The sequence below is a fragment of the Mesorhizobium sp. M1078 genome (assembly GCF_040318615.1).
Taxonomy (GTDB): Bacteria; Pseudomonadota; Alphaproteobacteria; order Rhizobiales; family Rhizobiaceae; genus Mesorhizobium.
The window spans coordinates 56,038-112,380 of the sequence record NZ_JAMYMP010000012.1; the positions used below are offsets into that span (position 1 = coordinate 56,038).

At 64.3% G+C, this 56,343-nt stretch carries 51 protein-coding genes, 1 tRNA gene and 1 pseudogene (2 of these 53 cut by a window edge); 38 read left to right on the forward strand and 15 right to left on the reverse strand.

All coding sequences use genetic code 11. The annotated features are described in order from the left end of the window. Positions 1-449 carry the beginning of an agmatinase gene (speB, locus tag NKH38_RS17385; RefSeq protein ID WP_023695895.1) on the reverse strand. It extends 613 nt beyond the left edge of the window, so 449 of the gene's 1,062 nt are visible here — the first part of the coding sequence; the start codon lies at positions 447-449; its stop codon lies off the left edge, out of view. Positions 450-655: 206 nt separating this feature from the next. Between speB and gcvA the strand changes: the two genes are divergently transcribed. The 8 genes from gcvA to NKH38_RS17425 all read left to right on the forward strand — a co-directional run bounded on the left by gcvA (position 656) and on the right by NKH38_RS17425 (position 9,661). Further along, a complete protein-coding gene (gcvA, locus tag NKH38_RS17390; RefSeq protein WP_023671280.1) occupies positions 656-1,624 on the forward strand; it encodes a transcriptional regulator GcvA in 969 nt (322 codons plus the stop codon). Between the two features lie 170 nt (positions 1,625-1,794). Next, positions 1,795-3,099 carry a nicotinate phosphoribosyltransferase gene (gene pncB / locus NKH38_RS17395; protein ID WP_023745849.1) on the forward strand — a complete coding sequence of 435 codons (1,305 nt, stop codon included), beginning with the start codon at positions 1,795-1,797 and terminating at the stop codon, positions 3,097-3,099. Between the two features lie 191 nt (positions 3,100-3,290). Beyond that, a complete protein-coding gene (locus NKH38_RS17400) occupies positions 3,291-4,733 on the forward strand; it encodes a hypothetical protein (protein ID WP_352762031.1) in 1,443 nt (480 codons plus the stop codon). A 152-nt stretch (positions 4,734-4,885) separates the two neighbouring features. Next, positions 4,886-6,190, forward strand: coding sequence for an ABC transporter substrate-binding protein (locus NKH38_RS17405; RefSeq protein ID WP_023671283.1), 1,305 nt, complete (start codon positions 4,886-4,888; stop codon positions 6,188-6,190). 159 nt (positions 6,191-6,349) lie between these two features. Then, complete coding sequence (locus tag NKH38_RS17410) at positions 6,350-7,231, forward strand: branched-chain amino acid ABC transporter permease (RefSeq protein ID WP_027049173.1); 882 nt, start codon at positions 6,350-6,352, stop codon at positions 7,229-7,231. Beyond that, positions 7,228-8,190: a branched-chain amino acid ABC transporter permease gene (locus tag NKH38_RS17415; protein WP_352762032.1), complete on the forward strand. Its 963-nt coding sequence runs from the start codon at positions 7,228-7,230 to the stop codon at positions 8,188-8,190. Before NKH38_RS17410 ends, NKH38_RS17415 begins: the two co-directional genes overlap by 4 nt. Next, the gene (locus NKH38_RS17420) at positions 8,187-8,912 is read left to right on the forward strand and encodes an ABC transporter ATP-binding protein (RefSeq protein ID WP_352762033.1); all 726 of its coding nucleotides are present in this window, start codon (positions 8,187-8,189) and stop codon (positions 8,910-8,912) included. Before NKH38_RS17415 ends, NKH38_RS17420 begins: the two co-directional genes overlap by 4 nt. Beyond that, entirely contained in the window at positions 8,909-9,661 is a 753-nt protein-coding gene (locus tag NKH38_RS17425; protein ID WP_023729757.1) for an ABC transporter ATP-binding protein, read from the forward strand. The genes NKH38_RS17420 and NKH38_RS17425 overlap by 4 nt, the downstream gene beginning before the upstream one ends. Here the strand turns inward: NKH38_RS17425 and NKH38_RS17430 are convergent, their stop codons facing one another. Both NKH38_RS17430 and pncA read right to left on the reverse strand, forming a co-directional pair. Further along, positions 9,662-11,029, reverse strand: coding sequence for a sodium:proton antiporter (locus tag NKH38_RS17430; RefSeq protein ID WP_352762034.1), 1,368 nt, complete (start codon positions 11,027-11,029; stop codon positions 9,662-9,664). 85 nt (positions 11,030-11,114) lie between these two features. Beyond that, positions 11,115-11,729 (reverse strand): bifunctional nicotinamidase/pyrazinamidase, encoded by a 615-nt coding sequence (gene pncA, locus NKH38_RS17435; RefSeq protein WP_023683560.1) that lies wholly within the window; start codon positions 11,727-11,729, stop codon positions 11,115-11,117. 384 nt (positions 11,730-12,113) lie between these two features. Between pncA and NKH38_RS17440 the strand changes: the two genes are divergently transcribed. Genes NKH38_RS17440 through NKH38_RS17465 form a run of 6 tightly spaced genes read left to right on the forward strand, consistent with a single transcriptional unit; the run spans position 12,114 to position 19,409 of the window. Further along, positions 12,114-12,977 (forward strand): FAD binding domain-containing protein, encoded by an 864-nt coding sequence (locus tag NKH38_RS17440; protein ID WP_023823942.1) that lies wholly within the window; start codon positions 12,114-12,116, stop codon positions 12,975-12,977. An 11-nt stretch (positions 12,978-12,988) separates the two neighbouring features. Next, the gene (locus NKH38_RS17445) at positions 12,989-15,952 is read left to right on the forward strand and encodes a molybdopterin-dependent oxidoreductase (RefSeq protein WP_352762035.1); all 2,964 of its coding nucleotides are present in this window, start codon (positions 12,989-12,991) and stop codon (positions 15,950-15,952) included. Continuing rightward, a complete protein-coding gene (locus NKH38_RS17450; protein ID WP_352762036.1) occupies positions 15,949-17,490 on the forward strand; it encodes a 6-hydroxynicotinate reductase in 1,542 nt (513 codons plus the stop codon). Before NKH38_RS17445 ends, NKH38_RS17450 begins: the two co-directional genes overlap by 4 nt. Continuing rightward, entirely contained in the window at positions 17,490-18,374 is an 885-nt protein-coding gene (locus NKH38_RS17455) for a UPF0280 family protein (protein ID WP_352762037.1), read from the forward strand. The genes NKH38_RS17450 and NKH38_RS17455 overlap by 1 nt, the downstream gene beginning before the upstream one ends. Continuing rightward, positions 18,367-18,951, forward strand: coding sequence for an amino acid synthesis family protein (locus NKH38_RS17460; RefSeq protein WP_352762038.1), 585 nt, complete (start codon positions 18,367-18,369; stop codon positions 18,949-18,951). Before NKH38_RS17455 ends, NKH38_RS17460 begins: the two co-directional genes overlap by 8 nt. After that, a complete protein-coding gene (locus tag NKH38_RS17465) occupies positions 18,948-19,409 on the forward strand; it encodes a MarR family winged helix-turn-helix transcriptional regulator (protein ID WP_023671294.1) in 462 nt (153 codons plus the stop codon). The genes NKH38_RS17460 and NKH38_RS17465 overlap by 4 nt, the downstream gene beginning before the upstream one ends. A gap of 4 nt (positions 19,410-19,413) precedes the next feature. Here the strand turns inward: NKH38_RS17465 and NKH38_RS17470 are convergent, their stop codons facing one another. Together NKH38_RS17470 and NKH38_RS17475 are read right to left on the reverse strand one after the other, a co-directional pair. Next, positions 19,414-20,529, reverse strand: coding sequence for an aminomethyl transferase family protein (locus tag NKH38_RS17470; protein WP_023736892.1), 1,116 nt, complete (start codon positions 20,527-20,529; stop codon positions 19,414-19,416). A gap of 70 nt (positions 20,530-20,599) precedes the next feature. Next, positions 20,600-21,370: an ABC transporter substrate-binding protein gene (locus NKH38_RS17475; protein ID WP_352762039.1), complete on the reverse strand. Its 771-nt coding sequence runs from the start codon at positions 21,368-21,370 to the stop codon at positions 20,600-20,602. A gap of 254 nt (positions 21,371-21,624) precedes the next feature. Here NKH38_RS17475 and NKH38_RS17480 point away from each other — a divergent pair, with 254 nt between their 5' ends. Next, entirely contained in the window at positions 21,625-22,515 is an 891-nt protein-coding gene (locus tag NKH38_RS17480; RefSeq protein WP_352762040.1) for an SGNH/GDSL hydrolase family protein, read from the forward strand. Positions 22,516-22,537: 22 nt separating this feature from the next. On the opposite strand, the gene NKH38_RS17485 is transcribed toward NKH38_RS17480, so the two are convergent. Beyond that, complete coding sequence (locus tag NKH38_RS17485) at positions 22,538-24,220, reverse strand: hydantoinase B/oxoprolinase family protein (RefSeq protein ID WP_023823937.1); 1,683 nt, start codon at positions 24,218-24,220, stop codon at positions 22,538-22,540. A 1-nt stretch (position 24,221) separates the two neighbouring features. Then, positions 24,222-26,306 (reverse strand): hydantoinase/oxoprolinase family protein, encoded by a 2,085-nt coding sequence (locus tag NKH38_RS17490; RefSeq protein WP_352762041.1) that lies wholly within the window; start codon positions 26,304-26,306, stop codon positions 24,222-24,224. 220 nt (positions 26,307-26,526) lie between these two features. On the opposite strand from NKH38_RS17490, the gene NKH38_RS17495 reads away from it, so the two are divergent. The 5 genes from NKH38_RS17495 (at position 26,527) to NKH38_RS17515 (ending at position 33,225) form a co-directional block, all read left to right on the forward strand. After that, on the forward strand, positions 26,527-27,354 hold the full coding sequence (locus NKH38_RS17495) for a ferredoxin--NADP reductase (protein ID WP_352762042.1): 828 nt from the start codon (positions 26,527-26,529) through the stop codon (positions 27,352-27,354). Between the two features lie 206 nt (positions 27,355-27,560). After that, positions 27,561-28,610 (forward strand): deoxyribose-phosphate aldolase, encoded by a 1,050-nt coding sequence (deoC, locus tag NKH38_RS17500; RefSeq protein ID WP_023703681.1) that lies wholly within the window; start codon positions 27,561-27,563, stop codon positions 28,608-28,610. Positions 28,611-28,836: 226 nt separating this feature from the next. Continuing rightward, positions 28,837-31,209: an aldehyde dehydrogenase family protein gene (locus NKH38_RS17505; RefSeq protein ID WP_352762043.1), complete on the forward strand. Its 2,373-nt coding sequence runs from the start codon at positions 28,837-28,839 to the stop codon at positions 31,207-31,209. A gap of 292 nt (positions 31,210-31,501) precedes the next feature. After that, entirely contained in the window at positions 31,502-32,233 is a 732-nt protein-coding gene (locus NKH38_RS17510) for an SDR family oxidoreductase (RefSeq protein WP_023689209.1), read from the forward strand. Positions 32,234-32,379: 146 nt separating this feature from the next. Further along, positions 32,380-33,225: a fumarylacetoacetate hydrolase family protein gene (locus NKH38_RS17515; RefSeq protein WP_023689210.1), complete on the forward strand. Its 846-nt coding sequence runs from the start codon at positions 32,380-32,382 to the stop codon at positions 33,223-33,225. Positions 33,226-33,306: 81 nt separating this feature from the next. On the opposite strand, the gene NKH38_RS17520 is transcribed toward NKH38_RS17515, so the two are convergent. Next, positions 33,307-34,326: an LLM class flavin-dependent oxidoreductase gene (locus tag NKH38_RS17520; protein ID WP_023819742.1), complete on the reverse strand. Its 1,020-nt coding sequence runs from the start codon at positions 34,324-34,326 to the stop codon at positions 33,307-33,309. A gap of 339 nt (positions 34,327-34,665) precedes the next feature. Between NKH38_RS17520 and msuE the strand changes: the two genes are divergently transcribed. The 5 genes from msuE to NKH38_RS17545 are packed head-to-tail and all read left to right on the forward strand — an operon-like array spanning position 34,666 to position 39,358. Beyond that, positions 34,666-35,223 carry an FMN reductase gene (gene msuE, locus NKH38_RS17525; RefSeq protein WP_023683545.1) on the forward strand — a complete coding sequence of 186 codons (558 nt, stop codon included), beginning with the start codon at positions 34,666-34,668 and terminating at the stop codon, positions 35,221-35,223. 55 nt (positions 35,224-35,278) lie between these two features. Further along, entirely contained in the window at positions 35,279-36,655 is a 1,377-nt protein-coding gene (locus NKH38_RS17530; RefSeq protein ID WP_023700424.1) for an LLM class flavin-dependent oxidoreductase, read from the forward strand. Between the two features lie 24 nt (positions 36,656-36,679). Continuing rightward, positions 36,680-37,528 carry an ABC transporter permease gene (locus NKH38_RS17535; protein ID WP_023703675.1) on the forward strand — a complete coding sequence of 283 codons (849 nt, stop codon included), beginning with the start codon at positions 36,680-36,682 and terminating at the stop codon, positions 37,526-37,528. Positions 37,529-37,570: 42 nt separating this feature from the next. Beyond that, complete coding sequence (locus NKH38_RS17540; RefSeq protein WP_352762044.1) at positions 37,571-38,569, forward strand: ABC transporter substrate-binding protein; 999 nt, start codon at positions 37,571-37,573, stop codon at positions 38,567-38,569. A gap of 24 nt (positions 38,570-38,593) precedes the next feature. Then, positions 38,594-39,358, forward strand: coding sequence for an ABC transporter ATP-binding protein (locus NKH38_RS17545; protein WP_023671311.1), 765 nt, complete (start codon positions 38,594-38,596; stop codon positions 39,356-39,358). Between the two features lie 49 nt (positions 39,359-39,407). On the opposite strand, the gene NKH38_RS17550 is transcribed toward NKH38_RS17545, so the two are convergent. From NKH38_RS17550 to NKH38_RS17560, 3 genes are all read right to left on the reverse strand, one after another. Continuing rightward, a complete protein-coding gene (locus NKH38_RS17550) occupies positions 39,408-39,797 on the reverse strand; it encodes a hypothetical protein (RefSeq protein ID WP_023693130.1) in 390 nt (129 codons plus the stop codon). Positions 39,798-39,899: 102 nt separating this feature from the next. Beyond that, positions 39,900-39,975 (reverse strand) — tRNA-Ala (locus tag NKH38_RS17555). Positions 39,976-40,148: 173 nt separating this feature from the next. Then, positions 40,149-40,541 carry a TIGR02300 family protein gene (locus tag NKH38_RS17560; protein WP_023683538.1) on the reverse strand — a complete coding sequence of 131 codons (393 nt, stop codon included), beginning with the start codon at positions 40,539-40,541 and terminating at the stop codon, positions 40,149-40,151. 206 nt (positions 40,542-40,747) lie between these two features. Here NKH38_RS17560 and aroA point away from each other — a divergent pair, with 206 nt between their 5' ends. The 6 genes and pseudogenes from aroA to NKH38_RS17590 all read left to right on the forward strand — a co-directional run bounded on the left by aroA (position 40,748) and on the right by NKH38_RS17590 (position 46,307). Beyond that, positions 40,748-42,106, forward strand: a complete 1,359-nt coding sequence (aroA, locus tag NKH38_RS17565; RefSeq protein ID WP_352762045.1) for a 3-phosphoshikimate 1-carboxyvinyltransferase — start codon at positions 40,748-40,750, stop codon at positions 42,104-42,106. Positions 42,107-42,164: 58 nt separating this feature from the next. Further along, positions 42,165-42,668: a hypothetical protein gene (locus NKH38_RS17570; protein WP_352762046.1), complete on the forward strand. Its 504-nt coding sequence runs from the start codon at positions 42,165-42,167 to the stop codon at positions 42,666-42,668. Positions 42,669-42,694: 26 nt separating this feature from the next. Beyond that, entirely contained in the window at positions 42,695-43,339 is a 645-nt protein-coding gene (cmk, locus tag NKH38_RS17575) for a (d)CMP kinase (protein ID WP_031195781.1), read from the forward strand. A 205-nt stretch (positions 43,340-43,544) separates the two neighbouring features. After that, positions 43,545-45,242: a 30S ribosomal protein S1 gene (gene rpsA, locus NKH38_RS17580; RefSeq protein ID WP_023703671.1), complete on the forward strand. Its 1,698-nt coding sequence runs from the start codon at positions 43,545-43,547 to the stop codon at positions 45,240-45,242. 242 nt (positions 45,243-45,484) lie between these two features. Continuing rightward, positions 45,485-45,754, forward strand: a pseudogene (locus NKH38_RS17585) (MOSC N-terminal beta barrel domain-containing protein); the annotation flags it as partial. Then, on the forward strand, positions 45,699-46,307 hold the full coding sequence (locus tag NKH38_RS17590; RefSeq protein WP_352762047.1) for an MOSC domain-containing protein: 609 nt from the start codon (positions 45,699-45,701) through the stop codon (positions 46,305-46,307). The pseudogene NKH38_RS17585 and the gene NKH38_RS17590, both read left to right, overlap by 56 nt. A 135-nt stretch (positions 46,308-46,442) precedes the next feature. Here NKH38_RS17590 and NKH38_RS17595 read toward each other — a convergent pair whose 3' ends face one another. From NKH38_RS17595 to NKH38_RS17610, 4 genes are all read right to left on the reverse strand, one after another. Continuing rightward, complete coding sequence (locus tag NKH38_RS17595; RefSeq protein WP_352762048.1) at positions 46,443-47,150, reverse strand: SDR family NAD(P)-dependent oxidoreductase; 708 nt, start codon at positions 47,148-47,150, stop codon at positions 46,443-46,445. A gap of 188 nt (positions 47,151-47,338) precedes the next feature. Continuing rightward, complete coding sequence (locus tag NKH38_RS17600) at positions 47,339-48,919, reverse strand: 5-guanidino-2-oxopentanoate decarboxylase (protein WP_023739671.1); 1,581 nt, start codon at positions 48,917-48,919, stop codon at positions 47,339-47,341. After that, positions 48,916-49,584 (reverse strand): TetR family transcriptional regulator C-terminal domain-containing protein, encoded by a 669-nt coding sequence (locus tag NKH38_RS17605; protein ID WP_023823892.1) that lies wholly within the window; start codon positions 49,582-49,584, stop codon positions 48,916-48,918. Before NKH38_RS17605 ends, NKH38_RS17600 begins: the two co-directional genes overlap by 4 nt. Then, positions 49,554-50,426 carry a dimethylarginine dimethylaminohydrolase family protein gene (locus tag NKH38_RS17610; RefSeq protein WP_352762049.1) on the reverse strand — a complete coding sequence of 291 codons (873 nt, stop codon included), beginning with the start codon at positions 50,424-50,426 and terminating at the stop codon, positions 49,554-49,556. Before NKH38_RS17610 ends, NKH38_RS17605 begins: the two co-directional genes overlap by 31 nt. 226 nt (positions 50,427-50,652) lie before the next feature. Between NKH38_RS17610 and NKH38_RS17615 the strand changes: the two genes are divergently transcribed. The 7 genes from NKH38_RS17615 to NKH38_RS17645 all read left to right on the forward strand — a co-directional run. Then, positions 50,653-51,468: an ABC transporter ATP-binding protein gene (locus NKH38_RS17615; protein WP_023671322.1), complete on the forward strand. Its 816-nt coding sequence runs from the start codon at positions 50,653-50,655 to the stop codon at positions 51,466-51,468. 54 nt (positions 51,469-51,522) lie between these two features. Next, positions 51,523-52,323, forward strand: a complete 801-nt coding sequence (locus tag NKH38_RS17620; protein ID WP_023671323.1) for a transporter substrate-binding domain-containing protein — start codon at positions 51,523-51,525, stop codon at positions 52,321-52,323. Between the two features lie 156 nt (positions 52,324-52,479). Then, complete coding sequence (locus NKH38_RS17625) at positions 52,480-53,193, forward strand: ABC transporter permease (RefSeq protein ID WP_196814080.1); 714 nt, start codon at positions 52,480-52,482, stop codon at positions 53,191-53,193. Then, positions 53,193-54,002, forward strand: coding sequence for an ABC transporter permease (locus NKH38_RS17630; RefSeq protein WP_023732642.1), 810 nt, complete (start codon positions 53,193-53,195; stop codon positions 54,000-54,002). The genes NKH38_RS17625 and NKH38_RS17630 overlap by 1 nt, the downstream gene beginning before the upstream one ends. A 114-nt stretch (positions 54,003-54,116) precedes the next feature. Beyond that, on the forward strand, positions 54,117-55,118 hold the full coding sequence (locus NKH38_RS17635) for an Ldh family oxidoreductase (protein ID WP_023700423.1): 1,002 nt from the start codon (positions 54,117-54,119) through the stop codon (positions 55,116-55,118). A 317-nt stretch (positions 55,119-55,435) separates the two neighbouring features. Further along, positions 55,436-55,888, forward strand: coding sequence for a DoxX family protein (locus NKH38_RS17640; protein WP_352762050.1), 453 nt, complete (start codon positions 55,436-55,438; stop codon positions 55,886-55,888). 104 nt (positions 55,889-55,992) lie between these two features. Further along, positions 55,993-56,343, forward strand: the 5' portion of a protein-coding gene (locus NKH38_RS17645; RefSeq protein ID WP_352762051.1) for a complex I NDUFA9 subunit family protein. The gene runs 630 nt beyond the window's last position; the window shows 351 of its 981 coding nt (coding positions 1-351); the start codon lies at positions 55,993-55,995; the stop codon falls past the right edge of the window.

A 56,343-nucleotide genomic window follows, 5' to 3' on the forward strand; every position in this document is an offset into this window, starting at 1 on the left:
GCATCGACGATCTGGTTGGTGCGGCGCTCGATGTCTTCGTGGCTGACCTCCAGCCGGTAGCGGCTGCGGAACGGCGTATCGCCGATGTCGGCGACGCGCAGCTCATGCGTCGGCGCGCATTCCAGCACATGATTGTAAGGGCCTATGCGCTCGATGGCGCGCAGCGCCCTGGGTCCAAAGCGCGAGCCGGGCCGGTTGGTGACGCCGAGATCCATCGGCACGCCGATGATCGCCACCTGCAAATCGCCGAAATCGGGATTGTCGGCTGCGATTTCGCGATAGGGCGCGGCGAGGAAGGTCGGGATGCCGGCATAGGGCGCGAGTCGGGTGCCGCTCTTGGAGAAGATCTTGTCGGCGACCTTGCGGAACTTCGGGTCGAACATCTCGCCGCCATGGCTCTCTCCATATTTGCGTCGCAGCGCGTCGAGCTTGCCTCTGTCATAACCCATGTCGGTCTCCTCCTGCGGGCTGATGCATGCGGCAGCGTCTGCAAACTGACCATTATCCGGCCGGGTCGCTGTCCCCCTGGCTGCCTGTAGATTTCACGTCATTGATGCTGTTGACCTGCCAAAGTGTCCGGCAGCCGCATTGAAAAATCAATTGATATTGTTACGGTGCTGATTGTGAGAAAATCTCACAGAGTATCTGGTTGCTCATGGCCAAGCGTCTGCCCCCCTTGAATCCCTTGCGCGCCTTCGAGGCGACGGCGCGGCATGCCTCGCTGACCAAGGCGGCGAGTGAGCTAAACGTCACCCACGGCGCGATCAGCCACCAGATCAAGGCTCTCGAGCAATCACTCGGCGTAAAACTGTTCGAACGCACCGGACAGCGGGTAAAGCTCACCCCGCACGGCGCCGAATTGCTGCCGGCGGTCTCGACCGCCTTCGACGGCATCGCCGCCGCCACCCAGCGCATGACCAGGCCAGCCAGCGCCGGTACGCTGTCGGTCTCCTGCGTGCCGGCGCTGCTGCTTCTGTGGATGACGCCGCGGCTCGGCAGCTTCATGGCGCAATATCCTGATATCAGGTTGACGCTGATCCCGTCCAACGACCCCAAGGACATCCGCGCCCCACAGGTCGATGTCTGCGTGCTCTATGGCGACGGCAGCTGGACCGATTGCTGGATGCGCAAATGGTCGGGCCTCGAACTGTTCCCGGTGGTCAGCCCGACGCTGATCAACAACCGGCCGCTCCGCATCTGCCGGGATCTTGCTGGCCATGTCATTCTGCATGGCGATGATGGCCGCGAATGGCACACCTGGCTGGCCGCCGCCGATGGGCTCGACCTCGAACGTGGCCGCCGCCACCATCTCGGCGACGCCCGTACGGCGATCGAAGCCGCGGTGCACGGACATGGCGTGGCGCTCGGCGATTCCGTCACCGCCAGCATGCTGCTCGCCAGGGGCCTGCTGGTGGCGCCGTTCAGCCTGTCGGTGCCGGCGGTCGACGATTTCTATGTCGTCTGCCGCAACGAGATGCGTTCAGCGCCGATCGTGCAATTGTTCGTCGACTGGCTGTTTGCCGAAAAGGAACAGGCCGACAGCCGCGCCGACGCGCCGGTGGCCGGCCGCATCGGCAGCCGCCGGAAGCGTCCGGCGCTGCGGGTGGTGGGCGCCAAGAGTTGAGGCTGGACCGGGAGCGACTGCTTTTTGTCGGGCCAGCCCGGAAAGCGGGAAGCGCTTTCAAAAATTCAATGCTAATAAGCTCTTGCCCGGCAATTCCAGGAAAACTGTGCGGCGGTTTCCCGTCCGGAATTGCGTAAGACAGACGTGAGCAGCGAAGGCGACGGCAGGACATGGCAAGAACCGATATAGCGCGGCGCGTCTACAACCACACCTGGAAGCTGGACCCGATCGTCCGCAGCCTGCTCGACACCGATTTCTACAAGCTTCTGATGCTGCAGATGATCTGGGGCATGTACCCCAAGGTCGACGCCACCTTTTCACTGATCAACCGCACTACCTCGGTGCGGCTTGCCGACGACATCGACGAAGGCGAATTGCGCGACCAGCTCGACCATGCCCGCACGCTGCGCTTCTCCAAAAAGGAGATGATCTGGCTTGGCGGTAACAATTTCTATGGCCGCAAGCAGATCTTCGAGCCGGAATTCCTCGCCTGGCTGGAAGGTTTTCGGCTGCCCGACTACGAGCTGTCCAAGCGCGACGGTCAGTACGAGCTCTCCTTCAGCGGTCCCTGGATGTACACCACCCTATGGGAAATCCCGGCGCTGGCGATCATCAATGAGCTTCGTTCCCGCGCCGCCATGCGCGCCTTCGGTCCCTTCGCGCTTGACGTGCTCTATGCACGCGCCAAGGGGAAGATGTGGGCCAAGACCGAACGCTTGAAGGCGCTGCCCGGCATCCGCATCTCCGATTTCGGCACCCGCCGCCGCCATTCCTTCCTGTGGCAGCGCTGGTGCGTCGAGGCGCTCAAGGAAGGTATTGGCGAAGCCTTCACCGGCACCTCCAACGTGCTGCTGGCGATGGACAACGACCTCGAAGCGCTCGGCACCAACGCGCATGAATTGCCGATGGTGTTTGCCGCCCTTGCCAAGTCGGAAAAGGAATTGAAGGAATCGCCCTACAAGGTGCTGCAGGACTGGCAGCGCTACTACGGCGGCAACCTGCTGATCGTGCTGCCCGACGCTTTCGGCACCGCATCCTTCCTGCGCGACGCCCCGGACTGGGTCGCCGACTGGACCGGCTTCCGCCCCGACAGCGCGCCGCCGATCGAAGGCGGCGAAAAAATCATCGACTGGTGGCGCGAGAAGGGCAAGGACCCCAGGCAGAAGCTGCTGATCTTCTCCGACGGTCTCGAGGTCGAAACCATCGAGGAGACCTACAGGCACTTCAAGGGCAAGGTGCGCATGTCCTTCGGCTGGGGCACCAACCTCACCAACGATTTCGAAGCCTGCGCGCCGACCGAAACCAACAGCCTGGATGCGATATCGCTGGTCTGCAAGGTGACGGAGGCCAATGGCCGGCCGGCGGTGAAGCTGTCGGACAATCCGGCGAAAGCGACGGGCGACAAGAAGGAGATCGAGCGCTATCTCCGGATTTTTGGGGCGAAGGATCGCGTGGAGCAGCTGGTCAAGGTTTGAGGGTCGGCGGGTGCCTTGCTGGACGAAATGGAAATCGCGATAGCGTGAGTTCCCGCCCACCCCCCTCTGTCCTGCCGGACATCTCCCCCGCAAGGGGGGAGATTACCCCGTCATCTCCGCCTTCGCTAATCTCCGACGTTGCAAAGGAAGCGCCGGCAGGGCAACTGCCAATCTCCCCCCTTGAGGGGGAGATGTCCGGCAGGACAGAGGGGGGCGTCGTAGAGCGCGGCTGTCACCGGCCAACCCTTATCACCACCACCCTCACACTCCTCCCCACCCCCGCCCTCGCGCACGCCTCCGACCGCGGTCACGTCCTCCTCCTGCCGACCGGCTACTACATCGCCGGCGGCGCGCTTGCCGTCGCGGTAAGCTTCCTCGTTCTCGCCCTGCTGCCACCCGCAACCCTCCACCGCTTCTGGCGCCGCCGCCTGCCGCTCTTCCCATTCGCCGACACCCCTCGCACAATCATCAGCCTCATCTCCTTTGCCGGCTTCGCAACGCTCAACGCCGCCGGCCTGTTCGGCAGCCGCGATCCGCTCTCCAATCCGCTGCCGCTAACCATCTGGACGCTGCTCTGGGTCGGCCTTGCCATCGCGCAAGGCCTGTTCGGCGATCTCTGGTCGTGGCTGAACCCATGGTATGGCCCGTGGCGGATCGTAAGCCGCCTGTTCAAGCTTCGTGGCGGTGAGGGACAGGAATCGCGTTTGCCTTCATGGCTCGGCTGCTGGCCAGCCGTTATCCTGTTCTTCGCCTTCGCCTGGTTCGAGCTGATCGACCCGGCGCCCGACGACCCGGCGCGGCTGGCCTATGCCGCCGGCCTCTACTGGTTGCTTACCTTCATCGCCATGCTCGCCTTCGGCTACCGCGATTGGAGCCGGCGCGGCGAATTCCTGACGGTGTTCTTCGCCATGGTGGCGCGCTTCGCCCTTGTCGAGCGCGATGAACACGGGCGGCTCGCTCTCTGCTGGCCGGGCTCAAAACTGCTCGGCGCGGCACCCCTGCCGGCAAGCGGCATCGCTTTCCTGCTGCTCAGCCTGTCATCGGTGTCCTTCGACGGCCTGTCGAAAACCTTCTTCTGGCTCGGCCTGTTCGGCATCAACCCGCTGGAATATCCCGGCCGCACCGCGCTCATCGGCATTAGCAGCTTCGGCCTCGTGCTGACCTTCGTTCTGCTGGCGGCGGCATTCCTGCTGGCCGTCATACTCGGCCAGCGCCTTGCCGGCAGCCGACATTCCCACGGCGAGGCCGCCGGGCTGCTGGTCTGGTCGATCGTACCGATCGCGCTCGCCTATCATGTCGCGCACTATCTGACGGCGCTGCTGGTCGACGGCCAGTATGCGATCGCCGCTCTGTCCGACCCGTTCGCGCTGGGATGGGACCTGTTCGGCGCCGCCGACATGCAGATCGAGGCCGGCATCGTCGCCGGGGCCGACTCCGCCTGGTGGCTGTGGAACCTGCAGGCCGGCATCATCATCGCCGGGCACATGCTGGCGGTGCTCGTTGCCCATGGAATGGCCTGGCGACTGCACCAGGTGCCATCGCGCGCCGCCCTCAGCCAGTTGCCGCTCACCATGCTGATGATTGCCTACACGATCTTCGGCCTGTGGTTGCTTGCCACGCCGACGGCCGGATGAGACAAGCTGATCCACATGCCTTTGCGGAAAGCCCGCTTGCAAGCTCTGTGCTTTGGTGATTTAGTTTGTACACATGCAATTTCTGCCCCTCCTGCAAGGGAGTGGCCTTGCCTCGTTACAGACAGTCAAAACTCAAAAACAGGGGAACTGCCGTGACTGACAAGAATGGGTTTTTCGATCTCTCCAAATCCACCCTTAGCCGCCGCACCGCGCTGAAAGGTCTCGCCGCCGGCGCCGGGTTGACGCTCGCGCCCGGCTTTGTCCGCTACAGCCAGGCGCAGAGTTCAGCGCCAATCAAGATCGGCTTCCAGTCGCACCGCACCGGCATCGGCGCCGCCTATGGCCGCTGGTATGAAAAGACCAGTGCCGCGGCGGTCAAGGCGATCAACGACGCCGGCGGCATCAACGGCCGGCCTGTCGAACTGGTGATCGAGGATGACGGCACCGATCCCGGCCGTGGCGCCGAGGTGGTCGGCAAGTTCGCCACCCAGCACAAGACCGACATCGTCTTCGGCACGCTGTTCTCGCATGTGGTGATCGGCTCGGCGCCGGCCGCCGGCGAAAACAAGATCCCGTATTTCGTCGTCAGCGAAGGCCACCACGTCGCTTCGACCAAGCTCAACCGCTATGTCTTCCAGCCTGGCATCACCGATGTGAAGAGCCAGATCCAGTCGATGGCGCCGTGGATCGCGGCCAATGCCGGCAAGAAGGTGACGCAGATCTTCCCGGATTTCGCCTTCGGCTACGACCATCGCGACTACCTGCCGCCGGCGCTGAAGGCGCAAGGCGCCGAGGTCATCGCCCAGATCGCCATCCCGCCGACAGAGTCGTCTTTCACGAAATACTTCCCGCAGATACCCGCCGAGACCGAAGTCATCTACCACGTGATGGTCGGCCCGGCCGTGCTCACCTTCGTCAAGGAACTCGGCGAGTTCTACGGCTCCAACCGGCCGCAACTGTTCGGCTTCATCGATTCGCTCGAAGCCACCGACATCAACAGCCCCGGCCTCGAATTTTTGGACGGCAGCCATTTCTGGGAAGGTTCGCCGCGCTATGCGCAGGCCAATGACTCGGCCGCCCAGAAAGCCTACCGCGCCGCTGTCGGCATCGACGACAATGGGGCTGCCGTCGGCGACCCCAAGGACGTCTCCACCGCCGCCCACATGTTCGGCTGCTGGGAGACGCTCTATGTCGTTAAGAAGGCGATGGAAGATGCCGGCTACAAGGGCCCGGAAGACCGCGCCAAGCTGGTCGAGGCGACCGAGGCTCTGACCGAATTCGCCGAAGGCCCGGAGCATCCGCAAGGCCCCAAGACCTTCAACGGCAAGATCCACCAGTGTTTTGGCATCCAGAACATCTCCAAGGTCGAAGGCGGCAAGATGAAGGTCGTCCACAAGACCAAGATCGAGGACGGGCTTTACGAGGCCGAAGGGGATTATACGACGCAGGCGCTGTGAGGCGCCTTACCCTCCCCCTTGTGGGGAGGGTCGGCACGCAAGCTTCGCACTTTTGCGAAGCTTGCGAGACGGGGTGGGGGTCGCGACGGCCCGTGCCCAACCCCCACCCGACCGCTGCGCGGTCACCCTCCCCACAAGGGGAGGGTAAGGGCGCCCTGAATGCATTTCGGACCCCATCTCCTCCTCGCCGCCCTCGAAGGCCTTGTCACCTCAGCCGTGTTGGCGCTGACGGCGCTTGGGCTGTCGCTGGTGTTCGGCGTCATGCGCGTCGTCAACGTCGCCCATGGCGAGTTCTTCATGCTGGGCGCGGTGCTGGCCTGGGCGATCTCGACGGCGATACCCGGCCATCCCACGCTCGGCTTCCTGGCGGCGCTGGTGATTGCGCCGCTGATTGTCGGCGCCATTGCGCTGGTAGCCGAGCGGCTTGTGCTGCGCCGGCTCAATTACAATCCGGAAGCCACCATCGTCGCCACGATCGGCATGCTCTACATCATCCAGCAGCTGGCGTTGAGCTTCTATGGCCCGGAAGCGCGCCCGGTGGAGCCGCCCTTCAGCTACCGCATCCTTTTGCCCTGGTTCGGCTATTCCGGCTACAAGCTGTCGATCATTGCCGCTTCGGCCCTTCTGCTCATCGCCACCTGGCTGGTGCTGACGCGCACCAAGATCGGCCTCATCATGCGCGCCACCCAATATGACAGCGAGACGGCGCAGGCCTTCGGCATTCCGGTCGCCCGCGTCTATGCCGGCGTCTTCGCGCTCGGCGCCATGCTGGCGGCCATCGCCGCCGTGCTGATCGTGCCGACCAGTCAGGCGCATTATCTGATGGGACAGGACCCGCTGCTGTTGTCCTTCATCGTCGTCATCATCGGCGGCCTCGGCTCGCTGCGCGGCACCGTCGTCGCCGCCGTGCTGATCGGGCTGTCCGACGGCATCATCTCGGTGTTCTTCTCGCCGACTTTGGCCAAGATCATCGCCACGCTGCTGGTGGCCATGGTGCTGGTGTTCCGGCCGCAGGGCCTGTTCGGGCAGGCGCCGCGATGAGTGATGCTTCGCCGGCAAAAGCCTATGCATTGCATCTCGGCGTCATCGCGCTGCTGTTCGCCCTGAGCTTCGTCCTGCCGGATTATCATCACGGCCTCGTCGCCCGCATCATGGTGCTGGCGGTGTTCGCCATGGGCTACAACATGCTGTTCGGCTATGTCGGCCTGCTCAGCCTCGGCCACGCCATGTTCTTCGCCGCCGGGCTCTATGGCGCTGGTCTCGCCGTCATCCATCTCGGCTGGAACGTGCCTTTCGCTTTCCTCGGCGGCATCGCCTGCGGCGCGCTGCTGGCACTGGTGATCGGCCTGCTGGCGCTGCGCACCACCGGCGTCGCCTTCATGATCGTCACCATGATGTTCGCGCAGGTGTTTTACCTCACCATCCTCTATTTCGCCGCCTGGACCGGCGGCGACCAGGGTCTGGTGGTGCCGCAGCCCGCGCGGGTTCTGGCCTTCGGCGCGACATCGCTCGACCTCACCAACCCGACCGTGCGCTACATGAGCGCGCTGGCGCTGTTCTCGGTCGTGCTGCTGATCACCCTCGCCATCGTCCGCTCCCGTTATGGCCGCGTTTTGGTCGCGGTGCGCGAGAACGAGGAGCGCACGAAAATGCTGGGCTACGACACCTTCTGCAACAAGCTGATCGCCGTCGTCGTCTCCGGCACCATCTGCGCCGCCTCGGGTGCGGCCTATGCGCTGCTGTTCGGCTATGTCGGCTCGAGCTTTGCCTCGGTGCAGTATTCCATCCTGCCGCTGCTCTGGGTGCTGCTCGGCGGCGCCGCCACGACGCTGGGCGCGCTGCTCGGCACGGTGTTCATGTACTATGTCATCGACACCGCCAGCGGCTACACCTCCGCCTATCTCCTGATCGTCGGTATTGCGCTCATCCTGCTGGTGCTGTTTTTCCCCAAAGGCATTCTGGGCACCATCCGCCAGCGCTGGCTCGGGTGGCTCCCATGATGCCGTTGCTGACCACCAAAGGCCTGGCGCGCAGTTTCGGCGGCCTGCGCGCCGTCGACGGTGTCGATTTTCAGCTGATGCCGGGCGAGATCCGCGCCGTCATCGGCCCCAATGGCGCCGGCAAAACCACCTTCGTCAGCCTGGTCAGCGGCCGCATTCAGCCATCGTCCGGCATGATCGTCTTCGACGGCGCCGACATCACCAGCCAGCCGGCCTATCTCAGGGTGCGCCAGGGCATTGCCTACACCTTCCAGATCACCAGCGTCTTCGCCAACCTCTCTGCCTACGATAATGTCGCGTTGCCGGTGCAGCGCACGCTGACCGATGGCCGCTCGAAAGGTGCGGTGCGCACCGGCGTCATGGCCGCGCTGGAACGCACCGGACTTGCCGGCCGCGCCCATATGCCGGCCGGCCAGCTTTCCTACGGCCACCAGCGCCTGCTGGAAGTCGCGATGGGCCTGGCGCTTAAGCCGCGGCTTTTGATCCTCGACGAGCCGACGCAGGGGCTGGCCGACAGCGAGATCGACAATTTCATCGGACTGGTGCGCGAGATTGCCAAGAGCGCCACCGTGCTCCTGATCGAGCACAACATGCCGGTCGTCATGCAGCTGGCCGACCGCATCACGGTCTTCAACGCCGGCAGGATCCTGGCCGAAGGCACGCCCGAACAGGTTCGCGCCAACACACAGGTGCAGGAAGCCTATCTGGGGACGGCGCCATGAGCGAAGCCCCCAAGACTGAGGCCCCCAAGACTGAAGCCCACAAGACTGAAGCGCTGACCATCTCCAGGCTCGATTGCTTCTATGGCGAGGTTCAGGTGCTCTACGAGCTTGATCTCGTGCTCAACAAGGGCGAGGTGCTGTGCCTGTTCGGTCGCAACGGCGCCGGCAAGACGACGGCGCTGAAAGCAATCATGGGGCTGGTTCCGTCGAGCGCCGGCTCGATCCGGCTCGCCGGCAAGGAGTTGACCGGCCTGCCGGCGCATGAGGTGCCCAAGGCCGGCGTCGCCTATGTACCGCAAGGCAGGCGGCTGTTCGCCGAGATGACGGTGGCGGAAAACATCGAGATCGGTCTGATGGCGCGCGGCAAGGGCAGAGCGACGCGCGAGAGCGTGCTCGATCTCTTCCCGCTGCTGCGCCAGCGGCTGCGCCAGCGCTCCGGCACTTTGTCCGGCGGCGAGCAGCAGATGCTGGCCATGGCCCGTGCGCTTTGCCTTGAGCCGCAGGTGCTGTTGCTAGACGAGCCGACGGAGGGGCTGATGCCGTCGATGATCGCCAAGATCCGCGAGACGGTGGTGAAGCTGCGTGAGCTAGGTGTCTCCACCATTCTGGTCGAACAGCGCGTCGACGCCGTGCTGTCCGTCGCCGACCGCGTCTGCTTCATCGAGAACGGCCGCAACCGCGAGACCGTCGATGTCGAGCAATTGCGCGCCGACCCATCGGCAGTCAGGCGCTATGTCGGCGTCGGCTGATCAGCCGAAAAACAGGAACCCGGCGATCAAAAAGATCGGGATCAGCACCAGGCCCGACCACGCCATGTAGCCGAAGAAGCCCGGCATCTTCACACCGCGGTGTCGGGCAATGGCGTAGACCATGAAGTTGGGTGCATTGCCGATATAGGTGTTGGCGCCCATGAACACCGCGCCGGCCGAGATCGCGGCCAGCGTCGAGGCCGCCTCCGTCATCAGGTGCCGCGCGTCGCCGCCTGCGAGTTCGAAAAACACCAGATAGGTCGGCGCATTGTCGAGGAAGGACGACAGCCCGCCGGTCAGCCAGAAATAGGCGAGATCATTGGGCTGGCCGGTGGGTGACGTCACCAGCGCCACCAGCGGCGCCAGCGCGCCGTCATGGCCGGCGCGAAGGATGGCAATGACCGGCACGATGCAGATGAAGATGCCGGCAAACAGTTTTGCCACCTCCGCGATCGGGCCCCAAGTGAAGCCGTTGGCCTCGCGATGGCTCTTGAGGGAAACGACAAGCGACAGCCCGGCGAGCGCCAGGATGATGGCATCGCGCACCAGGTTCTGCAGTTCGAGGCCGACGCCGAGGATGGAGAAAGTCACGCCCGGCTTCCAGGCAGCTGAAAGCAGGATCGCGGCAATGACGCCGGCCAGCAACGGCAGATTGGCCAGGCCGCGAAGGCGCACCTTCGTATCCGGCGTCGGATCCTTGATCTTCGGCGCGCCCCCTTCACGGCGATGCAGCATGATGTCGATGGCCAGGAAGACAAGCAGCACCAGGCCGCCGGTAAACAGCGTCTCGCGCCAGAGGTTCGCCGACGTCCAGAAGAAGTCGACGCCGCGCAGGAAGCCGACGAACAATGGCGGGTCGCCCAAGGGCGTCAACGAGCCGCCGATGTTGGACACCAGGAAGATGAAGAAGATGACGACATGGGCGTTGAACTGCCGGTTGTCGTTGGCGCGCAGCATCGGCCGGATCAGGATCATCGAGGCGCCGGTGGTGCCGATCACCGAGGCCAGCATCGCCCCGACGAGCAGCAGCCCGGCATTGACCAGCGGCGTGCCATGGATGTTGCCGGCGACAAGGATGCCGCCCGAAATGGTGTAGAGCGCGAACAGCAGGATAATGAAGGACATGTATTCGGTGAGCAGCGTGTGCAGCACGGCTTCACCGGCTACCGGAACGCCGAATGCAACCATCAGCGGGATGACCGCCAGCGCTGCCCAGCCGGCGGCGATCTTGCCGTAATGATGCTCCCAGACATGGTGGAACAGCAGCGGTCCGGTGGCGATCGAGAGCAGCAGGCCGGCGAAAGGCAGCGCCCACCACAGCGACATGGCAGCATCGGGCAGGCCGCGGGCCTCGGCCGCGAAGGCCATTTGCGGAGACACAGCGGAAGCGAGTACACCTGCCGCGAAAGCCTTCCCCAACTGTGTGCAGCCCCCTCGATGCGTCACGATCCAGTCACTCCGAGATCGGGTCTTCGAGCTTCACCCCGGCATCGCGCATCCTCTTCAGCATCGCCTCGACCGAACCGTTTAGATCGATGCCGCGGCACGCGTCGAGCCGCACCGTCGTCTTGAAGCCTTGCTTGACCGCGTCGAGGGCCGAAAAGGCAACGCAGAAGTCGGTCGCCAGGCCAACCAGGGTCACACTGTCGATGCTGCGCTCCTTGAGGTAGCCGGCGAGCCCCGTCGGCGTCTTGTGGTCGTTCTCGAAGAAGGCGGAGTAGCTGTCGATATCAGGGCGAAATCCCTTGCGGATCACCAGCTCGGCCTTGGTCCAGGCGAGCCCCGAGTGAAAATCCGAGCCGAGGCTGCCCTGGATGCAATGGTCCGGCCACAGCGTCTGCGGCCCATAGGGCATCTCGATTGCGCTGAAGGGCTGCGCCCCCGGATGGCTGGAGGCAAAGCTCGAATGTCCGGCCGGGTGCCAGTCCTGCGTCAGCACGACATGCTCGGCATGCCGGATCAGATCGTTGACCAGCGGCACGATTTCGTCGCCGCCGGCAACCGCCAGCGCGCCGCCGGGGCAGAAGTCGTTTTGCAGGTCAATGACAACAAGCGCTTCGTCGGCCATGGCGCCTCTCCTCTTCTACGTCTCGAACGGGGGATCGAGTGAAATACGCCGCTGATGCGACCGGATGCAGAAACTTGACCGGATGGCCGCCTGCGTCAACCTCCTACAGCGCCGCGCGTCCCCTTCGGACGCGCAAAGGACGCTGTAGCACTTTACCTTGCGCAGGATCCTTTCCGAAAATCGATTCCGATTTTTGGGGATCGTGCGCGGACGTAACAAATGCATGGCGGCCGGGTTCCCTTAAACTCCGGCTTTGACAATTTCCGCCAGCTTGATATCATTTGCATACGAATGAATTTGGCCTGATCAGACACTGGCGGGGTTCGGGAAGTCCCCACCTTTGAAGGCCCCAATGGGAAGGCCTATTTTTTTGGAAGGCAAAGGGTGATCCGTTACGCGAAACCCGCCACGCTCGACGAGGCGCTCGCTCTGCTGGGCGAGGGCGCCTGGCGCGTGCTTGCCGGCGGCACCGATTTCTATCCGGCGCAGGGCGCCAAACCGTTCCGCGACAATGTTCTCGATATTAACGGCCTGGTCTCGCTGCGCGGCATTGCCGAGACCGAAACCCATTGGGTTTTGGGCGCCCGCACCACCTGGACCGACCTTGTCCGCCATCCATTGCCGGCGGCTTTCGATGCGCTGAAGCACGCCGCGCGCGAAGTGGGCTCCCTGCAGATCCAGAATGTCGCCTCGATCGCCGGCAATCTCTGCAATGCTTCGCCTGCCGCCGATGGCGTTCCGGGACTGCTGGTGCTGGACGCCGAGGTCGAGCTGCGCTCTGCAGCCGCGACGCGTCATCTGCCGCTGCAGGAGTTCATTCTCGGCAACCGCCGCACCGCTTTGCTGCCGGGCGAACTGGTCACCGGCATCCGCATCACGAAGCGGGCCTCTGCCGGCACGTCGGCCTTCGTCAAGCTCGGTGCGCGGCGCTACCTCGTCATCTCCATCGCCATGGTGGCGGCGCGCCTCGTTGCCGAGAGTGGCATAGTCATGGAAGCCGCTGTCGCGGTCGGGTCCTGCTCGGCCGTCGCCAGGCGGCTCGCCGCTGTCGAAGCCGTGCTGGTGGGCAAGCCTGTCGGCCCGGCACTCGCCGATGCGCTCCTGTCCGCGCCGATGGCCGAGCTCTCGCCGATTGCCGACGTGCGCGGCAGCGCCGAATACCGGCTCGACGCAGCGCGCGAGCTTGTCGCCCGCGCCGTGCTGGGGGCTTGCGGGCTGACGAACGACAACAGCATGGTGGCGGCATGAGCCACTCCGAGATGATTGAAGCCCTGCCTGATCTCGTGCCGGGTTTCGGCCCCGAGCGCGTAGACATCGTCTTCGCGGTCAATGGCGGCGCCGTCTCGGTCAATGTGCCGCCGTTGCGCCGGCTGTCGCAGGTGTTGCGCGATGAATTGCAGCTGACCGGCACCAAAGTCGGCTGCGACGCCGGCGATTGCGGCGCCTGCACGGTGCTGGTCGACGGCGACGCCGTCTGCGCCTGCCTGATGCCGGCGGCCTCCGCAGCCGGGACGTCCGTAACGACCGTCGAAGGCCTCGCCGATGGCCGGCTCTCGGCGCTGCAGGCGTCCTTCCTGGCACATGGCGCCGCGCAATGCGGCATCTGCACGCCGGCGCTGCTGGTCGCGGCAACGGCGCTGCTGGATGGCACGCCGAATCCGACCGAGACCGAGGTGCAGGATGCGCTGGGTGGCATCCTGTGCCGTTGCACCGGGTACAGAAAGATCATTGCGGCAGTGATGGATGCGGGACGGTTCGAGACGTCGACCGACGGCGCTGCCCCTCATCCGCCTGCCGGCACCTTCACCCCGTATAGTGACGGGGAGAAGGGAAGTGCTCCAGCGCCGACGCTCCCCTCTCCCCGTTCTTCACGGGGAGAGGGTAAGGGTGAGGGGCAGCGCCAACGTCATTCGTTGGAATTCAACTTTGAACGTAGAATGCCAACCACAGGGAATGCTGTAGGCGCCTCCCCGGTCCGGCTCGACGGCGTGCCAAAAGTCACCGGCGCTGAAAAATTCGGCGCCGATGCGTTTCCCGCCGATGCGCTGGCCGTGCTGGTGGTCCGCTCGCCGCATTATCATGCCGGCTTCGCCTTCGGCGACCTGGAGGGCTGGGTGAAGTCGCATCCCGGCATCGCCGGCGTCTTCACCGCCGCCGACATCCCGGGAAAAAACTGTTTCGGCGTCATCGGTCCGTTTGCCGACCAGCCGGCGCTGGCCGAAGGCTTTGCGCGGCTGCGCGGCGAGGCAGTGGCGCTGGTCGCCGGCGAGCGCGAGGCCATGCTCGATCTCGACCTCCAGGATTTCCCGGTCCGCTGGACCGAGCTGCCGCATTTTCTGCAGCCCGGCGACGCGCAGGCAGAAGGGGCTGCGCTCATCCACGCGAACCGCCCGGCCAATTTGTTGACCAAGGGCTTTGTCGAGCGCGGCGACCCCGAGGCGGCGTTTGGCGAGGCTGCTTACACGGTGTCCGGTGCCATCGACACCTCCTATGTCGAGCACGCCTATATCGAGCCGGAAGCCGGCCATGCCTACATGGACGGCGACACGCTGGTCGTCGTCGCCTGCACCCAGGCCCCCTATATGGACCGTGACGAAACGGCAAAGGTGCTCGGTCTTGCCGTCGACAAGGTGCGCATCGTGCCGACCGCGACCGGCGGCGGCTTCGGCTCGAAGCTCGACGTGTCGCTGCAGCCGCTCATCGGCCTTGTGGCACTGAAAACCGGCCGGCCGGCGGCGCTTGCCTACACCCGCACCGAATCGATGATGTCGACCACCAAGCGCCACCCCGCCGAGATGAAGGCGACCATCGGCGTAGATGCCGAGGGCCATGTCACCGGCATGGTCTTCACAGGCGATTTCAACACCGGCGCCTATGCCAGCTGGGGCCCGACCGTCGCCAACCGAGTGCCGGTGCATGCCTCCGGTCCCTATGCGACGCCGAACTACCGCGCCGAAGGCCGCGCCATCCACACCCACGGGCCGATTTCCGGCGCCTTCCGTGGCTTCGGCGTGCCGCAGGCGACGATCATGCAGGAGACGCTCTATGATGAACTCGCCGGCAAGCTTGGCATGGACCGGCTCGATTTTCGGCTGAAGAACTGCCTTCGGAACGGATCCGAAACGGTTACCGGACAGCGACTGGAGTCGGGCGTCGGCATATTCGAGTGCCTCGACTCCTTGCGGCCGCATTGGGCTCGCGCGACGGCCGACGCAGATACATTCAACAATGCCAATACGAGCAAAAAGCGCGGCGTCGGCATCGCGTCCTGCTGGTATGGCTGCGGCAACACCTCGCTGCCCAATCCGTCGACCATAAGGGTCGGTATCTCGCCAGAGGGGGAGGTCATCCTGCATCAGGGCGCCGTCGATATCGGCCAGGGCTCCAACACCGTCATTGCCCAGATCTGCGCCGACGCACTCGGCCTGCCGCTGGAAAAATTCAAGCTGAAGAGCGCCGACACCGCGATCAGCCCCGACGCCGGCAAAACATCGGCCTCGCGCCAGACTTTTGTCACCGGCAAGGCGGCCGAGAAGGCCGGCCGCGCCTTGCGCGAAAAGATCCTGCGTTTTGCCAATGTCTCGGAGAACGCGAGCCTGCAATTGGACGGCCCGGCGATCGTCATTCGCGAGGGCGAAGCCACTCGGCGCATCGATCTCCCCGCCCTCGATGTCGATGCGGACGGCTACGTCTTCCGCGCCGAGGAAACCTACGACCCGCCGACGCTGCCGCTCGACGCCAAGGGCCGGGGCAAGCCTTACGCCGTCTATGGCTATGGCGCGCAGATCGCCGAACTGGAGGTCGACCTCAAGCTCGGCACGGTGAAGCTCTTGAAAATCACCGCCGCGCACGATGTCGGCAAGGCGATCAACCCGCTGCTGGTCGAAGGCCAGATCGAAGGCGGGATCGCGCAAGGCATCGGCATGGCGCTGATGGAGGAATACATCCCCGGCCGCACCGAGAATTTGCACGACTATCTCATCCCGACCATCGGCGATGTGCCTGAGATCGAGCACATATTGATCGAGGTTCCCGATCCGGAGGGACCGTTCGGCGCCAAGGGCCTGGGCGAGCATGTGCTGATCCCGACCGCACCCGCCATCCTCAACGCCATACGCCACGCCACCGGCGTTCTCATCACCAAGGTTCCGGCGACGCCGACGCGCATCCGCGCCGCCATCCGCGAAAAAGATGGCATCCGCGACAAGGAGGCACGCCGATGAGCGAGCTTGCCGAACGCTTCGAAACCCACGATCCCGGCGAAAAGCTGGTGGCGGAAAAGATCCGCTGCGATGCCTGTCCGGTCATGTGCTACATCGCCGATGGCCGCACCGGCGCCTGCGACCGCTACGGCAATGTCGGTGGCCGCATCGTGCGTATGGACCCGCTGACCATCCTAGACCATGCGGCAGAGAGCGGCGCCGCGGTCGTGCCCTTCACCGCCGAGGGCGAGCAATGGGACGGCGAACTGGTCAACACCGGCCGACGCTTCGTCACTGCGATCGGCGCCGGCACCACCTATCCCGACTACAAGCCGGCCCCCTTCATCGTCAGCCAGGAGGTCGAGGGCGTCGACCTCGTCACCGTGGTCACCGAGGGCATTTTTTCGTACTGCGGCGTCAAGGTGAAGATCGATACCGACCGCCATCTCGGTCCCGAAACGGCAATCGTGCGCGCGCAAGGCGAGCCGATCGGCCACGTCACGACAGGCGAATATGGCTCGCAGATGCTGTCGCTCGGCGGCGTGCATCATCTGACCGGCGGCTCCAAGGCCGAGGGGCGCGCAACCTGCGACGCGATGCTCAGTCTGTGCAATCGCAAGCCGGTCGAACTGACCATCGATGGCGGCGCCACCATCACCGTCGAAGCCGGCAAACCACCTGTCATCGACGGCAAGCAGGAACACCGCATGCGGGTCGGCTGCGGCTCGGCCACCATCGGCATGTTCGCCACGCAATGGCGCGGCCTTGTCGACGAGGTGGTGGTGGTCGACGACCACATCACCGGCGTCGTCTCCGAGCATCAGGCCGGCAAGGTGCTGGGCTGGCAGGACACCGGCATCAAGATCATCGGCCGCCGCTCGACGCCGGGCCGCTATTTCAAGGTCTCCGAGCCCGGCCTCGGCTGGGGCGGCACCTCGATTTCCGACCCGCTGTCGATCCTCGGCGAATGGAACGCCAAGAAGGGCGCCCGCCCCGGCCTGTCGCTGCTGATGGTGTCGACCACCGGCGAGCAATTCTCCTATTACGAACTGGATAGCGATCTGAAGCCTGTGGAAAAACCGTTCCCGGAACGGCTGCAGAAGTCGGTCGGCCTGATCGAGGACAATTGCGAGCCGGCGCTCTGCACCGTGCTGTTCATTGGCGGCGCCGGCGGTTCGCTGCGCGCCGGCGTCACCGAAAACCCGGTCAATCTCACCCGCTCGGTGCAGGGCCTGAAGACCTATGTGACCGTCGGCGGCGCTCCGGTCTATGTCTGGCCGGGCGGCGGCATTACGCTGATGGTCGACGTCATGCGCGTGCCGGAAGGCGCCTTCGGTTATGTGCCGACGCCGGCGCTGGTGGCGCCGATCGAATTCACGCTACGCCGCGACGACTATGTCAGGCTGGGCGGCTACGAGGCCGAGATCCGCAGCGTCGATGACATCGTTGCCAAAGGCGGCGAATACCTCAATCCGCGCCGCGGCACAGGTGCCGAGGCCCACAATCCATGGCCGCCGCTGGCGCAGTTGCGCCGCGTCGGCTCGAACGGGGCCTCTTGATGCAAGGCCCGCAAGTCCGCTGGCTGCAGGACGGCAAGCGGCTGCACCTCAACCACGGGCCGATCGACCTGATCGTCGAGGCCTTTGGTGAGGTGGCTGAGTGTCGTGCCGCCTACGATCAGGCGATCGAGCGCTTCCAGACGATCCTGATCGAGTTGGTCGAGGAGCTTCCCGAATTGCGGCTGCCGGCATTTTTCCTGGCGCCGCGCACCTTCGCCGGCCCGACCGCGCGGCGCATGGAAGCAGCCGTCATGCCGTTGGCGGAATGCTTCATCACGCCGATGGCCGCCGTCGCGGGATCGGTAGCCGACGAAATGCTCTCGGCATTGCTTGCCGGTCGCAAGCTCGACCGGGCCTATGTCAACAATGGCGGCGACAGCGCCCTCCATATCGGCAAGGGCCAGTCGATGAACCTGGCGATCGCCGGCACCGGCAACGGCATGGCCGACCGCCTCACCATTCGCTCGGCGGACGGCGTGCGCGGCGTCGCCACCAGCGGCTGGCGCGGCCGTTCGTTCTCGCTTGGCATTGCCGACGCCGTCACCGTGCTGGCGCACACCGGCGCCGAGGCCGATGCGGCCGCGACACTCATTGCCAACGCCGTCGACCTGCCCGGCAATCCCGCCATCAAGCGCATTCCCGCGCAGGACTTGGCGCCCGACAGCGATCTCGGCGCGCGGCTGGTGACACAAGCCGTCGGCATGCTCGCGCGTGGCGATGTGGAGCGGGCGCTGGACAATGGCCTTGCCGTCGCCGAAGATTTTCGCCGGCGCGGCCTGATTGCCGCATCGGCGCTGTTTCTAGGTGGGGAAGCCCGCATCAGTGGTTCCATGGCGCTTGCCGCGCCCAACAAAAATCCAGGGAAGGAAGTTGCCCATGCCTGAGTTTCCGATCCGCAAGATCGCGGTTCTGACCGAAGAGATTTTTCACGATGGCGGCCCGGTCGCAGCTGCGCCGCGCCGCCGCGCGGCGGCCGTGGCGCTGGTGAAGAACCCGTTCGCCGGCCGCTACGTCGAAGAACTGCAGAGCGCCATGGACGATCTGAAGCCGCTTGGCCTGCTGCTCACCGACAAGCTCATTGCCGCATTGGGCGGCGACATCAAGCAGATCGACGCCTACGGCAAGGGCACCATTGTCGGCTCGTCGGGGGAGCTGGAGCACGGCGCGCTGTGGCACGTTCCTGGCGGCTACGCCATGCGCGAGCGGCTGGGCGACGCCAAGGCGATCGTGCCGTCGGCAACCAAGGTCGGCGCCTTCGGCTCGCGGCTTGACGTGCCGCTCGGCCACACCAACGCCGCCTATGTCCGCAGCCATTTCGACGCCATGGAGGTCGGCCTCAGCGACGGGCCGCGTGCCGACGAAATCCTGTTTTGCCTCGCCATGAGCTGCGGCCCGCGCGTGCATGACCGCATGGGCGGCCTGGCTGCAGGCGACATCAAGGTCTGGGATGGCTTGCGATGAGCGGCGGGGACAATCTGCTGAAACTGGTCGAGGCCGAAGAGCCCGACGAACATGACTACCGCCTGCAGGAGCAGGTCGGCTTCATCCTGCGCAAGGCGCATCAGCGCCATGTCTCGATCTTTGCCGCCCAGATCAGCGACCTGACGCCGCCGCAATTCGCTGCACTTGCCAAGCTGCACGATGTCGGCGAGACCTCGCAGAACCAGTTGGGCACGCTGATCGCCATGGATGCGGCGACGGTCAAGGGCGTCATCGACCGGCTGAAGGCGCGAGGCCTAGTAGACCTGACCAAGCACGAGGTCGACAAGAGGCGGCTGCTGGTCAACCTCACGCCAGAGGGACGCGAGGCGATCGAACGGCTGATCCCGTTGGCCCGCGCCATCACCCAGGAAACGCTGGCGCCGCTGACCGCCAAGGAAGCGGCCACCTTTATGCGGCTGCTGGCAAAGTTGGCCTGAGCAATCAGGCGCGCAGCCTCGCGCCTTCGGGATCGAAGAACGGCATCGGCGCCACCACCGCCCGTGTCGGCTTGCCGTCGATGTCGATGCTGAGCTCGGTTCCGATGGCGGTGAACGGCAGCCGCAAATGCGCCGTCGCCAGAACTTTGCCTAAGGAATAGCCGTGATCGCTGTAGGTGACGACGCCGGCATCCTCGCCGTCGGCGAAAACCCTGGCATCCGTCGCGGCCGGCTTGTCACCGTCGAGAATCAGCCCGGTCCAGCGTTCGTCGAGCCCCTTGTCGCGAATTTTGAGCAATGCCTCGCGGCCGATGAACTCGCCCTTGTCGAACTTGATCCAGCGATCGAGCCCGACATGGAAGGGCGTACGGCTCTCGTCCATGTCGATGCCATGCGCCGGATAGGCCTTTTCCAGCCCGAGCGTGAACATGGCCAGCACGCCGTATGGCTTCAAGCCGAAATCGCCGCCGGTCCGCACCAGCGCGTCCCAGACGGAAGTCGCCTCGTCCGCCGGCACGAACAGTTCGAAGCCGAGCTCGCCGGTCACCCCGGTGCGTGAGATCAGGACTTTGGTCTCGCCGACGCGCCCTGAAGTGAACGCCCAGCGTTTCAACTCATCGAGATCGGCATCCGAAACCAGTGCTTTCAGCAGCTCGCGGGAGCGCGGCCCCTGTATGGTCGGGAAGGCGACGGCCGCGGTGATGTCGGTGACATAGGCCTTTCGCGCTTCAGCATGATGCTGCAGCCAGGGCAGCATCTTCAGCCGGTTGACCGAGCCGGTCACCAGCATGAAATGCTCAGGCGCCAGCCGGAACACGGTGAGGTCGTCCATGATGCCGCCATCGTCGCGGCAGACGGTGGAATAGCGCACCTGGCCGGGGCTCATCGCGGCCGCATCGTTGACGATAACGTGGTTGACCAGCGCCTCCGCTTCCGGCCCCTTGATGTCCATCTTGCCCATGGTGCTCAGATCCTGCACGCCGACATTCTTGCGCGTGTTCAGATGCTCGTCGGCGATGCCGGAATAAGTTTTGGCCGAGACGAAGTCGCCGCCGACCCGGCCCATCGTGGCGCCGAGGCCAACGATGCTGGTGTAGAAAGGGGAGCGCCGCTCAACCAAGAAACTTCTCCGTCATCTCATGAAAACGGCAGCGCCGGGTGGCGCTGCCGAGGTCGGGTTGGCTGAGGGATTAACCCCCGTAGACGTCGAAGGCGAAGTACTTGTCGTTGATTTCCTTGTACTTGCCGTTGGCGCGCAGCGCCTCGATTGCGGCATTGAACTTGTCGGCCAGTTCCTTGTTGCCCTTTTGCAGGGCGATGCCGACGCCGGGGCCGTGAATGGCCGGATCGGCGGTCAGCGTGCCGAGCAATTTGCAGCAGGCGCCATCGGGCTTCTTCAGCCATTCGGTCAGGATGATCGAGCCGTCCATCATCGCGTCGAGCCGGCCATTGGCCATGTCGGTGCGGGCGTCGTCGCCCGTCGGATAGGCTTTCACGGTCGAGCCGGAGTATTTCTGCTCGGCGAAATTCTGGTGGATGGTTGCGCTCTGCACGCCCAGCACCTTGCCCTTCAGATCGTCCGGCGATGTGCCGGCGATGGTCGAATCCTTCGGCACGGCGATGGCCGGCGGCGTCTGGTAATATTTGTGGGTGAACTCGACCTTCTCGGCCCGTTCCGGCGTGATGGTGATGTTGATGATGGCGTCGAACTTGCCGGCCTGCAGCGCCGGAATGGAACCATCGAAATCCTGTACGGAGAATTCGCACTCGGCCTTCATCTCGGCACACAGCGCCTTGCCGAGGTCGATGTCGAAGCCGCCCAGCGTGCCGCCCGAATTGGCATAGTTGAAGGGCGGATAGGCGCCCTCGGTGCCGATCCTGAGTTTCTCGGCAGAGGCAGCACCGGTCCCAAGCAGCAGGGCGGCGGACGCGGCAAGCACGAAACGACCGAAAAGACGCATGTTCCTGATCTCCGTTGACTAAGCAATTCCAGGGAAGGTGTTGGCGGTTTCCCGTCCGGAATTGCGCGAAAACAAGGATAGAAGTCTATGGTCTTTTGCAGACTCCACGGAGACGGAAACGACATGCTCTGCGGCGATCACGGCGCGGCAAGCCGTCCTTCCCCAGGAATCTTACTGTGATCTAAATTACAGACCGATCATGGACATCGGCGCATGCTCAGCCGGACATAGGCGGTCATGGGAGGGACCTGGGGATGGACCAGCAGGAATTCGTGCAGGAAGCCGCGCAACGGCGCATCGACGACGACATCGCCAAGCGCATCAGGGTTCACCAGGCCAACATCGAGCGGCTCGAAACCGCAAGGGAAAGCGCCGGCAATCTCGAGGCGGCCGTCGCCAACCGGCCGCTGGTGGTGCTGGCGCAGGGCGATTCCTGGTTCGACTATCCGCTCACCGGCAACGGCTTTCCGTTCGTCGACACCGACGTGATCGCGCAGCTGCGCCGCATCGGCTCGATGCCGCCGACCATCCTCAACCTTGCCCATCATGGCGATGCGGCGACCGACGAGATGTCGCTGCCCAAGCAGCAGCGCATGATCGCCGCCCTGCGCAACAAGGCCAACTGGCTGGACGGCAAGCCCGATGCCATCCTGTTCTCTGCCGGTGGCAACGACATTGCCGGCGACCAGTTCTGCATCTTCCTCGACTTCAATGACGGCCACGCCCCCGGGCTGAACAAGAACCGCTTCACCAAGGCGCTCGGCATCGTCGAGGCCTGCTATCTCGATTTGTTCGCGCTGCGCGACCGCGTCGCGCCAGGCGTGCCGATCTTTGGCCATTGCTATGATTTTCCGATCCCGAACGGAGCGCATCCGTCCTGTGTCGGCCCGTGGCTGAAACCGTCGCTCGATTTCTGCAACTGGACGGTCGCCAAGGGCACGGTCATCGTTCACGACGCGCTGGCGGCGTTCCGCGATGTGGTGAAGCGCCTGGCCGACGATCCCAACAACAATTTCCATCTGGTCGACACGCAGGGAACGTTGAAGGTGGCCGACTGGGCCAACGAACTGCATCCCGATCCCGCCGGCTTCAAGAAGATCGCGCAAAAATTCGCCGATGCGCTGAAGGCCAAGCTGCAGACCTGACGCGGCTCGGGCCTGTCGGCTGTCAGGTTCCGAACAGCTCTTTGGCTTGTTCAACGGTGTAGTAACCAAGCCTGATGTCTTCGGCGACCAGTTTCGGGTCGCGCTCACGCGGATCACCATAGCCGCCGCCCCCGGGCGTGCCGACCCTCACGCGGTCGCCGGCCTTGAGCGCGATGTCCTGTTCCTTGGACAGATGCGGCGGCACATGTGCCTCGCCGTCGCGGAACACGGTCACCGTGTTCACCGCGCCGTCCTTGCCGCCGAGCGCGCCTTGCGGGCCGAAACGGCCATGGTCCATGACGAAGGACGCGCGCGCCTCTCCTCGCAATATCTCGACCTCATAGGCGAGGCCAAAACCGCCGCGCTGCTTGCCGGCGCCGCCGGAGCCTTCGCGCAAGGCATAGTGGCGGTAGAGAACCGGAAAGGCCTGCTCCATGATCTCGACCGGCGGCGATTTCGAAATGCCGATGGTCGAGCAGCCATTGGTCAGGCCGTCATGGCCGGAATTGCCGCCATAGCCGCCGCCGGATATCTGATACATCACATAGTCGCGGCCGCGCGCCGGATCGTTGCCGCCCAGCGCGAAATTGCCGCTGGAGCCGGCGGGCGCGGCCGTCACCTTTTCCGGCAGCGCCTGCACCATCGCCGCGAACACCGCCTCGGCGATGCGCTGCGAGACTTCAGCCGCACAGCCGGAGACGGGACGCGGGTATTTGGCGTCGAGGAACGTGCCTTCCGGCCGCTTGACGATCAGGGGCTCGAAAGCGCCGGCGCTGATCGGCACATCAGGGAAAATATGGCGCATGGCGAGATAGACCGACGACAATGTCGTCGCCAGCACGCTGTTCATCGGCCCCGCGCATGGTTTTGACGAGCCGGTAAAATCGAAGGTCAGCGTGTCGCCCTGCTTCTCGACGGCGAGCGCGATGGTCAGCGGTTCGTTGACCACGCCGTCCGAGTCGACAAAGGCCTTCGAACTGTATGTGCCGTCGGGAATGGCGGAGATGTTGGCGCGCATCTGCTCGGCGGCGCGGCGACGCAGTTCGGCGATCGCCCCGACGACAGTTTCGTCGCCGTAACGATCGAGGATTCCATTGAGCCGGTCCTGACCGATCAGCAGTGCTGCGGCCTGCGCTCTTATATCGCCGATGCGCTGGTCGGCGACGCGGATGTTGGAGCAGATGATGGCGTAGATTTCGGTGTCGAGCACGCCCTTCTTGAACAGCTTGACCGGCGGCAGCCGCAGGCCTTCCTGCTCGACGGCTGTGGCGGAGGCGGAGAAGCCGCCCGGCACCGAGCCACCGATATCGGGCCAGTGGCCGGTATTCGATAGCCAGCAAAATATCTTGCCGTCGCGGTAGGCCGGCATGGCGAAGCGCACGTCCATGAGATGTGTGCCGCCGAGATAAGGATCGTTGACGATATAGATGTCGCCCGGCTCAGGCGGCAGGCAGCGGCCGTTGGCGATCATCTCGATCACAGTCCTGGTCGAATACTGCATGACGCCGACGAACACCGGCAGGCCCTGGCTGCCTTGTGCGATCAACGAGCCGTCGACGGCGGAGTAGATGCCGTCGGAGCGGTCATTTGCTTCGGCGATGACAGGCGAGAAGGCAGCGCGGGAGAAAGTGAGATCCATCTCGTCGCAGACCTGCTGCAAGGCTGCCTGCAGGACCGAAAGCGTGATGGCGTCGAGCTTTTGCATCTCAGGCCTCGCCAATGTCGATGATGATGTTGCCGTCGGCGTCCGATCTTGCGCGGTCGCCGGGTTCGAGCACGGTGGTGGCGTCCATCTGTTCGAGGATCGCCGGCCCTTGGATAACGGCATCGAGCGGCAATTTTTCGCGTGCGTATATGGGCGTATCGTGCCAGCGTCCGGCATACCAGACCGGCCTTGTCTCGCGCAGCGCCTCGTCTAGCGTCTTTGTACGTCCGGCCGGGTCGATCAGCCGTGACAGGTCGATTGCCGGCCGCACGCCCGTCACCGACGTGTTGAGGTTGACCAGATTGGCGCGGATCTCCGGCAACTCGACCTTGAAGCGGGCGAAATAGGCTTGTTCGAACAGCGCCTGCAACTCCTGCCTTGTCACCGATGAAGACGGCAACGGCACGTTGATGATGTGGGTCTGGCCGACAAACTGCATGTCGGCAGAGTGCGTAACGCGGATCGTTTCCGGCTTCACCGCTTCCTTGCCGATCAGTTCCTCGCCTTCCCCGCGGTGACGTTCCAGCACCTCGCGAAGCCGGGCTTCATCAAGCACGGCGACCGGCTGGTTGATGGTGTTGACGAAGTCATGACGCAGATCGGCCACGACGCAGCCGAGCGCGTTGGTGATGCCCGGACGGGCCGGCACCAGCACACGGGGCAGGCCGAGTTCGCGCGCCAGGGCGGAGGCATGCAGCGGTCCGGCGCCACCGAAGGCGAACAGCGCGAAATCGCGCGGATCATGGCCGCGCGACACCGAGACCATGCGGATGGCGCCGGCCATCTTCATGTTGCCGAGGCGCAGCACCGCGCCCGCCGCCTCGACGCCGGAGAGGCCGGCGGCCTTGCCTATTCTGTCTTCGAAGATGCCGGTGACGCGCTCGACGGTGACCGGATTTTCGACCGCCAGCAGCTTCTTCGGCGCCAGCCGCCCGAGTACCAGATTGGCGTCGGTGATGGTCGGCTCCAGGCCGCCGCGACCGTAGCAGATGGGGCCGGGATTGGCGCCGGCACTTTCCGGGCCGATCTGGATCAGCCCGGCGGCATCGACCCGGGCGATGGAGCCGCCGCCGGCACCGACCGTATGCACCGCCACCATCGGCACATGGATCGGCATCGCATATTCGATCTCGATCTCGTTCGAGACGGCGGGCTCCGCATTCCGGATCAGCGCCACATCGGTCGAGGTGCCGCCCATGTCGTAGGTGACGAGGTTTTCAAAGCCGGCGCGCTTGCCCGTATAGGCGGCGGCGATGACGCCGGAGGCCGGGCCGGACATCACGGTCTTGGCCGACTCGCGCGTGACGAAACGGGCCGAGATCATGCCGCCATTGCCGTTCATGATCAGGAAGTCGCGGGCATAGCCCTTGGCGGCCAATTCCTTGCGCAGCCGCTCGACATAACGCTCGAGGATCGGCTGCACCGAGGCGTTGACCGCGGCGGTAACGCCGCGCTCGAATTCGCGGGCTTCCGACAGCAGCGCATGGCCAGTCGTGATGTAGCCGTTCGGCCAAAGCTCGGCGGCGATTTCGGCCCCGCGCCGCTCATGTCTAGGATTGGCGTAGGAATGCAGGAAATGGATGACGAGGGACTCGCAGCCGGCCCTGATCAGCGTCTTCACGGCGTCGCGCATCTCGGCCTCGTCGAGCGGCGTGCGCACCGCGCCCGACGCCTCGACGCGCTCCGACACTTCGAGCCGGAGATCGCGCGGGATGATCGGAACGAAGCTTCCGGTCATGCCGTAGGGCTGCGGCCGTGTGCGGCGGCCAAGCTCGATCACGTCGCGAAAACCGCGCGTGGTGATCATGCCGGTTTTCGCCAGCCTGCGTTCCAGAACCGCGTTGGTCGTGGTGGTCGTGCCATGCACGATGAGGTCGATGCTGTCTATGGCAAAGCCTGTGGCGCCCAGCGCTGAAACCACGCCGAACGCCTGGTTGTCGACCGTCGTCGGCGTCTTGGCGATATGCACCTTTCCGCCGTCATTTCCGTCGATCAAAATGAGGTCGGTGAAGGTTCCGCCAACATCGATGCCGGCAACGACGTGACCCAGGGAATCCGGTTGTTGCACCGAAAAATTCTCTTTCATTGTCGAAATCCGAAATGGCGGAACTACGAATATGCCGCAGTTTGGAAAGCTGTTTTAGCGTGGTATCTTGACACAAATATCGTTTGTATACTAATAAATTTGGGATACAAGAGCTCACTGCTTTGGAGTGTGTGAACGGCTCGCCGGGACCTGAATGGTCTGGGCGCGCAGGAAACGGTTTGGCGCCCGCACAGGCGTGGGCAAGACAGAGTTGGATTTGATGAACACCACATCCGCACTCAACACAGCCGGCGCCCGTCCGCTGCAGTTTCCGATTCCGGCCAATGTCTATGCCGAAACCGTCGTCTCGGTGAAGCATTACACCGACCGCCTGTTCTCGTTCCGCATCACCCGTCCGCAGTCGTTGCGCTTCCGCTCCGGCGAGTTCGTCATGATCGGTCTGCCCAATGCCGAAAAGCCGGTGTACCGCGCCTATTCGGTCGCCAGCCCGGCCTGGGACGAGGAGCTGGAATTCTTCTCGATCAAGGTGCCGGATGGTCCGCTGACCTCCGAACTGCAGAAGATCCAGGTCGGCGACACCGTCATCATGCGCCAGAAGTCGACCGGCACGCTGGTTGTCGACGCGCTGACCCCGGCAAAGCGCCTGTTAATGATCTCGACCGGCACCGGCATTGCGCCCTTCGCCAGCCTTCTGCGCGACCCCGATACCTACGAAAAATTCGATCAGGTCATCCTGACCCACACCTGCCGCGACAATGCCGAACTGACCTATGGCCAGGAACTGGTGGCCGCGCTCGAGAACGATCCCCTGATCGGCGAACTGACCGGCGGCCGCGTCACCCTCTACAATTCGACGACCCGCGAAGAGTCGGCGCGCATGGGCCGCATCACCGCGCTGATCGGCTCCGGCAAATTCTACGACGACCTCGGCATCGAGAAGCTCAATCCGGAGACGGATCGCATTATGATCTGCGGCTCGATGCATATGCTGAAGGACGTCAAGGAAATGGCCGAAAGCCTCGGCTTCCATGAGGGCTCGCTCAGCCATCCCTCGACCTTCGTCGTCGAGCGCGCTTTCGTCGGCTGACATCAGCCGGCGCCTCGGCGCCACGTCTTGAATTGACGTTTTGACCATGTGGTCAAAATTCAGCTGCTTTTGCCGCCTTTTTCCGTTATGAGCCCTTGAAGGACTCGTGAAGCATCGATTCACGGGCTATCTTCGGTGTGTGTCGCCCAAGTCCGGGAGCAACGACACGCACCACGACGTAAAATCGTCGAGCGAAAGGGCAGGAGATGAGCAGCACAATCCGCGAAGCCGATCTCGGCGCGTCCAAGGTCACGCCGCTGCCGGCACGTGCGGCCGCCAACACGCCCGTGCCGCAAAGCCACGGTATTGCCCGCAACACCGGCATGCGGCTCGATCTCGGCTTCATGGAATCGGTGCGCTCGGTCAACCGCTCGGCGCTGGAACGCAGGGTCGCCAGCCTCACAAAGCGGCGCTCGATCAAGGCTGACAACCAGGCGGCATGGCTGCTGCGCGCGGTCTCCTGCATGGATTTGACGACGCTGAATTCCAACGACACCGAAGAGCGCGTCCGCCGCTTGTGCGCCAAGGCGATCAACCCGTTCCGCCGCGACATCGTCGAGGGGCTTGGCATCGAGGGCGAAAAAATCCGCCCGGCGGCGGTCTGCGTCTATCATCCATTCGTCGCGACGGCTGTTGATGCCGTGCGCGGCACCGGCATCCATGTCGCCGCCGTCTCCACCGCTTTCCCGCACGGCCTTGCGCCGCTGTCGACCCGCCTGCAGGAGATCGAGGCATCGGTGCGCGACGGCGCCGACGAGATCGACGTCGTCATCCCGCGCGGCCTGGTCTTCGGCGCCAAGTGGCAGGAGCTCTACAACGAGATCGTCTCGATGCGCGAAGCCTGCGGCGATGCGCATCTCAAGGTCATTCTCGGCACCGGCGACCTCGCCACGCTGCGCAATGTCATGCTGGCCTCGATGGTGGCGATGATGGCCGGCGCCGACTTCATCAAGACCTCGACCGGCAAGGAAAGCGTCAACGCCACGCTGCCCGTCGGCCTTGCCATGGTGCGCGCCATCCGAGCCTATTTCGAGGAGACCGGCTTTCTCATCGGCTTCAAGCCGGCCGGCGGCATCTCTACAGCCAAGGCTTCGCTCGACTGGCTGGTGCTGATGAAGGAGGAGCTCGGCCGGCCATGGCTGGAGCCAGACCTGTTCCGCTTCGGCGCCTCGAGCCTGCTGACCGATATCGAGCGCCAGCTCGAGCATCATCTGACCGGGCATTATTCGGCCAACCACCGCCACGCAATGGCGTGAGGCGGGTGAAGGCCTTGAACGCCGAGTTTTTTCGCGCCCCCCTCTGTCCTCCCGGACATCTCCCCCACCTGGGGGGAGATTGGCTATCATTGACGATTTCGCCAGTCGTCGACGTTTCGGAGCCGACAGGCGCGAATGCTGATCTCCCTCCTTGTGGGGAAGATGTCCGGCAGGACAGAGGGGGGCGCCACAGAGCGCCTGCCAAGAAGATTATCTGGAGCGCGTCATGAACATTCTCGAACGCTATCACTCCATGGAATACGGCCCGGCGCCGGAAGCCCGCACCGAGGCCGATGCCTGGCTTGCCGGACGCGATTTCGGCAAGGCGCTGTTCATCGATGGCGGCTGGAAGGCGGCCGCCAGCGGCAAGACTTTCGAGACCAGCGAACCCTCCTCCGGCAAGCTGCTGGCCAAGATCTCCGATGCCAGCGCCGCCGATATCGACGCAGCCGTCGCCGCAGCCACCAAGGCCTTACCGAAATGGTCGGCACCCTCGGGCTACCAGCGCGCAAAAGTGCTCTATGCCATCGGCCGCGCCATGCAGCGCCATCAGCGGCTGTTCGCGGTGTTGGAATCCATCGACAACGGCAAGCCGATCCGCGAAAGCCGCGACATCGACGTGCCGCTGGCCATCCGCCATTTCATCCATCATGCCGGATGGGCGCAGGCGCTGGACAAGGATTTCCCCGGCCACAAGGGTGTCGGTGTCGTCGGCCAGATCATTCCGTGGAATTTCCCGCTGCTGATGCTGGCCTGGAAGATCGCGCCGGCCCTCGCCGCCGGCTGCACGGTGGTGCTGAAGCCGGCCGAATTCACCCCCCTCACGGCCATCCTGTTCGCTGAGATCTGCGAGCGCGCCGGCGTGCCCAAGGGCGTCGTCAACATCGTCCAGGGTGGACCTGAAGCGGGCGTCGCCATCGTCAACCATCCCGGCATCCAGAAGATCGCCTTCACTGGTTCCTCGGAAGTCGGCAAGATCATCAGGAAAGCCACGGCTGGATCGGGCAAGAAACTGTCTCTGGAGCTCGGCGGCAAGTCGGCCTTCATCGTCTTCGAGGACGCCGATCTCGACAGCGCCGTCGAAGGACTGGTCGACGGCATCTGGTTCAACCAGGGCCAGGTCTGCTGCGCCGGGTCACGGCTTCTGGTGCAGGAAGGCATTGCCGATGCGTTGATCGCCAAGGTCAAGGTCAGGATGAGCCGGCTTCGCGTCGGCAGCCCGCTCGACAAGAACACCGATATCGGCCCGCTGGTCGACGCCACACAGCTCGACCGCGTCAAGGGCCTGGTCGCAGAAGGCGCCAGACAGGGCGCCGTCTGCTGGCAGCCCGACGCAGTGCTGCCGTCTTCCGGCTACTACCACCTGCCGACGCTCGCCACCGGTGTTTCGCCGGCAAATATATTGGCGCAGGAAGAGGTGTTCGGTCCGGTTCTGGCCACCATGACCTTCCGCAACACCGAGGAAGCGATCGAGCTTGCCAACAACACGCGCTATGGGCTGGCCGCCTCGGTGTGGAGCGAAAACATCAATCTCGCGCTGCATGTCGCGCCGCAATTGAAGGCCGGCGTCGTCTGGGTCAACGGCACCAACATGTTCGACGCCGCCTGCGGCTTCGGCGGCTATCGCGAAAGCGGCTTTGGCCGCGAGGGCGGGCGCGAGGGCATGTTCGAATATCTCTCGGCAAAACTGCCGCTTGGTCCCGTGATCAAGCCGGCGACCTCTTCGGCGCAGCCCGTCGAGCAATCGGATGGCGGCGCCATCGATCGTACGGCCAAACTGTTCATCGGCGGCAAGCAGGTGCGGCCCGATGGTAATTATTCGCTTTCTGTCGCCACTGCCAGGGGCAAGCTGGCCGGCGAAGTCGGTCTCGGCAGCCGCAAGGACATCCGCGACGCCGTTGCCGCCGCCCGCGCCTGCAAGGCCTGGACGGAAGCGACCGCCTACAACCGTTCCCAGGTGCTCTTTTATCTCGCCGAAAACCTGTCCGGCCGCACCGGCGAATTTACCGCACGCTTGTCCGAACTGACCGGCGCCAACGCCAAGGCCGCGCGGGAGGAAGTGGAACAATCGATCGAGCGCCTGTTCCTCTATGCCGGCCTTGCCGACAAGTATGAGGGCAGGGTGCATCAGCCACCGGCCCGCGCCGTCACGCTCGCTTTGCACGAGCCGGTCGGCGTCCTCGGCATCGTCGCCCCGGACAGCGCGCCGCTGCTCGGCTTGATCTCCCTGATCGCACCTGCGCTTGCCATGGGCAACACGGTGGTGGCCGTGCCGTCGGAAAAATACCCGCTGCTTGCCACCGATCTCTACCAGGTGATCGAATATTCCGACGTTCCGGCAGGCGCCATCAACATCGTCACCGGCCGCACGGCGGAGCTTGCCGGCGTGCTGGCCAAGCATGACGATGTCGACGGGCTCTGGCTGTTTGCCGATGCCGACACTTGCGCCAAAGCGGAGGCCGATTCCGTCGGCAATCTCAAGCGCGTCTGGACCGGCAACGGCCGCAGCCTCGACTGGGCGTCCGACGAGGCCGCCGGCGATGCCCTGCTGCGCCGCGCCGTCGAAGTGAAGAACGTCTGGGTGCCATACGGCGACTAATGCCGCCGAAGCGCGCTGTGCTTGAGTGAACCATGGCAGCGTGACTCGTTGTCCGGTTGTCATACATGTTGTTGCATCAGAGCAAGCGATGTGCATTACATCAGCCGTCGCGAAGGTGATCGCGTTCGGGCTTGACGCTTGGACATGTGTTCTTTAACCAGAAAAAACATTTGTTATTTAAGGACTGATGGATTGTGCAGGCCGCATAGTCGCGCCTGTCTGGCACAGGACGCCCCGGTCAGCCGGCATTAAATCGGGCCGAGAAGTGGCCAAAGAGGGCGAGGAGAAACGCATGGCGGATCTGGCAGGCAAGGTCGTTGTCGTCACGGCGGCGGCGCAAGGCATCGGCAGGGCGAGCGCATTGGCCTTCGCCAAGGCAGGCGCCGTCGTGCACGCCACCGACATCAACGAGGCGCTGCTGGCCGAACTCGCCAAGACCTCCGGCATCAAGACCCGCAAGCTCGACGTCCTCAACGATGATGCCGTCACGTCGGGCTTCGCCGAAATCGGCCGCGTCGACGTGCTGTTCAACTGCGCCGGCTTCGTTCATTCCGGGTCCATCCTCGAGATGAAGGATGCCGATCTCGACTTCGCCTTCAACCTCAATGTCCGCGCCATGATCCGCACCATTCGGGCGGTACTGCCCGGCATGCTGGAGCGCGGCGATGGCTCGATCATCAACATGTCGTCCGTCGCCGGCGCCGGCAAGGGCGTGCCCAACCGCTTCGCCTATGGCGTCTCCAAGGCGGCCGTGATCGGTCTCACCAAGGCGGTTGCCGCGGACTATGTCGCCAAGGGCATTCGCTGCAACGCCATCTGCCCCGGCACCGTCGAGAGCCCGTCGCTGCAGGACCGCATGCATGCGCAGGGCGATTACGACGCGGCCCGCGCAGCCTTCATTGCCCGCCAGCCGATGGGCCGTCTCGGCACGCCCGAGGAAATCGCCGATCTTGCGGTTTATCTGGCCGGTGCCACGTACACCTCAGGGCAGGCCTATAATATCGACGGCGGCTGGTCGATCTGAGCAATAGCCTTGATCCGCAGGTCCAGGCTCGAACAGTTCTAAAGTCCGGCTTGCCCCAGGTCGGGTCCGATAGCCAGAGTCCGCCCAGTCATCGCTTGGCGGAGCGAGTTTTGAAAACGGCCTTGGGCCACAATTTGGAGAGCAAGATGAAACTGCTGCGCTATGGCGAGATAGGGAGCGAACGCCCCGGCCTGCTCGATGCGGATGGAACGATCCGCGATCTTTCGGGTCATGTCACCGACATTGCCGGCAAGGCGCTCGATCCGGCGTCGCTCGAGACATTGTCGAAGCTCGATCCGAACTCGCTGCCGGCGGTTTCCGGCAAGCCGCGCCTCGGCGCCTGCGTCGCAGGCACGGGCAAGTTCATCTGCATCGGCCTGAATTATTCCGACCATGCCGCCGAAACCGGCGCCACCGTGCCGCCGGAGCCGATCATCTTCATGAAGGCGAGCTCGGCCATTGTCGGCCCCGACGATGATGTGCTGATCCCGCGCGGTTCGGAAAAGACCGACTGGGAGGTTGAACTCGCCGTGGTCATCGGCAGAAAAGCCAAATACGTCAGCGAAGCCGAGGCGCTGGATTATGTCGCCGGCTATGCCGTTGCCCATGACGTGTCCGAGCGCGCCTTCCAGGCCGAGCGCCAGGGCCAGTGGACCAAGGGCAAGAGCTGCGACACGTTCGGTCCGACCGGGCCGTGGCTTGTCACCAAGGACGAGGTTGCCGATCCGCAGAACCTCAAAATGTGGCTGACGGTCAACGGCAAGACGATGCAGAACGGCTCGACCAGGACCATGGTCTACGGCGTCGCCTATCTCGTTTCCTATCTCAGCCAGTTCATGTCGCTGCATCCTGGCGACATCATCTCCACCGGCACCCCGCCCGGCGTTGGGCTGGGCATGAAGCCGCCCGTGTTCCTGAAGCCCGGCGATGTGGTGGAACTGGGCATCGAGGGGCTAGGCCAGCAGAAGCAGACCTTCAAGGCGGATGCCTAGCCGCCTCTTCCCTTAGAGCGTCTCACCGTTTGCCGGCGAAACGGTCTATCTCTTTGTTTGCCGGGCGGCTGGCGCCTCTTGTCAGCGCCAGCCCAGAGCCGGCGCGACGTGCTTCAGGATCGCCTCGATGACGTGGGCGTTGTACTCGACGCCGAGCTGGTTGGGGACGGTCAGAAGCAGCGTGTCGGCCTCGGCGATCGCTTCATCCTCTTTCAGCTGCTTGACCAGCACATCGGGCTCGGCGGCATAGGAGCGGCCGAAGACGGCAAGCTTCTCAGGCTCGATATAGCCGAAATGATCTTCGCTGCTGCCGCCGCCGAAATAGGCGCGGTCGCGGTCGTTCACCAGCGCAAAGATGCTGCGGCTGACCGACACGCGCGGCTCGCGTGTGTGGCCGGCCGCCTTCCACGCCGCGCGATAGGCGCGGATCTGTTCGGCCTGCTGGATGTGGAGCGGCTGGCCGCCCTCATCGAACTTCAGCGTCGAACTTTGCAGGTTCATGCCGAGCTTGCCCGCCCATTCGGCGGTGGCGTTGGTAGCGGCGCCCCACCAGATCCGATCGCGCAGGCCGGCCGAGAACGGCTCGAGCCGCAGCATTCCCGGAGGATTGGGGAACATCGGCCGCGGATTGGGTTGCGCGAAACCTTCGCCGCGCAGCACGTCCAGAAACACCTCGGCATGGTTGCGCGCCATGTCGGCATCGCTTTTGCCGTCCTGCGGCACGTAGCCGAAGTAGCGCCAGCCGTCGATCACCTGCTCCGGCGAACCGCGGCTGATGCCAAGCTGCAGCCGGCCACCGGCGATCAGGTCGGCAGCACCCGCATCCTCGGCCATATACAGCGGATTCTCATAGCGCATGTCGATGACGGCGGTGCCGATCTCGATGCGGCTGGTGCGGGCGCCGACCGCGGCCAGAAGCGGAAACGGCGAAGCGAGCTGGCGGGCAAAATGATGGACGCGGAAATAGGCGCCGTCCGCGCCCAGCTCCTCGGCGGCGACGGCCATGTCGATCGACTGCAGCAGCGCGTCGGACGCCGAGCGCGTCTGCGATTGCGACGAGGGCGACCAATGGCCGAAGGAAAGAAAGCCGATCTTTTTCATGCGCGCATCCTGTTCTTTGATTCCAGTTGCCTACTTCGTCGCCCACGCGATCGGGTTCAATCGACACTCACACAACGCAGTGTCAATGCCGCCGGCCCTTGACGGTTCGCAACGATACCCATCGGTGCGCAAAGGACCAAGGCCATGGTCCCCGGCGATGCCTTGCGCGACCGCGTCAGCATCTGCCGCGGCGCTTTTGGGGCCAAATGAACCAACCAAAGGCGATGTACCGCAAACTCCATTCGTTTCAGAGCCCGGTTTTGAAATCTTCTCGCTCATTTAATTCTACAAAATCGGTAGGCTTAATGCGGATAGTGCGTCTGCGAGAAGGAGCCTCGGATGTCAAAAAAGTTGGTGGTGGGGTTGTCCGGCAACCTGACCCGTCCGTCCAAGACGAAGGCATTCGTCAGCCACATCGCCGGTGAGGTGGCGAGCCGGGCCGGCTCGGCTTTGAGCGTTTTCGACATCGAGGATCTCGGCCCGTCCTTTGCGCCTGCAAGACAGCTTGGCGATCTCGATCCGGCGGCGCGCGGTATTATCGAGCAGCTGCTCGGCGCCGACGTGCTGGTGGTCGGCTCCCCGACCTTCAAGGGCAGCTACACCGGGCTGTTCAAGCACTTCTTCGACCTGCTCGACCCGTCGTCGCTGCGCGGCAAGCCGATCATCCTGGCGGCAACAGGCGGCGGCGAGCGTCATTCGCTTGTCGTCGAACACCAGTTGCGGCCGTTGTTCGGCTTCTTCGAGGCGCAGACCCTGCCGACCGCGATCTACGCCTCGGACAAGGACTTTGCAGATGGCGTGCTGGTGTCAGAGGCAGTCAAGGCGCGAGCCCGGCAGGCGGTCGCCGAGGCATGCCGGGTGGCCGGCGTGCCCTACAGCGTCGTCCTTGCCGCCTGAAACCACGATCCGCGACGCAATATTCCATCCCGCATAGACCAGAAGGACGCCTGCAATGACTCGAGCCAGCAAGTCCGATAGCAGGCCGCGGCAGATCAAGCTCGGCGCTTTCCTGCCCGGCGGCGGGCAGCATATCGCCGCCTGGCGTCATCCCGATGCGCCGGCCGACGGCGCCACCAATTTCGAGTTCCACAAGAAGCTGGCGCTGACCGCCGAGCGCGGCCTGTTCGACGCCTATTTCCTGGCCGACAACCTGACCGTCGGCCTCGGCGCCCGCGAGGGCGGCAACGCCAAGATCGCCGGCTTCGAGCCGGTGACGCTGTTTGCGGCGCTGGCGCCGCTGACGACGCATCTCGGCTTCATCGCAACGGCGTCCACCACTTATGAGGAGCCTTACACGCTGGCGCGCAAATTCGCTTCGCTCGACCTGTTGTCGAACGGCCGCGCCGGCTGGAACGTGGTGACCTCGGCCGGCGACGAAACGGCACGCAATTTCAACCGCGACGTCCAGCCCAGCCATGCCGAGCGCTATGCCAGGGCGCATGAGCATGTCGAGACGGTCAAGGCGCTGTGGGACAGCTGGGAGGATGACGCCTTCATCCGCGACAAGCAGTCGGGCCGTTTCTACGACAAGGACAGATTGCACGACATCGACCACAAGGGCGAGCATTTCAGCGTCAAGGGTCCGCTCAACGTGCCGCGCCCGGTGCAAGGACATCCGGTTGTCGTACAAGCGGGGCAGTCGGAAGACGGCCGTGGGCTTGCCGCGCACTCGGCCGAGGTAATCTTCACGGCCCATCAGAAGCTCGAGACGGCGCAGGAATTCTACCGCGACATCAAGGCGCGCGTGGCTGAAGTCGGCCGCGATCCCGACCAGGTGCTGATCATGCCGGGCGTCGCGCCCTTCGTCGGCCGCACCGAGGACGAGGCCCGTGCCAAATACCAACAGCTTAACGACCTTATCCTGCCCGAGGACGGTGTCGCCCTGCTCAACGGGCTGGCCGGCCAGACGCTCGACATCAGGGGCTATCCGCTCGACGGCCCGTTGCCGCCGAGCAAGGAAACCGAAGGCATGAAAAGCCGCCAGGCGCTGATCCGGCAGATTGCCGACGAGCACAATTTCAGCATCCGCCAGCTTTACCAATGGGTAGCGACGGCGCGCGGCCACTACACCATCGTCGGCAGCGTCACGCAGGTCGCCGATCAGCTGGAGGAATGGTTCACCAGCGAGGCGGCCGACGGCTTCAACATCCTGCCGCCCTGGCTGCCCGGCGCGCTCGACGATTTCGTCGACCTGGTCATTCCCGAGCTGCAGCGGCGCGGCCTGTTCCGCACGGCTTACGAAGGCCGCACGCTGCGCGAGAATCTTGGCCTCAGGCGCCCGGAAAATCCATGGACCGTCGCCCGCTCGACCGTCCTTGCCGCCGAATGACCTTGGCATCGAAGGGGTGAAGCAATGACGTTGCAGCACATCGATCGGCAAATCACGGTTCGCCGCGGTGGTGGCGAAACCGGGCTCGGCACCGACTTTCTGCGCCTCGGCGGCCGGGCTGCTGTTCGCTTCCTGAAGCGCTACGGCGTGCTTGCCGGCTTCCTGGCGCTCTGGCAGGTGGCGAGCAGCGTCGGATGGGTCAACGCGGCGGTGCTGCCGCCGATCGACATGATCGTCGAAGCGCTCTGGAAGGGGCTTGCCGGCGGCAGCCTGCTCGGCGACATCGCCATCAGCCTGCAGCGCGCCGGCATCGCCTTTGCCGCAGCCGTCGCCGTCGCCATTCCGCTCGGCCTGTTCATGGGCCAGGTGCGCCCGGTCGAAACCGCGCTCGATCCGATCCTGCAGGTGTTCCGGCAGACGTCGGCGCTGGCGCTCTATCCGGTGTTCATCCTGCTCTTGGGACTTGGCGAGACCTCGAAGATCTTCGTCATCTTCTGGGCGACGCTGTTTCCGCTGCTGCTCAATACCACCAGCGGCGTCAAGGAAGTCGATCCCAAGCTGCTTGAAATGGCGCAGGTCTATGGTGCAAGCCGGCTCACCGTGTTTCGCCGCGTCGTACTGCCGGGCGCCGTGCCGTCGATCTTCGTCGGCTTGCGGCTGAGCGCCACCACCGCGCTGCTGCTGCTGATCGCGTCCGAGATGATCGGTGCCAACAAGGGCATCGGCTTCCAGGTGATGAACGCGCAGTACAATTTCCAGATCCCGCTGATGTTTGCGGCAATCGTCATCCTCGCCGGGCTTGGCCTGATCGCCAACCAGGCATTGGTCACCCTGCAGCGGCGGCTCTGTCGCTGGAGCAATCCTGTCAACTGAGCAGTCCGCCCCTCACCGTTTACCTCCAGGAAGGACCCGATCATGAAAATCACCCGCCGTTCGCTGCTTGCCGGCGCGCCGCTTGCCGCCGGCCTCATCGCCGCCGGCCTGCCGCGCATGGCCTTTGCGCAAGCCGCAGCCGTCAAGTTCCGCTACCTCGCCAGCCGTGGCAGCATCTCCCCGCACGAGCTGGCCGACGAGCTTGGCTACTTCAAAGGGCTCGGCGTCGAGCTGGAGAATGTCGGCTATTCCTCGGGCGGACCGGAATCGCTGTTTGCGCTGTCTTCCGGCAGCGTCGACATCGGCTCGGCCGCCACCGCGGCGGTGATCAACTCGATCTCCGGCGGCAACGACTTCGTCGCGGCGTATCCGAGCAACGGCATCAACAAGGATGTGAAGAGCGTCTTCTACGTGCTGGAAGACAGCCCGATCAAATCGATCGCCGACATTGCCGGCAAGACCATCTCGGTCAACACGCTCGGCGCTCATCTCGACTATACGGTGCGTGAGGCCCTGCACAGCGTCGGCCTGCCGCCGACCGCCGCCAACCTCATTGTCGTGCCCGGCCCGCAGCTTGAGCAGACGCTGCGCTCGCGCCAGGTCGACATTGCCGGCCTCGGCTACTGGCAGGCGACCTTTGCCGGCGCGCTGGTCGCCAACGGCGGCGTGCGCGGCGTGTTCGACGACACCCAGGTGCTCGGCGAACTCGCCGGCGGCTTCGTCGTACTCAGGCGCGACTTCATTGCCGCCAACCCGGATGCGGCGCGCAACTTCGTCGAACAGTCGGAGCGCGCCTCGGACTGGTCGCGCCAGAACCCGGACGAAGCCCGCAAGGTGCTGGCCACTATCCTCGACAAGCGCGGCGAAAACGGCGATCTCGCCCGCTACTGGACCGGCTTTGGTCTGCGCGAAGGTGCGCAGGCGACCGATCGCGACATCGACTTCTGGGTCGCGGTGCTGGAGCGCGACGGCCGTCTGGCCAAGGGCAAGCTGAAAGCCGCCGACATCCTGTACCGGCCAGGCGAAACCAAGATCAACTGAGCTTTGAAATAGCTGAGAGACAAGATGGCCGGTTCCAACCGTGGCGGAGAGGTCTCGATCCGCGACCTGTCCAAATCCTTCAGCCTCGGCGGGCGCCAGCTTGCCGTGCTGCGGACGCTCAACCTCGACATTCGTTCGGGGGAATGCCTGGTCATCGTCGGCGCCAGCGGCTCCGGCAAGACCACGCTGCTGCGTATTCTGGCCGGGCTGGAGGCGGCCGACAGCGGCGGTGTCGCGATCGACGGCCAGCCGGTGCATGGCGTCGGCGCCGAGCGTGCCGTGATTTTCCAGGAGCCGCGGCTGCTGCCTTGGCTCAGCGTGCTCGGCAATGTCGCCTTCGGCCTCGAAGTGCGCGGTGTTCCCAAGAGGCAGGCCGAGGAACGCGCCCGCTTCTACGTCGCACTGGTCGGTCTTGCCGAATTCGCGGATGCTTTTCCGAGCCAGCTTTCCGGCGGCATGGCGCAGCGCGTCGGCATCGCCCGGGCGCTCACCGTGCAGCCCGAAATCCTTCTGCTCGACGAGCCGCTGGGGGCGCTGGACGCCATGACCAAGATCGGCATGCAGGAGGAACTGGCGCGCATCTGGAGCGAGGAGAACGTCACCATGGTGATGGTCACCCACGATCTGGAGGAGGCGATCTATCTGGCTGACCGGGTGCTGATCCTGCCCAAGGAGAAAGGCGGCGCGGCGCGGTTGATCGACATCGACCTGCCACGCCCGCGCGAGCGCAGCGAGAGCCGCTTCGTGCGCTATCGCGAAGAACTGCTGCGCGAATTCGGCCTGCATTGATCAAGGGAAGGAGCCAGCCGTGGCTTCCCCGGAAGATTAGCTCTCGCGATTACTGCTTGGTGAACGTGCCCGTATAGGTGCGGTCGGCAAGCCCATAGGTGACGGCCAGCGTTCCGTCCGCCTGAATGACCGCGCTGACGTCCGCGCCATTGGGAAGGCGCCGCAGTTTCAACGTGTTGCCGAAAATCTTGCCTTCGCCGTCGGCCACGCCCGGTTTGTTGTCGCCGACATCGCCCCAAGCATAGGTGGCGGTGACATTGCCGCCGCGCGTAATCGTCAGCACAGCGAGCTTGCCATCATACATCCCGTCCAACTGTCCGCCCCATATGCCGGAAAACGCGACATACTTGGCCGGGACTCCTTCGCCGGGCGGCATAACCCGCACAGATGGATCGAGGACCGCCGCACCATCCGGAGCAGAGATCGCGGCAGGCGCCATGGGCTGAGGTGCGGGCGCTGGCGGCGGCGATGATGGTTCAGGCGCCGACTGGCAGGCGACAAGCATGAATGCCGCGAAACCGAGCGTCGGAAAGAGACTGTTTGGTGGAGCCAATCGGGATCGAACCGACGACCTCTTGAATGCCATTCAAGCGCTCTCCCAACTGAGCTATGGCCCCACTCCGGCAGTCAGCCGTCGCCGTTGCCGGCGAGAGGTCCGGCGCGGGTTTCAGGACCGCGCCGTTTAGTGCAGGCGGCTTCTAACCCCGCCTTCCCTGAAGATCAAGCCTTCGAGGCCCGCTTTTTCATCATAGCCCGTGAACGCCGCTAAATGCATGCGTTCGAAGCGTTCCTAGACTTCGTCGTCGTCGTCGCCGACGCCGATCATGTCGGCGACGTCGTCGTCTTCTTCCTCTTCGTCGGCAAGGAAAGTATCGTCCTCATCGTCGCCTAGATCGACATCGTCCTCGTCGTCGCCCAGGTCGGGAAGCTCGTCGCCGGCCTTGACGTCTTCGTCGGCCTCTTCAAGCGAGACGACTTCAACGCCTTCTTCTTCCTCGGCGTCCACTTCCTTCTCGGCCACTTCCTCTTCCTCTTCGAGGGCGGCGATCTTGCCGTCCTCGAAATAGGAACGCGGATACGTCTTGCCCGTATAGGGCGAGACGATAGGGTCCTTGTTCAGGTCGTAGAATTTTCGGCCCGTTTCAGGGTCGACACGCTTTGTGCCAAGTTCGTTTTTTGCCACGTCAAGCCTCGTCAGTAAAAGAGTGGTCCCCTTAACCACAGTTTACCGCGCTGTCAAAGCGAAAAGCCGGCGTCACAAAACCAAGCACTGAAAGGCCTCGCGCCAAGCGACGACCATGGGGATGACCATTCGTGCCCGCCGTGATACGAGACCGCCGCAACAAATGAAAAGCGCCGGTGCGCCGGCATTCCGTCCAGGGAAATTCCATGTCTCACGCCGCCGCTGCCAAGCCGGCCACCGCCCGCAAATCATCCGCCCTTTCCGGCACCGCTCGCGTGCCGGGCGACAAGTCGATTTCGCACCGTTCCATGATGTTCGGCGGCCTTGCCTCCGGCGAAACCCGCGTCACCGGCCTGCTCGAAGGCGAGGATGTGATGCGCACGGCGGCCGCCATGAAGGCGATGGGCGCGCATATCGAGAAGCGCGGCGCCGAGTGGGTGATCCGCGGCACCGGCAATGGCGCGCTGCTGCAGCCGGAAGGCCCGCTCGATTTCGGCAATGCCGGTACCGGCTCCCGCCTCACAATGGGCCTCGTCGGCACTTACGACATGGAAACGACCTTCATCGGCGACGCATCGCTGTCGGGACGGCCGATGGGCCGCGTGCTCGAACCCTTGCGCCAGATGGGCGTGCAGGTGCTGAAGGCGACGCCGGGCGACCGCATGCCGATCACGCTGCGTGGGCCGAAACACGCCGCACCCATTACCTACCGCGTGCCGATGGCCTCGGCGCAGGTGAAGTCGGCCGTGCTGCTGGCAGGCCTCAACACGCCCGGCATCACCACCGTGATCGAACCGGTGATGACGCGCGATCATACCGAAAAGATGCTTAGGGGATTTGGCGCCAATCTCTCGGTCGAGACCGACGAGCGCGGCGTGCGCCACATCTTCGTCGAGGGCCAGGGCAAATTGACGGGGCAGACCATCGCCGTGCCCGGCGACCCCTCCTCGGCCGGCTTCCCGCTGGTCGCGGCACTGATCGTGCCGGGTTCGGACATCGTCATCGAGAACGTGCTGATGAACCCCACCCGCACCGGCCTGCTTCTAACGTTGCAGGAAATGGGCGGCCAGATCGACATCTTGAACCCGCGCAATGCCGGCGGCGAGGATGTTGCCGATCTGCGCGTGCGCTACTCCGAGCTCAAGGGCGTCACCGTGCCGCCCGAGCGGGCGCCGTCGATGATCGACGAATATCCGGTGCTGGCGGTTGCCGCGAGCTTCGCCGAGGGCGAGACGTTGATGCAGGGGCTGGAAGAGCTGCGGGTGAAGGAATCCGACCGACTGGCAGCGGTTGCCAATGGGCTGAAGCTCAACGGCGTCGACTGCACCGAAGGCGAAGCTTCGCTCGCGGTGCGCGGAAAGCCCGGCGGCAAGGGGCTGGGCGGCCATCCCAATGGCCAGGACACGACGGTGCAGACGCATCTCGACCATCGTATCGCCATGAGCTTCCTGGTGATGGGGCTGGCAACGGAAAAGCCGGTAACCATCGACGACGCCGCAATGATCGCGACGAGCTTCCCGGAGTTCATGGGGCTGATGACGGGGCTGGGCGCGGAGATTGGGTGATTTTCCCTGTCTCAATGTGCAGTATTCGTGCATGAGAGTGCATGTCGGAATCGCGGCAATGATGGGCAGGCAGGTCAATTTCTGGTTGTCAGACAAAGATCAAACTGAGCTTCAGTCCATCGTGCTTTCAAAGGGGGTATTCGCGGTGATCAACAGCCGGTCGAAGACCCCCGCACCCTCGCTGAAAGAAAAATTTGAACGAGTGCACCCGGGCCGTAAGGTCGAGGGCTTTCATCTCGTTCCCAAGGCACTGAGGGAGGAAATTGTTTGGAAGCACAATCCATACAACGATACGTATGATCCCGATCTCAGCCGCTCATCTGTGATACAGTACAACCCATCCCGGACCGAAGGCAGTTCAATTTTTCAGGGCCGATTTTATTTCCAAGCGCGCGACTTCGACGATCTTGGGCAGTTGATAGAGAAGCATGCGGCATTCACCAAGATTGGCGACGCGCTGCTACGCCTGGTGCGGAAAAATCTAAATCATCTGCACAGTGGCTTTTACGCTGGAAATGAAGCTCTGAAGCTGAAAGATGCGGGTTTCCAGTTTCGATCCTGATAGCAGCAAATCTTCGAGGTCGCGAATTGCCGTTCACCATCGCCATCGACGGCCCGGCCGGCGCCGGCAAGGGCACGCTGGCCCGCCGGCTGGCCGACCACTACCGTCTCAACCTGCTCGACACCGGCCTCACTTATCGCGCGGTCGCCCATGCGTTGATCCGGCACGCGCTGCCGCTCGACAATGTCTCGGCCGCCGAAACCGCTGCCCGCCAGGTCAATCTAGCCAAGCTCGACCGGGCGGTCTTGTCGGCGCATGCCGTCGGCGAAGCGGCTTCGAAGGTAGCGGTTTACCCTACCGTTCGGCGCATCCTGGTCGAAAAGCAGCGCGATTTCGCCAAAACGCCGCCGGGCGCGGTGCTCGACGGGCGCGACATCGGCACGGTCGTGTGCCCTGACGCCGACATAAAACTCTATGTGACGGCGAGTGCGCAGGTGCGGGCGCAGCGCCGGCTGGCGGAAATCGAGAGCATCGGCGGCACTGCCAATTTCGCCGAAATCCTTGCCGATATCATGCGCCGCGACGAGCGCGACATGGGCAGGGCCGACTCGCCGCTGAAGCCCGCCGCCGACGCGCACTTGCTTGATACCTCCGAAATGGCTATAGAGGCCGCGTTTCTGGCGGCCAAAGCGATCATCGACGACGCCTTGGCCAAGAGAGATAAAGCCTGATCCAGGGTTTTCCCGCTGCCACCGATTGCCGGAAGCGAAGAAAATACCCATATCGGGCACGAACCAGCCTGCCAGCATTCTTCATGCGCCGGAATTGCCGCTTAGGCGGCCCAGGGCTTTTGTAGCCCGGAACGCCGGCAGGCCAACGCAACGCTAACCCACGGCGCCCGTCCCGCAAGAGATGCGGGGCACTCCAGGAGAAAATATGTCAGCTGCAAATCCCACTCGCGACGATTTCGCGAGCCTGCTCGAAGAATCATTTACCGCCGGCCACTCCGGCGAAGGTCAGGTCGTCAAGGGCACGATCCTGGCGATCGAAAAAGACATGGCCATCATCGATGTCGGCCTCAAGGTCGAAGGCCGCGTGCCGCTGAAGGAATTCGGCGTCAAGGGCAAGGACTCGACGCTCAAGGTCGGCGACACGGTCGAGGTCATGGTCGAGCGCATCGAAAACGCGCTGGGCGAAGCCGTCCTGTCGCGCGACAAGGCCCGCCGCGAAGAGAGCTGGGTCAAGCTCGAAGAGAAGTTCACCAAGGGTGAGCGCGTCGAAGGCGTCATCTTCAACCAGGTCAAGGGCGGCTTCACTGTCGACCTCGACGGCGCCGTGGCCTTCCTGCCGCGCAGCCAGGTCGATATCCGCCCGATCCGCGATGTCTCTCCGCTGATGCACAACCCGCAGCCCTTCGAGATCCTCAAGATGGATCGCCGCCGCGGCAACATCGTGGTGTCGCGCCGCACCGTGCTCGAGGAAAGCCGCGCCGAACAGCGTTCGGAAATCGTGCAGAACCTCGAAGAAGGCCAGGTTGTCGAAGGCGTCGTCAAGAACATCACCGATTACGGTGCGTTCGTCGACCTCGGCGGCATCGATGGCCTGCTGCATGTCACCGACATGGCATGGCGCCGCGTCAACCACCCGACCGAGATCCTCAACATCGGTCAGACGGTCAAGGTGCAGATCATCCGCATCAACCAGGAAACCCACCGCATCTCGCTCGGCATGAAGCAGCTCGAGAGCGATCCGTGGTCCGAGATCGGCACCAAGTTCCCGATCGGCAAGAAGATCAAGGGTACCGTCACCAACATCACCGACTACGGCGCGTTCGTCGAGCTGGAGCCGGGCATCGAAGGCCTCATCCACGTTTCGGAAATGTCGTGGACCAAGAAGAACGTGCACCCCGGCAAGATCCTGTCGACGACACAGGAAGTCGACGTTGTCGTGCTCGAGGTCGATCCGGCCAAGCGCCGCATCTCGCTCGGCCTCAAGCAGACGCTGGAAAACCCGTGGCAGGCTTTTGCCGCGAGCCATCCGGTCGGCAGCCAGGTCGAGGGCGAGGTCAAGAACAAGACCGAGTTCGGCCTGTTCATCGGCCTCGAAGGCGACGTGGACGGCATGGTGCACCTTTCCGACCTCGACTGGACCCGTCCGGGCGAGCAGGTCATCGAAGAGTACAATCGCGGCGACATGGTCAAGGCGCAGGTGCTCGACGTCGACATCGACAAGGAGCGCATCTCGCTCGGCATCAAGCAGCTGGCCAAGGACACGGTCGGCGAAGCCGCGACTTCAGGCGAACTGCGCAAGAACGCTGTCGTCACCTGCGAAGTCACCGGCATCAAGGATGGCGGTCTGGAAGTGCGGCTGGTCGACAGCGGCATCGAGACCTTCATCAAGCGCAACGACCTCAGCCGGGACCGTGACGAGCAGCGCCCCGAGCGCTTCTCGGTCGGCCAGAAGCTGGACGCCCGCGTCATCGCCTTCGACAAGAAGACCCGCAAGCTGCAGGTCTCGATCAAGGCGCTGGAAATCGCCGAAGAGAAGGAAGCCGTCGCACAGTACGGCTCTACCGACTCCGGCGCTTCGCTGGGCGACATCCTTGGCGCCGCGCTGAAGAAGCAGGGCAGCTAAGCCGCTTCGCGCGCAGCGCGTAAGCCGCTTCGCGCAAGCTAGGCCTCGGCTGCGCCTCGCGCGCAGCCTGAACAAGAAAACCCGCGGGCCGCAAGGCTCGCGGGTTTTTCATGCTCGGCTGCGCGATTGGCACAAGACTAAGACCGTGCAACCCCTTCAATTCCGCACGCGCGGTTGTAGGCTCGGCCGTCGTTGCAGACGTAAACACGGAAGGCCCTTCGGGCAACAGAGAAGCATGCGGGATGAAGGTCGCCGAACTCTATCGCTATCCGGTCAAGAGCCTGCGCGGCCATGCCGTGCCGAGCGCCGACATCGAGACAATGGGCATGGAAGGCGACCGCCGCTGGATGGTCGTCGACAAGGATGGGCAGTTCCTCACCATTCGCCAGATACCTGATATGACGACGATCGACGTCGAGCATCGCGAAACGGGCATCCTGTTGAAACATGACAGGCATGGCTCGCACTTCGTCGAGGCTCCGGCTCCCAGCACCGCGCTCCGGCAAGTCAAGATCTGGAAGGATATGGCTGCCGCGCGGCCGGGCGATCCGGCCGCCGGCGCCTATCTCTCGGCTATTTCTTGGCCGGCCCGTCGATCTCGTCTATTTCGACGATCCGCAAAACCGGCCGGTCGATGCGGAATTCGGCCAGCCCGGCGATTTCGTCGGCTTTGCCGACGGTTTTCCGCTGCTGATCGCCACGACAGGCTCGCTGAACCATCTGAACAGCCATCTTGCCAGGCCCATCGAGATGGCGCGGTTCCGGCCAAACATCGTCGTCGACGCAGACGGCGCATGGCTCGAAGACAGCTGGAAGACGATCCGCATCGGCGCTGTCGAGTTGCGCATCGCAAAGCCTTGCTCGCGGTGCGTCATCACGACCCGAGATCCGTTGAGCGGCGAGCAGCCGGACCCGCGCGAGCCGTTGCAGACGCTTGGCAAAATCCACCGCTCCGCCAAGGGCGGCATCATCTTCGGCCAGAATGCGATTCCCAACAACGCCGGCGCGATCGCCATCGGCGACGCAGTCGAGGTCGTGGAAGCGGGCGTCTCGAACCTGACGTAGTCGCAGGCCTTCTAATGCCGTGGAGGCGTCGGCGGTCGCCATGATTGAATGGCTAACCTCCGCTGTAGATCAGGCGAGGTCGGCAAAGGCCGCCATCGGAAGCCAAACCAAATGAGTCGCCTGCGCGGCGGAACTTCAGGCGCGGCCGTAAAGTGGCGCCAGCGTTCCGCTCATTGCCAGATTGGCCGGTGATGCCAGATAGGCGATTGCCTCGGCGGCGGCTTCGAGGCTGACCCATTTGCCGAAATCGGAATCCGGCATGTCGGCGCGGTTGGCCGGCGTATCGAGCGTCGAGGGCGCTACCGCGTTGACCAGTATGCCTTTATGCTTCAGCTCTTCCGACATCGCCACGGTCATCGCCGCCACTGCCGCTTTGCTGGCGGTATAGGCGACCATGCCGGCGCCTCTGCGCGGGTCGAGCCCGGCGCGTGCCGTGACATTGACGATGCGGCCCGCTGTGTTCGAGCCCAGCATGGAGCGTACTGCCGCGCGGCAGCACAGAAAGGCGGTGCGGGCGTTGGTGTCCATCATTTCGGCAAAGGATGCGGATTCGATTTTCTCGACGGGGGCCATGGCAAAGCCGCCGGCCAGATGGATGGAGGCCCACAATTCGGGAACGCTGTCATAGAAGGCATCGACCTTGGCAGGATCGGCGAGATCGACATTATGCGCCAGCCGGACGCGATCATGGGCCGCGAAGGGGAAATGCGTGGGGGCCGACGCGTGGGCATTGGGCACATGGCAGATCGCGCCGTCCGCCAGCAATTTGCCGACGACCGCGGCACCCAGCGCCCCGGTGCCACCGGTCACCACGATATGCTTGCCCTGAACTGTTTCCGTCATCCTGGACGCTCCTGTCGTTTCTTATGATTATGTCGCTTGTCGTGCCGCGCCGACGCAGAGCGTCGCGCCTTTTGCACGATCACTCAACCGACATCTCGACATGGCAGTTGTTGCGTCTTTGCATCGCTCGAAGCCGCCGACCGCCCCTTCCGACCCCCGCGCATGGACATCCGGCGCGCGGCCAGGCGTCAGTCGATGGTGATTTCGATGACGTGCGGCAGTCTGGTTGCGCGTGCGCGCTTGAGCGCATCGGCGAGACCGGCAGTACCGGCAAGCCGCTCGGCTGATATACCATAGGCCTCGGCCAGCTTGCAGAAATCCGGCGGCGCCGGGGACACGCCGACCGGCTCGACGCCGACATCGAGCATCGACGTTTCGATCTCGCGATAGCCTCTGTTGTTCCAGACGACGAAGATGACCGGTGCGGGTGCATCGAGCGCCGCGCCTAGCTCCGGCAAGGTGAACTGGAAGCCGCCGTCGCCGGTCAGGCAAACCACCGGCACGCCGGGCATGGCGAGCGCTGCGCCGATCGCCGCCGGCGGCCCGTAGCCGAGCGCGCCGAAACCGGTGGCGGCGTTGAACCAGCCGCCTGGCCGGTCATGGTCGTAATAGAGATTGGCGGCGTAGATCGGCTGGGTGGAATCGCCGACGATGATGGCGCCCGGCAGTGCGTCGCGGATGGTTTCCACCGCACGCACCTGCGCGGCATAGGCCGGGCTGAGCTCGGCAAAGGCCGCCTTTCTCGACGCGGCTGCGCGGCTCTCGCCGTCCTTCGCTGCGGCATGATCAGGGTGGAGCGCGCCTAGCAGTGCACCAAGCGCCTCCGCGCAATCGGCCTGGATGCCGACGCTCACCGGGCGGCGGGCGAGCTGGTCGGCGCCGATATCGATGCGGATCAGATTGGCGGGCAGCACGAAGCCGCCGTCGCTGTAACCGTCATAGTCGGTCGGGCCGAATTCGGTGCCGGCGGCGATGACCAGATCGGCGTCTGCCATCAGCGCACGCACCGCCTTCAGGCTGGGGCTGGCCGGCACGCAAAGCGGATGCGCGTGCAGCAGACCGCGCGCATTGGCGGTCTGGACGACAGGTGCGCCGAGCCGCTCGGCCAGGCGCTGCAGTGGCTGTTCGGCGCGCTTGGCGCCGCCACCGGCAAGGATCAGCGGTCGGCGCGCGGCTGCGATCAGTTTGGCTGCCTCGGCAATGGCTGCGCCATCCGGCGCCGGCGGCGCTGCATTGGTGAGCGAAGCAGCGATGCCGTCGGCCGGTTTGACCATGACGTCGGTCGGGATCTCGATATGGACGGGGCCCGGCCGCGACGACGAAAACAGCGCGAAGGCCCGCGCCAAAGCGCCAGGCAATTCGCTGGCCTCGGTGACACGCTGCGAAAACAGCGCCACCTTCTCCATCATGCCGCGCTGGTCCGGCAGTTCGTGCAGGAAGCCCAGCCCCTTTCCCAGCGTCGGCATCGCGTTGACGCCCGAAATCACCAGCATCGGCACCGAATCGGCGCGCGCCTGGCCCATTGCGGTGATGGTGTTGGTCAGCCCCGGTCCGGTGATGACAAAGGCAACGCCCGGCCGGCCGCTGGCACGGGCATAGCCGTCGGCCATGAAGCCGGCGCCCTGTTCGTGACGCGGCGTGACATGGCGTATCTTTGAACGCGCCAGCCCGCGGTAAAGCTCGACAGTGTGGACGCCAGGAATGCCGAAAACGGTGTCGACGCCATGCGCTTCGAGCAGCGTGATCAGCGCTTCGCCGATGGTGGTCATAGCTTCTCTCCCTTTTGCGGCGCGAGGCCGAGCTCGGCCTCTATGGCTTTGACGCCGATCGCCGCCAATTCGCCAGGCGAGAACATCTCTGCGGCCAGACAGCCTTCGATCCAGAGCCCGTCGATGATCGCGTTGATGGCAATGGCATGGCGGCGCAGTTCATTTGCGTTTGGCCTGCGCTGCTCGGCGCCGAGCACTTCGGCAACGACTGCTTCCACCTCGTTGCGAAAGCCAAGATAGCCTTCGCGGTGGGCGCGAGCCAGGCTCGGATCCGCGCCGGCGCGGCCGATGAAGGTTGCCCACAGCGAAAACACGCGTGCATCGATGATCGGCGCGTTGAGGTTGGCGGTAACGAAGGCCGCAAGGCGCTGGCGCGGCGAGGCGTCTTCCATGAGCAATGCCGCCTTCGCCCGCTCGGTCATGCGGCCCATCAGCGCCGCGTACGTTTCCTGCAGCAAGTCTTCCTTGCCGGGGAAATAGTGCCGGATCAGCCCGGCGGTGACACCGGCGCGCAGTGCGATGGTGCGCAGGCTGGCGCCCTCCAGCCCATGTTCGGCCACGCTGTCCAGGGTCGCGTCAATCAGATCCTGCCGCCGCCGCTCCTCGCCCTCGCGGCGGAACTTGCGGCGCTCATTCATTGCCGCAGGATGGGCCGCGTCAGGCATGTCGGCCCACCTTCGCAGGCGATGCAGAGGGCATCCGCCTCGAAGATTTGAACCGTGCAGCCGGCGGCTTCCATCGCGGCCCTGGTCTTGGGAAAGCCGGCGACGGCAATGACCTTATGCGGGCTGGTCGGCAGCACGTTCAGGCTGAGGCCGTTGGACGCGGCAAACTCTTCGGCGTCGCCTTCCACCAGCCGGATGCCGCGCGCCTTCAGCAACTGATAGAACGGCGCCGGCAAAAGCGGTGAATAGACCAGGGCCAGGTCGTCGGCCAGCGGGCTGATCACCGACATCAGATGCAGGCACGCCTCCTCGCCCTGCCACAGCGGCAGATCGAAACCGTAGACGGAAATGCCGAGCGGCGTCAGCAGATTGGAAACCTGCTGTATGCCTTCCTGGTTGGAGCGCACCCCGCGCCCGATCACCAGCGTGCTGGCATCCAGCCATACGCAATCGCCGCCTTCTACCTGGCCGGGAGCCTGGACGCGGCCGAGGATGGGAATACCCAGGCGTGTGTAGGTTTCCTCATGCAGCGATGGCTCCCGGGCGCGCAATGGCTTGCCCATGGACAGGATCAGCGCGCCGCGGTCGGTCATCAGCGACGGGTCGTGGGTGAATATGGAATCCGACAGCCCGTCGGCCTTGTCATCGATCCATTCGATTTCGGCGCCGGACGCCGTCACCAGCTCAGCGAGAGCCGCGTGCTGCGCCGCCGCTTTCGCCGGGTCGAAACCCGGGCCATAGTGCCAGGTAGCCCGGTCGGCACCGCGCATGGCATTGGCCGCCGACCGCATCAGCACGCGCCGCAACGGCGCCGCCATGGATTGTGATCCGAAAGCGCTCATCAGTGCCCTTTTCAATGCCGTGTTCAAGGTGAAAAAAATGGGAAAAATTTCATCGGAGGCTATTTATACACTTGCACAATAAGGCCGCAAGTGCCGTAATGAGCGGGATTGACGGGCTCGCGCTGTTGGGTCCATGCTGAAGTCTGGAGTGGGCATTACAGCGTATGTTGATTAGCCGGATAGACGTTCGACGATCTGCCGTGGACCCTGTGGCAGAGGTTCCCCGGTGAGCGCGGCGGGAACCGCCGCAGTCCAATCCGGCAAGGCGCAGGACGGCGCCGCCGAAGCCATCCATGTCGAGAACCTGCACAAGAAATTCGGCCATCTGCATGTGCTGAAAGGCGTTTCGCTGTCGGCGCGCGACGGCGAGGTGATCGCCATTATCGGCGGCTCGGGTTCCGGCAAGTCGACGCTGCTGCGCTGCATCAACTGCCTGGAAAACCCGACCAGCGGCATCATCCGCGTCAATGGCGAGGAGATCAAACTCAAGGCCGACAGCCACGGCCACACCGTGCCCGCCGACCGCCGGCAGATCGAACGCATCCGCGCCAAGCTCGGCATGGTGTTCCAGAACTTCAACCTGTGGAGCCACATGACGCTGATCGAGAACGTCATCGAGGTTCCGGTGCATGTTCTGGGCGTCAGGCGCGACGTGGCGATCAGGGAAGCCGAAAAGCTTTTGGCGCGCGTCGGCCTGGCCGAAAAGCGCGACGTCTATCCGGCCTATCTCTCGGGCGGCCAGCAGCAGCGCGCGGCGATCGCCCGCGCCCTGGCCATCAACCCGCGCGTCATGCTGTTCGACGAGCCGACCTCGGCGCTCGACCCGGAGCTGGTCGGCGAGGTGCTGAAGGTGATCGGCGACCTGGCGCGCGAGGGCCGCACCATGGTGCTGGTCACGCATGAAATGAAATTCGCCCGCGAGGTCGCGACCCATGTCGTCTACCTCTGCAACGGGCTGGTCGAGGAAGAGGGGCCGCCGGAGCAGATATTCGGCGCACCGAAATCCGAAAGGCTGAAGCAGTTCATCCGCAACATCGGCTAGGACAAGCCGGGACGGAAGAAAACCGGGAACCAACAACAAACTGGGAGTCGTGACATGAAGACTGTTCTGAAAACATTCGCCGCAGCGCTGCTGCTCGGCGTTGCCGCCATGGGCGTGGCCAAGGCCGATCCGGTCAAGATCGGTGTCGCCGCCGAGCCCTATCCGCCCTTCACCTCGCCGGACGCTTCCGGCAAATGGGTTGGCTGGGAAATCGAGTTCATCGACGCCGTCTGCGCCGAGGAGAAGCTCGACTGCGTCATCACGCCTGTCGCCTGGGACGGCATCATCCCGGCGCTGACGACCAAGAAGATCGACGTCATCGCCAGTTCGATGTCGATCACCGCCGAACGCGAGAAGACCATCGACTTCTCGGATAAGTACTACAACACGCCGACCGCCATCATCGGGCCGAAGGACCAGAAATTCGGCGCCACGCCGGACGATCTCAAGGGCAAAGTGCTCGGCGTGCAGGTGTCGACCACCCATTCGGCCTATGCGAAGAAGCATTTCGGGCCCACGGCTGCCGAGATCAAGGAATACCAGACGCAGGACGAAGCCAACAACGATCTGGCCGCAGGCCGCCTCGACGCCGTCCAGGCGGATTCGATCGCGCTCGACGCATTTCTGAAGTCGGACCAGGGCAAGGCCTGCTGCGATCTGAAGGGCATGGTGGCTCCGGACGATGAAGTGCTCGGACCGGGCGTGGGCGCCGGCGTGCGCAAGGAAGACACCGACCTTAAGGCCAAGATCAACGCCGGCATCAAGGCGATCCGCTCGAACGGCAAATATGACGAGATATCGAAGAAATACTTCGATTTCGACATTTACGGTGGTGGCGGCGCGCAGTCGAACTGACGATCCTCGCATGAGCTAGGGGGCATGGCGTTAGCGCCATGCCTCCCTGCCCGATCTTTCCCAGACATGCTTGCCGCCGGCGCTGCCGTCGGCGGTTAGAGCCAGCATCCGGGGGCGACGCTGATCGACGCACTTCTTTCGGCCTCGGCGGCCGGCATCATAGAGCTCCTTTCGCCCAATCCGCCGGGCTGGGGCGGCACGCTCTTGCTTGGACTGCTCCATTCGATCGAGATCGCGCTCGGCGCCACGGTCCTCGGTCTCCTGATCGGCACCGGTGGCGCCTTTGGCAAGCTTTACGGCGGTCCGGTCGTGCGCGACCTGCTGGCGGTTTACACCACCATCGTGCGCGCCGTGCCCGAACTGGTGCTGATCCTGCTGCTCTATTATGCCGGGACGGACCTGATCAACCAGGCGCTGACGGCAATGGGCTACCAGCGCGTCGACATCAGCGGCCTTGCCGCGGGCATCGCCGTGCTCGGCTTTGTCCAGGGTGCCTATTCGACCGAAGTGATCCGCGGCGCCATCCTAGCCATACCGCAGGGCCAGATCGAAGCCGCCCGCGCCTATGGCATGTCACCCGGGCTCATGCTGCGGCGCATCACCTTGCCGGCGATGCTGCCCTTCGCCATACCCGGGCTCGCCAATCTGTGGCTGATCGCCACCAAGGATACGGCCCTTCTGGCGGTCGTCGGCTTTTACGAGCTGGCGCTGGCGACGCGGCAGGCTGCGGGGGTCACCAAAGCCTATTTCACCTTCTTTTTCGCCGCGGGCGTGCTCTATCTCATCTTGTCGCTGGTCTCCAACCTGCTCATCGGCCGCGTCGAGGCCTGGTCGCGGCGCGGTATGCCGTCGCTCAAGGATGCGCGCTGATGGCCGGAGAAGCGACCATCATCAACGCTGCCGCGCGCACGTCGCTGTGGCTGCAGCCGCATCGCATCGTGCTGATCCTGGTCGCGATCGCGCTGGTTTTCGGCGCAGCCTTCTTCATGCGCTGGGATTGGCTGCCGCAATATTACGAAATGGGGCTTCTCGGCATCTGGCGGTCGCTGTGGATCCTGGCCGTCACCTGCTTTCTCGGCTTCCTGCTCGCCGTGCCGCTCGGGCTGGCGCAGGCCGCCGGCCCGTTCTGGCTTTCCGCCCCCGCCAGGACATTCTGCACCGTCATCAGGGGCACGCCGCTGCTGATCCAGCTATGGCTGCTCTATTACGGGCTGGGCTCGCTGTTTCCGCAATTTCCCTGGATCCGCGAATCCTGGATGTGGCCGTATCTGAGGCAAGCCTGGCCTTATGGCGTGCTGGCACTGACCTTGTCCTTCGCCGGCTATGAGGGCGAAGTAATGCGCGGCGCCTTTGCCGGCGTGCCGAAGGGGCAGTTAGAGGCGGCCCGCGCTTTCGGCATGAGCCGCTGGAAGATTTTCCGCCGCATCTGGCTGCCGCAGGCCATCTACCGGGCGCTGCCGACGCTGACCGGCGAAACCGTGCTGCAGCTGAAGTCGACGCCGCTGGTGGCGACGATCAGCGTCATCGACATCTTCGCAGTCTCGTCCAAGGTCCGGCAGGACACCTACCTCACCTACGAACCCTTGCTGCTTTTGGCGCTGATCTACATGATCATCACCGGCATACTGGTGTTTGCATTCAGCAAGATCGAGGCGCGCATACCGAACAAGGTGGGCTAGGGAATAGTGAGCAGGCAGTAGTGAGTAGTCAGCATATGACCGGGAAACCGCTTGCTTTCGCTACTCCCTACTGACTACTCCCTACTCACTCTCACCACCAATCGGGTCCGCACCATGCAACTCTCTCTAGACCAGGCAACAGGGCTGTGCCGGATGGCGGCGCTCGGCGCCGGCGCCAATGAGGAGGCGGCGCGGTCGCTCACCGCCTCGATCATTGCCGCCGAGGCGGAAGGGCTTTCGACCGTCGGGCTGACCCATTTCATCGATTACCTCGAAGCGCTGGAAGCCGGCCGCATCGACGGCAATGCCGATCCGGTGATCACCAGGCCGGCGCTCGCCGTCTATCTCTCCGATGCGCGTGGCGGCCTCGCCCATACCGGCTTCGACCGCACCATCGACGACCTCGCCAAGGCGGCAAAGCTGTTCGGCGTCGCCATCTTCTCGCAGAAGAACGCCTATACGTGCGGCGCACTAGGCTATTTCACCGGGCGTCTGGCGCAGCTGGGATTGGTCTCCTTCGCCGCCACCAACGGGCCGGCGGTGCTGGCAGGCTCGGGCTCGGTCAAGCCGGTCTATTGCACCAACCCGATGTCGTTTGCGGCACCCGCCGCCGATGGCGCGCCGCTGGTCATCGACCAGTCGTCGAGCGCCACCGCCTTCGTCAACATCCGCAAGGCGGCCGAGGACGGCAAGAAGATCCCCGAAGGCTGGGCGCTGGACGCCAGCGGCAACCCGACCACCGATCCGGCCGCTGCCATGAAGGGCGCCATGCTGGCCTTCGGCGGCCAGCGTGGCGCCAACATCGCGCTGATGGTCGAAGTGCTGGCGGCTGGCCTGTCGGGCGCCAACTGGTCGCTCGACGCGCCCTGGTTCTCCGGCGGATCGGACAGCCCGGGAACCGGCCTGTTCGTGCTCGCCGTCGAGCCCAAGCTGCTCGACCCGGATTTCGAGCAGCGCATGAAGGACCAGCTCGACCGGCTGCGCCGGCGCTTTGGCGTGCACGTTCCGGGCCGGGCGCGGGCCGAAGCGGCCGAGAAGGCGCAGGCGCGCGGCATCAATGCCCCCAAAGCCGTGGTGCAGCGCATTTCCGAGTTCGCCGAGCGCTATTCGGGCTGAAGCGGTCCTGCGACAACGCGACCTGGCTGAACCTTTCTACCGATCGCAACGACCAATAGCTGCCGGGTCGGGTTTGCCCGGTCGGTGTCTTCTGTCGGATGCGTTTAGGGCCCGGGCGGGCGTATGCCGTCTCAGGTTATCCGCCGCGTTGCGCTCTGTCTCGACAGTTGCGTCACCCGGAAAACCCCGCTTCGGCGGGGTTTTCTGCGTTCGTGCTCTGTGTGCTAAAACATGATGGCGGAAGTTAACTTTTGTTAACTTGACTTGCCGGAACCATCGGGCGTTTGCAAGGGATCGTCACAACAACAGGAGCTACGATGTCCGCAACCACCGACGCTTCCCGGGGCAAACTTATCGTTCCGGTGTTTGGCCGCCTGTATTCGTCGCTGTATGATGGCGCCGAAACCCTTCTGCGCGTCGTCGCCGGCGGGTTTCTCACCATTCACGGCTCGCAGAAGATCACCAACCCTTTCGGCACCGCCGAGATGGTCGAAGGCCTCGGCTTCTGTCCCGGCGCGTTCTGGTCGCTGCTTTTGTCCTGCACCGAATTCTTCGGCGGCATTCTGATCGCCATCGGCCTGTTGACTCGGCCCGCAGCCTTTGCCGGTATGATCGTGCTGCTGGTCACCGTCTGGTTCCACTGGATCACTGTCGGCCAGGGCTTTTCCGGCGCTGAAAAGTCGCTTCTATGGGCGGCGATCCTGCTGTTCTTCGTTATCCGCGGCGGCAACCGCCAGTCGGTCGACGCGCGCCTCGGCAAGGCGTTCTGAAGGGTCCATAAGAGGGTGGCAGCGACGACGCGTCACCCTTTGCCTTTGGCCCAAAACGGACTATGAAACGGCTTCAGCCAAGCTTTCGAGCGCCGGAGCCAGCCATGACCGAAATCCTGCAGATCCCCAAGCTCGTGGTCGTCTTCGGCGGCTCCGGCTTCGTCGGCCGCCACATCGTGCGGGCGCTGGCCAAGCGCGGCTACCGCATCAGGGTGGGGGTGCGCCGGCCCGATCTAGCGGGACATCTGCAGCCGCTCGGCAATGTCGGCCAGATCCAGCCGGTGCAGGCCAATGTGCGCGTGCGCTGGTCTGTCGACCGCGCCGCGCAGGGCGCCGACCATGTTATCAATCTGGTCGCCATCCCGCATGAAAGCGGCCGGCAGAAATTCAACACCGTGCACGAATTCGGCGCCCGCGCCGTCGCCGAAGCCGCACGCTCGGTCGGCGCAGGGCTC

What these genes read in the sequence shown, in the direction of transcription:
- gcvA (WP_023671280.1), top strand. Translation starts at nt 656, where the DNA reads ATGGCCAAGCGTCTGCCCCCCTTGAATCCCTTGCGCGCCTTCGAGGCG.
- pncB (WP_023745849.1), top strand. Translation starts at nt 1,795, where the DNA reads ATGGCAAGAACCGATATAGCGCGGCGCGTCTACAACCACACCTGGAAG.
- NKH38_RS17400 (WP_352762031.1), top strand. Translation starts at nt 3,291, where the DNA reads ATGTCCGGCAGGACAGAGGGGGGCGTCGTAGAGCGCGGCTGTCACCGG.
- NKH38_RS17410 (WP_027049173.1), top strand. Translation starts at nt 6,350, where the DNA reads ATGCATTTCGGACCCCATCTCCTCCTCGCCGCCCTCGAAGGCCTTGTC.
- NKH38_RS17415 (WP_352762032.1), top strand. Translation starts at nt 7,228, where the DNA reads ATGAGTGATGCTTCGCCGGCAAAAGCCTATGCATTGCATCTCGGCGTC.
- NKH38_RS17420 (WP_352762033.1), top strand. Translation starts at nt 8,187, where the DNA reads ATGATGCCGTTGCTGACCACCAAAGGCCTGGCGCGCAGTTTCGGCGGC.
- NKH38_RS17425 (WP_023729757.1), top strand. Translation starts at nt 8,909, where the DNA reads ATGAGCGAAGCCCCCAAGACTGAGGCCCCCAAGACTGAAGCCCACAAG.
- NKH38_RS17430 (WP_352762034.1), bottom strand. Translation starts at nt 11,029, where the DNA reads ATGGCCTTCGCGGCCGAGGCCCGCGGCCTGCCCGATGCTGCCATGTCG.
- pncA (WP_023683560.1), bottom strand. Translation starts at nt 11,729, where the DNA reads ATGGCCGACGAAGCGCTTGTTGTCATTGACCTGCAAAACGACTTCTGC.
- NKH38_RS17445 (WP_352762035.1), top strand. Translation starts at nt 12,989, where the DNA reads ATGATTGAAGCCCTGCCTGATCTCGTGCCGGGTTTCGGCCCCGAGCGC.
- NKH38_RS17450 (WP_352762036.1), top strand. Translation starts at nt 15,949, where the DNA reads ATGAGCGAGCTTGCCGAACGCTTCGAAACCCACGATCCCGGCGAAAAG.
- NKH38_RS17455 (WP_352762037.1), top strand. Translation starts at nt 17,490, where the DNA reads ATGCAAGGCCCGCAAGTCCGCTGGCTGCAGGACGGCAAGCGGCTGCAC.
- NKH38_RS17460 (WP_352762038.1), top strand. Translation starts at nt 18,367, where the DNA reads ATGCCTGAGTTTCCGATCCGCAAGATCGCGGTTCTGACCGAAGAGATT.
- NKH38_RS17465 (WP_023671294.1), top strand. Translation starts at nt 18,948, where the DNA reads ATGAGCGGCGGGGACAATCTGCTGAAACTGGTCGAGGCCGAAGAGCCC.
- NKH38_RS17475 (WP_352762039.1), bottom strand. Translation starts at nt 21,370, where the DNA reads ATGCGTCTTTTCGGTCGTTTCGTGCTTGCCGCGTCCGCCGCCCTGCTG.
- NKH38_RS17480 (WP_352762040.1), top strand. Translation starts at nt 21,625, where the DNA reads ATGGACCAGCAGGAATTCGTGCAGGAAGCCGCGCAACGGCGCATCGAC.
- NKH38_RS17485 (WP_023823937.1), bottom strand. Translation starts at nt 24,220, where the DNA reads ATGCAAAAGCTCGACGCCATCACGCTTTCGGTCCTGCAGGCAGCCTTG.
- NKH38_RS17490 (WP_352762041.1), bottom strand. Translation starts at nt 26,306, where the DNA reads ATGAAAGAGAATTTTTCGGTGCAACAACCGGATTCCCTGGGTCACGTC.
- NKH38_RS17495 (WP_352762042.1), top strand. Translation starts at nt 26,527, where the DNA reads ATGAACACCACATCCGCACTCAACACAGCCGGCGCCCGTCCGCTGCAG.
- deoC (WP_023703681.1), top strand. Translation starts at nt 27,561, where the DNA reads ATGAGCAGCACAATCCGCGAAGCCGATCTCGGCGCGTCCAAGGTCACG.
- NKH38_RS17505 (WP_352762043.1), top strand. Translation starts at nt 28,837, where the DNA reads ATGAACATTCTCGAACGCTATCACTCCATGGAATACGGCCCGGCGCCG.
- NKH38_RS17510 (WP_023689209.1), top strand. Translation starts at nt 31,502, where the DNA reads ATGGCGGATCTGGCAGGCAAGGTCGTTGTCGTCACGGCGGCGGCGCAA.
- NKH38_RS17515 (WP_023689210.1), top strand. Translation starts at nt 32,380, where the DNA reads ATGAAACTGCTGCGCTATGGCGAGATAGGGAGCGAACGCCCCGGCCTG.
- NKH38_RS17520 (WP_023819742.1), bottom strand. Translation starts at nt 34,326, where the DNA reads ATGAAAAAGATCGGCTTTCTTTCCTTCGGCCATTGGTCGCCCTCGTCG.
- msuE (WP_023683545.1), top strand. Translation starts at nt 34,666, where the DNA reads ATGTCAAAAAAGTTGGTGGTGGGGTTGTCCGGCAACCTGACCCGTCCG.
- NKH38_RS17530 (WP_023700424.1), top strand. Translation starts at nt 35,279, where the DNA reads ATGACTCGAGCCAGCAAGTCCGATAGCAGGCCGCGGCAGATCAAGCTC.
- NKH38_RS17535 (WP_023703675.1), top strand. Translation starts at nt 36,680, where the DNA reads ATGACGTTGCAGCACATCGATCGGCAAATCACGGTTCGCCGCGGTGGT.
- NKH38_RS17540 (WP_352762044.1), top strand. Translation starts at nt 37,571, where the DNA reads ATGAAAATCACCCGCCGTTCGCTGCTTGCCGGCGCGCCGCTTGCCGCC.
- NKH38_RS17545 (WP_023671311.1), top strand. Translation starts at nt 38,594, where the DNA reads ATGGCCGGTTCCAACCGTGGCGGAGAGGTCTCGATCCGCGACCTGTCC.
- NKH38_RS17550 (WP_023693130.1), bottom strand. Translation starts at nt 39,797, where the DNA reads ATGGCGCCTGCCGCGATCTCTGCTCCGGATGGTGCGGCGGTCCTCGAT.
- aroA (WP_352762045.1), top strand. Translation starts at nt 40,748, where the DNA reads ATGTCTCACGCCGCCGCTGCCAAGCCGGCCACCGCCCGCAAATCATCC.
- NKH38_RS17570 (WP_352762046.1), top strand. Translation starts at nt 42,165, where the DNA reads ATGATGGGCAGGCAGGTCAATTTCTGGTTGTCAGACAAAGATCAAACT.
- rpsA (WP_023703671.1), top strand. Translation starts at nt 43,545, where the DNA reads ATGTCAGCTGCAAATCCCACTCGCGACGATTTCGCGAGCCTGCTCGAA.
- NKH38_RS17590 (WP_352762047.1), top strand. Translation starts at nt 45,699, where the DNA reads ATGGCTCGCACTTCGTCGAGGCTCCGGCTCCCAGCACCGCGCTCCGGC.
- NKH38_RS17595 (WP_352762048.1), bottom strand. Translation starts at nt 47,150, where the DNA reads ATGACGGAAACAGTTCAGGGCAAGCATATCGTGGTGACCGGTGGCACC.
- NKH38_RS17600 (WP_023739671.1), bottom strand. Translation starts at nt 48,919, where the DNA reads ATGACCACCATCGGCGAAGCGCTGATCACGCTGCTCGAAGCGCATGGC.
- NKH38_RS17605 (WP_023823892.1), bottom strand. Translation starts at nt 49,584, where the DNA reads ATGCCTGACGCGGCCCATCCTGCGGCAATGAATGAGCGCCGCAAGTTC.
- NKH38_RS17610 (WP_352762049.1), bottom strand. Translation starts at nt 50,426, where the DNA reads ATGAGCGCTTTCGGATCACAATCCATGGCGGCGCCGTTGCGGCGCGTG.
- NKH38_RS17620 (WP_023671323.1), top strand. Translation starts at nt 51,523, where the DNA reads ATGAAGACTGTTCTGAAAACATTCGCCGCAGCGCTGCTGCTCGGCGTT.
- NKH38_RS17630 (WP_023732642.1), top strand. Translation starts at nt 53,193, where the DNA reads ATGGCCGGAGAAGCGACCATCATCAACGCTGCCGCGCGCACGTCGCTG.
- NKH38_RS17635 (WP_023700423.1), top strand. Translation starts at nt 54,117, where the DNA reads ATGCAACTCTCTCTAGACCAGGCAACAGGGCTGTGCCGGATGGCGGCG.
- NKH38_RS17640 (WP_352762050.1), top strand. Translation starts at nt 55,436, where the DNA reads ATGTCCGCAACCACCGACGCTTCCCGGGGCAAACTTATCGTTCCGGTG.